The organism is Gelidibacter salicanalis (genome assembly GCF_007997285.1).
GTDB classification, from domain to species: domain Bacteria; phylum Bacteroidota; class Bacteroidia; order Flavobacteriales; family Flavobacteriaceae; genus Gelidibacter; species Gelidibacter salicanalis.
Genome location: NZ_VORX01000001.1, coordinates 461373 through 519043, shown reverse-complemented (window position 1 = coordinate 519043; position 57671 = coordinate 461373). Strand labels below are relative to the sequence as shown.

General features: G+C 39.1%; 47 protein-coding genes (1 of these 47 only partly in view). 19 read left to right on the top strand and 28 right to left on the bottom strand.

The genetic code is table 11. The features are described 5' to 3' along the window. The first annotated feature begins 719 nt into the window (after positions 1–719). The 3 genes from ES711_RS02230 to ES711_RS02220 all read left to right on the top strand — a co-directional run bounded on the left by ES711_RS02230 (position 720) and on the right by ES711_RS02220 (position 2208). A complete protein-coding gene (locus ES711_RS02230) occupies positions 720–1079 on the top strand; it encodes a cytochrome c oxidase assembly factor Coa1 family protein (RefSeq protein ID WP_146889319.1) in 360 nt (119 codons plus the stop codon). A 232-nt stretch (positions 1080–1311) separates the two neighbouring features. Then, on the top strand, positions 1312–1719 hold the full coding sequence (locus ES711_RS02225) for a hypothetical protein (RefSeq protein ID WP_146889316.1): 408 nt from the start codon (positions 1312–1314) through the stop codon (positions 1717–1719). A 51-nt stretch (positions 1720–1770) separates the two neighbouring features. After that, positions 1771–2208: a hypothetical protein gene (locus ES711_RS02220; protein ID WP_146889313.1), complete on the top strand. Its 438-nt coding sequence runs from the start codon at positions 1771–1773 to the stop codon at positions 2206–2208. Positions 2209–2595: 387 nt separating this feature from the next. On the opposite strand, the gene ES711_RS02215 is transcribed toward ES711_RS02220, so the two are convergent. Beyond that, on the bottom strand, positions 2596–4284 hold the full coding sequence (locus ES711_RS02215; protein ID WP_246139104.1) for a glycoside hydrolase family 10 protein: 1689 nt from the start codon (positions 4282–4284) through the stop codon (positions 2596–2598). Positions 4285–4996: 712 nt separating this feature from the next. Between ES711_RS02215 and ES711_RS02210 the strand changes: the two genes are divergently transcribed. Beyond that, positions 4997–5386: a YkvA family protein gene (locus tag ES711_RS02210; protein ID WP_146889310.1), complete on the top strand. Its 390-nt coding sequence runs from the start codon at positions 4997–4999 to the stop codon at positions 5384–5386. Between the two features lie 299 nt (positions 5387–5685). Here the strand turns inward: ES711_RS02210 and ES711_RS02205 are convergent, their stop codons facing one another. Then, positions 5686–6006, bottom strand: coding sequence for a hypothetical protein (locus ES711_RS02205; RefSeq protein ID WP_146889307.1), 321 nt, complete (start codon positions 6004–6006; stop codon positions 5686–5688). A 178-nt stretch (positions 6007–6184) separates the two neighbouring features. Here ES711_RS02205 and ES711_RS02200 point away from each other — a divergent pair, with 178 nt between their 5' ends. The 3 genes from ES711_RS02200 (at position 6185) to ES711_RS02190 (ending at position 9099) form a co-directional block, all read left to right on the top strand. After that, complete coding sequence (locus ES711_RS02200; protein WP_146889304.1) at positions 6185–6892, top strand: membrane or secreted protein; 708 nt, start codon at positions 6185–6187, stop codon at positions 6890–6892. Positions 6893–6989: 97 nt separating this feature from the next. Continuing rightward, the gene (locus tag ES711_RS02195) at positions 6990–7478 is read left to right on the top strand and encodes a DIP1984 family protein (RefSeq protein WP_246139103.1); all 489 of its coding nucleotides are present in this window, start codon (positions 6990–6992) and stop codon (positions 7476–7478) included. A 682-nt stretch (positions 7479–8160) separates the two neighbouring features. Next, positions 8161–9099, top strand: coding sequence for an N-acetylmuramoyl-L-alanine amidase (locus ES711_RS02190; RefSeq protein ID WP_146889301.1), 939 nt, complete (start codon positions 8161–8163; stop codon positions 9097–9099). A 179-nt stretch (positions 9100–9278) separates the two neighbouring features. Here ES711_RS02190 and ES711_RS02185 read toward each other — a convergent pair whose 3' ends face one another. From ES711_RS02185 to hisS, 12 genes are all read right to left on the bottom strand, one after another. Beyond that, positions 9279–10835: a glycoside hydrolase family 10 protein gene (locus ES711_RS02185; protein ID WP_146889298.1), complete on the bottom strand. Its 1557-nt coding sequence runs from the start codon at positions 10833–10835 to the stop codon at positions 9279–9281. 123 nt (positions 10836–10958) lie between these two features. Beyond that, positions 10959–11750 (bottom strand): DUF4397 domain-containing protein, encoded by a 792-nt coding sequence (locus tag ES711_RS02180; RefSeq protein WP_146889295.1) that lies wholly within the window; start codon positions 11748–11750, stop codon positions 10959–10961. A 10-nt stretch (positions 11751–11760) separates the two neighbouring features. Beyond that, positions 11761–13377 (bottom strand): SusD/RagB family nutrient-binding outer membrane lipoprotein, encoded by a 1617-nt coding sequence (locus tag ES711_RS02175; protein ID WP_146889292.1) that lies wholly within the window; start codon positions 13375–13377, stop codon positions 11761–11763. A 12-nt stretch (positions 13378–13389) separates the two neighbouring features. Further along, the gene (locus ES711_RS02170) at positions 13390–16485 is read right to left on the bottom strand and encodes a SusC/RagA family TonB-linked outer membrane protein (protein WP_146889289.1); all 3096 of its coding nucleotides are present in this window, start codon (positions 16483–16485) and stop codon (positions 13390–13392) included. Between the two features lie 307 nt (positions 16486–16792). Continuing rightward, positions 16793–18343, bottom strand: a complete 1551-nt coding sequence (locus tag ES711_RS02165) for a beta-N-acetylhexosaminidase (RefSeq protein WP_146889286.1) — start codon at positions 18341–18343, stop codon at positions 16793–16795. A gap of 172 nt (positions 18344–18515) precedes the next feature. Then, positions 18516–22277, bottom strand: coding sequence for a glycosyltransferase family 2 protein (locus ES711_RS02160; protein ID WP_146889283.1), 3762 nt, complete (start codon positions 22275–22277; stop codon positions 18516–18518). Next, positions 22274–23533 (bottom strand): glycoside hydrolase 5 family protein, encoded by a 1260-nt coding sequence (locus ES711_RS02155; RefSeq protein WP_146889280.1) that lies wholly within the window; start codon positions 23531–23533, stop codon positions 22274–22276. Before ES711_RS02155 ends, ES711_RS02160 begins: the two co-directional genes overlap by 4 nt. A gap of 214 nt (positions 23534–23747) precedes the next feature. Next, positions 23748–24101, bottom strand: coding sequence for a hypothetical protein (locus tag ES711_RS02150; RefSeq protein ID WP_146889277.1), 354 nt, complete (start codon positions 24099–24101; stop codon positions 23748–23750). Between the two features lie 8 nt (positions 24102–24109). Further along, positions 24110–24397: a hypothetical protein gene (locus ES711_RS02145; protein ID WP_146889274.1), complete on the bottom strand. Its 288-nt coding sequence runs from the start codon at positions 24395–24397 to the stop codon at positions 24110–24112. A gap of 95 nt (positions 24398–24492) precedes the next feature. Further along, positions 24493–27525, bottom strand: coding sequence for an AAA family ATPase (locus tag ES711_RS02140; RefSeq protein ID WP_146889271.1), 3033 nt, complete (start codon positions 27523–27525; stop codon positions 24493–24495). A 3-nt stretch (positions 27526–27528) separates the two neighbouring features. Continuing rightward, complete coding sequence (sbcD, locus tag ES711_RS02135; protein ID WP_146889269.1) at positions 27529–28722, bottom strand: exonuclease subunit SbcD; 1194 nt, start codon at positions 28720–28722, stop codon at positions 27529–27531. Positions 28723–30851: 2129 nt separating this feature from the next. Further along, positions 30852–32228 carry a histidine--tRNA ligase gene (hisS, locus tag ES711_RS02130; RefSeq protein WP_146889267.1) on the bottom strand — a complete coding sequence of 459 codons (1377 nt, stop codon included), beginning with the start codon at positions 32226–32228 and terminating at the stop codon, positions 30852–30854. A 398-nt stretch (positions 32229–32626) separates the two neighbouring features. On the opposite strand from hisS, the gene ES711_RS02125 reads away from it, so the two are divergent. Further along, positions 32627–33868: an ABC transporter permease gene (locus ES711_RS02125; RefSeq protein WP_146889264.1), complete on the top strand. Its 1242-nt coding sequence runs from the start codon at positions 32627–32629 to the stop codon at positions 33866–33868. Between the two features lie 47 nt (positions 33869–33915). On the opposite strand, the gene ES711_RS02120 is transcribed toward ES711_RS02125, so the two are convergent. The 4 genes from ES711_RS02120 to rpsF all read right to left on the bottom strand — a co-directional run bounded on the left by ES711_RS02120 (position 33916) and on the right by rpsF (position 35577). Next, the gene (locus ES711_RS02120) at positions 33916–34389 is read right to left on the bottom strand and encodes a DUF6495 family protein (RefSeq protein ID WP_146889261.1); all 474 of its coding nucleotides are present in this window, start codon (positions 34387–34389) and stop codon (positions 33916–33918) included. Between the two features lie 75 nt (positions 34390–34464). Next, positions 34465–34926: a 50S ribosomal protein L9 gene (rplI, locus tag ES711_RS02115; protein ID WP_146889258.1), complete on the bottom strand. Its 462-nt coding sequence runs from the start codon at positions 34924–34926 to the stop codon at positions 34465–34467. A gap of 13 nt (positions 34927–34939) precedes the next feature. Beyond that, positions 34940–35236 carry a 30S ribosomal protein S18 gene (gene rpsR / locus ES711_RS02110; RefSeq protein ID WP_033961670.1) on the bottom strand — a complete coding sequence of 99 codons (297 nt, stop codon included), beginning with the start codon at positions 35234–35236 and terminating at the stop codon, positions 34940–34942. A gap of 2 nt (positions 35237–35238) precedes the next feature. Continuing rightward, positions 35239–35577, bottom strand: a complete 339-nt coding sequence (gene rpsF / locus ES711_RS02105) for a 30S ribosomal protein S6 (RefSeq protein WP_129017129.1) — start codon at positions 35575–35577, stop codon at positions 35239–35241. A gap of 196 nt (positions 35578–35773) precedes the next feature. Here rpsF and ES711_RS02100 point away from each other — a divergent pair, with 196 nt between their 5' ends. Beyond that, a complete protein-coding gene (locus ES711_RS02100) occupies positions 35774–36469 on the top strand; it encodes a LytR/AlgR family response regulator transcription factor (protein WP_146889255.1) in 696 nt (231 codons plus the stop codon). A 136-nt stretch (positions 36470–36605) separates the two neighbouring features. Here ES711_RS02100 and priA read toward each other — a convergent pair whose 3' ends face one another. Genes priA through nadC form a run of 3 tightly spaced genes read right to left on the bottom strand, consistent with a single transcriptional unit; the run spans position 36606 to position 40921 of the window. After that, positions 36606–39059, bottom strand: coding sequence for a replication restart helicase PriA (priA, locus tag ES711_RS02095; RefSeq protein WP_146889252.1), 2454 nt, complete (start codon positions 39057–39059; stop codon positions 36606–36608). 8 nt (positions 39060–39067) lie between these two features. Next, positions 39068–40063 carry a YihY/virulence factor BrkB family protein gene (locus ES711_RS02090; RefSeq protein WP_317129846.1) on the bottom strand — a complete coding sequence of 332 codons (996 nt, stop codon included), beginning with the start codon at positions 40061–40063 and terminating at the stop codon, positions 39068–39070. Then, positions 40064–40921, bottom strand: a complete 858-nt coding sequence (nadC, locus tag ES711_RS02085) for a carboxylating nicotinate-nucleotide diphosphorylase (RefSeq protein WP_146889250.1) — start codon at positions 40919–40921, stop codon at positions 40064–40066. Between the two features lie 48 nt (positions 40922–40969). Here nadC and ES711_RS02080 point away from each other — a divergent pair, with 48 nt between their 5' ends. Next, entirely contained in the window at positions 40970–41767 is a 798-nt protein-coding gene (locus tag ES711_RS02080) for a hypothetical protein (RefSeq protein ID WP_146889247.1), read from the top strand. Positions 41768–41823: 56 nt separating this feature from the next. Further along, a complete protein-coding gene (gene rlmH / locus ES711_RS02075; RefSeq protein WP_146889244.1) occupies positions 41824–42297 on the top strand; it encodes a 23S rRNA (pseudouridine(1915)-N(3))-methyltransferase RlmH in 474 nt (157 codons plus the stop codon). Between the two features lie 131 nt (positions 42298–42428). Here the strand turns inward: rlmH and hpf are convergent, their stop codons facing one another. Next, complete coding sequence (gene hpf / locus ES711_RS02070) at positions 42429–42728, bottom strand: ribosome hibernation-promoting factor, HPF/YfiA family (RefSeq protein WP_146889241.1); 300 nt, start codon at positions 42726–42728, stop codon at positions 42429–42431. 170 nt (positions 42729–42898) lie between these two features. On the opposite strand from hpf, the gene ES711_RS02065 reads away from it, so the two are divergent. The 3 genes from ES711_RS02065 to ES711_RS02055 all read left to right on the top strand — a co-directional run bounded on the left by ES711_RS02065 (position 42899) and on the right by ES711_RS02055 (position 46585). Then, positions 42899–43477: a non-canonical purine NTP diphosphatase gene (locus ES711_RS02065; RefSeq protein ID WP_146889238.1), complete on the top strand. Its 579-nt coding sequence runs from the start codon at positions 42899–42901 to the stop codon at positions 43475–43477. 246 nt (positions 43478–43723) lie between these two features. Continuing rightward, positions 43724–45604, top strand: a complete 1881-nt coding sequence (locus ES711_RS02060) for a DEAD/DEAH box helicase (protein WP_146889235.1) — start codon at positions 43724–43726, stop codon at positions 45602–45604. A gap of 207 nt (positions 45605–45811) precedes the next feature. Next, complete coding sequence (locus tag ES711_RS02055; RefSeq protein ID WP_146889233.1) at positions 45812–46585, top strand: carboxypeptidase-like regulatory domain-containing protein; 774 nt, start codon at positions 45812–45814, stop codon at positions 46583–46585. On the opposite strand, the gene ES711_RS02050 is transcribed toward ES711_RS02055, so the two are convergent. Beyond that, entirely contained in the window at positions 46582–47244 is a 663-nt protein-coding gene (locus ES711_RS02050; protein WP_146889230.1) for a TrmH family RNA methyltransferase, read from the bottom strand. The genes ES711_RS02055 and ES711_RS02050 overlap by 4 nt on opposite strands. A 142-nt stretch (positions 47245–47386) precedes the next feature. Between ES711_RS02050 and ES711_RS02045 the strand changes: the two genes are divergently transcribed. Continuing rightward, positions 47387–48061 (top strand): SIR2 family NAD-dependent protein deacylase, encoded by a 675-nt coding sequence (locus ES711_RS02045; RefSeq protein ID WP_146889227.1) that lies wholly within the window; start codon positions 47387–47389, stop codon positions 48059–48061. A gap of 194 nt (positions 48062–48255) precedes the next feature. On the opposite strand, the gene ES711_RS02040 is transcribed toward ES711_RS02045, so the two are convergent. The 3 genes from ES711_RS02040 to ES711_RS02030 all read right to left on the bottom strand — a co-directional run bounded on the left by ES711_RS02040 (position 48256) and on the right by ES711_RS02030 (position 51859). Then, complete coding sequence (locus tag ES711_RS02040; protein WP_146889224.1) at positions 48256–49089, bottom strand: CHRD domain-containing protein; 834 nt, start codon at positions 49087–49089, stop codon at positions 48256–48258. A 264-nt stretch (positions 49090–49353) separates the two neighbouring features. Further along, a complete protein-coding gene (locus ES711_RS02035) occupies positions 49354–50091 on the bottom strand; it encodes a phosphatase PAP2 family protein (protein ID WP_146889221.1) in 738 nt (245 codons plus the stop codon). A 130-nt stretch (positions 50092–50221) separates the two neighbouring features. Beyond that, on the bottom strand, positions 50222–51859 hold the full coding sequence (locus ES711_RS02030) for an ABC-F family ATP-binding cassette domain-containing protein (protein ID WP_146889218.1): 1638 nt from the start codon (positions 51857–51859) through the stop codon (positions 50222–50224). A 240-nt stretch (positions 51860–52099) separates the two neighbouring features. Here ES711_RS02030 and egtB point away from each other — a divergent pair, with 240 nt between their 5' ends. Next, positions 52100–53248, top strand: coding sequence for an ergothioneine biosynthesis protein EgtB (gene egtB / locus ES711_RS02025; protein WP_146889216.1), 1149 nt, complete (start codon positions 52100–52102; stop codon positions 53246–53248). 3 nt (positions 53249–53251) lie between these two features. After that, positions 53252–54205 (top strand): L-histidine N(alpha)-methyltransferase, encoded by a 954-nt coding sequence (locus ES711_RS02020; protein ID WP_146889213.1) that lies wholly within the window; start codon positions 53252–53254, stop codon positions 54203–54205. A 35-nt stretch (positions 54206–54240) separates the two neighbouring features. Here ES711_RS02020 and ES711_RS02015 read toward each other — a convergent pair whose 3' ends face one another. Continuing rightward, complete coding sequence (locus ES711_RS02015) at positions 54241–55473, bottom strand: glycosyltransferase (protein WP_146889210.1); 1233 nt, start codon at positions 55471–55473, stop codon at positions 54241–54243. Positions 55474–55565: 92 nt separating this feature from the next. Next, positions 55566–56039: a heme-binding domain-containing protein gene (locus tag ES711_RS02010; RefSeq protein WP_146889207.1), complete on the bottom strand. Its 474-nt coding sequence runs from the start codon at positions 56037–56039 to the stop codon at positions 55566–55568. 215 nt (positions 56040–56254) lie between these two features. Between ES711_RS02010 and purB the strand changes: the two genes are divergently transcribed. Both purB and ES711_RS02000 read left to right on the top strand, forming a co-directional pair. Next, positions 56255–57598 carry an adenylosuccinate lyase gene (purB, locus tag ES711_RS02005; RefSeq protein WP_146889204.1) on the top strand — a complete coding sequence of 448 codons (1344 nt, stop codon included), beginning with the start codon at positions 56255–56257 and terminating at the stop codon, positions 57596–57598. 3 nt (positions 57599–57601) lie between these two features. After that, on the top strand, positions 57602–57671 hold the beginning of the coding sequence (locus ES711_RS02000) for a hypothetical protein (protein ID WP_146889201.1). Its footprint extends 116 nt past the window's final position; only the first 70 of its 186 coding nucleotides appear in the window; the start codon lies at positions 57602–57604; the stop codon falls past the right edge of the window.

Below are 57671 nucleotides of genomic sequence, written 5' to 3'. Positions count from 1 at the left end.
AATTAATAAACTCACTTTGGATCAAGAGACCTTAGGAGATTTTCGAAATGTCACCTTACTTCTTATAATCTTTTGCTACCAAGAGTGCTTGGATGATTTCAGTTGAAATGATCGTTGTTTGTCAGTGAGTTGCAAGCAAGTCTTTATTCTTTCTTGTCCCGACACCTATCGCGACTAACAACGCAGCGATCTTAATTCTTTATCGGACAACAAATTCTCCAATCCTTTTAGTATTTTTTGATGGTCCACAACATGTCATAAAGCGCTTTTTTGTGACATTATGGTAGCTTATATAGCTAGACAATAATTACCAAACATTTACTTCTATTCTGCGGTGATGCTCGTGATCTGCGGGATACCCTTTCACATGTTCATGGTTTGGTTTCCCGCTGATGTCGCAGATATTTGCAGATTTTTTACTCGTATAAAAAAACGGATATATAAATAGTACTTTAAATGTTTATAAACAGTAGAAAATTTTATCTAGATTAGCATGAGCTGATCGTGAACTGTTCATAAATTAAAAAGGTGCAAAGCACCTTCTGCCATGTATTTCTTTTGATCGTGTTCAATTGTACTTTTGACGCAAGTCATACCCAATCAAGGTTCGAACCCAGTTGATGCTCTATTAAATTTTAAAACATGAACAACGACTTAATCACGCACAAAAATTGGTGGCAACGGCATAAGCGCTGGTTTTTACCTTCGCTTGGGATTTTATGTCTTGTGATTGGGATGGTCCTGTCTTGCGATTGGGCGCAATTGGATCTGATGTGACCCGAGCCTATACTGATCCGGAACTTTATGACGATGCTTTAAACCAAGTCAAAATAAATACTGCGGTTACTAAGGTGCTGGGCGATATTGAGCCCATTGATACATTCGCTATTTTAGAAGGCCAAATTCAATATAGCACTGATGGCCAAACGGTGAACTCCACCATTCGGATTACCGGCAGTAAGGGAAAAGCGAAGATGGACCTAATGGCGGATAGAGTGAAAAACGAATGGCGCTATACAACGATTCGGGACCGTATCATAAGTCCACCGGAACACAAACAAAGCATTGAAGTGCTATAAAAAAAAGGAAACTGAACATTTTAAATTAGAATGATGAGAAGCAACGCTGGCCATTATAAATCGATAACCACGACGGCGACTTCAGGATTGACACAAGGGTTTAAAATTGGATAAGAAATTTTCCGACAGATCACTGATATAATGCGATGCCCTTGCTAACCTGATGCAACAAACTTAACAATTTTCCTTTCTTCCAATGATCAAAATAAAATCAATACTAATCGTATGTTTAATGACCATGCTCATTGGTTTGTCCGCATCCGCTCAACAACTGACCTGTGCCGATTTTAGGGAGGGCAGTTTCTATGTTCCTGCGGATGACGAAACGCTGCTCTCCTATACGATAACCAGAACCGGAACCCAACAAATTGAAACGGTTGAGGATCCCAACAATCTCTTAGGCGCAGATTTTAATAAAACCGCCTACGCAACTATCGAATGGATTGATGCTTGTACGTACCGCCTCATCTACGATAGGAAGCAGATGGTATTGAGCGATTATCAAAAAGCCATCAATCAGAACAATGGATTTTTAGTAAGCCTTGAAACCATTGAGGGACCGTGTTTCTATTTTAAATCATCCCTAAGTGATCAGGACCAGGAGCAAATAATAAAAGGAAAACTATGTAAGGACCAATAAACATTTCCTTTAATTTAGCATTCCTAAAGCCCGTCACATTAAATATTATAAATGGAACCAGAAAAACAAAAATCTAAAGGGAAAGTCGTGGGAATCGTCGTAGGACTTATTGCGTTTGCCATCTCCTATTATGCCGTGCAACAATTTTTTAAACCGGATTTGGAAGCTGAATTAAAAGAAGCTGCAGTTCAATTAAACAAACAGGCACCGCTACAAGTGGATCAATTTGTAAGATTAGATAGTGCGGCCAGCAAAGGCACCACTAATTTTATGTATTACTACACGTTAATCGATATCGATAAATCAGAAGTCAATGTGGACACGATCAACAAATACATCAAACCTGACCTTATTGAGAATATAAAAACCCACCCCGATTTAAAGATCTATCGCGATCATAACATCACCATGGAGTACAAGTACTACGATAAAAATGGCGAGTTTGCCACAGCCATTTCCGTAACCCCCGATCTCTACAAATCAAAATAAAATGAGGTAAGTATCAGGTTGAATATTATTGTCAGGCCGAGCTCTACTGTCACGCTGAGCGCTATTGTCAAGCTGAGCACAGTTGTCAGGCTGAGCGCAGTCGAAGCCCTTTATCAGACTGAACACTACTGTCAGGCTGAGCGCAGTCGAAGCCCTACATCAGACTGAACACTACTGTCAGGCTGAGCGCAGTCGAAGCCCTTTATCAGGCTGAACACTGCTTGTCAGGCTGAGCGCAGTCGAAGCCCTACATCAGACTGAACATTACTGTCAGGCTGAGCGCAGTCGAAGCCCTTTGATAGCCCTAATTGCTATATTTAGGCGGAAGCGCCATGGTCTTACTAAGCACAGTCAAAACCCTTAAAACACCACCCCAACACTATTTTTTCAATCAGCTCCCCAAAACAAGAGCTCTCCCACCACCATCGTATTAAAACTGCTCTGGTTGCCAGTTTTGTCCACCGCCGTCACACCAATATTAGTTAACGGTTTGCTATTTTCCGAAGTCCCATTGTACAAGGACATTTCCAGCGATTTCTTTGTGCGGTCTAAAATAATGTACTCCCAAGTTTCGGCGTATTTATAAAACACTACCCAATTTAAAATCGTATCTGAGGCATCATGACTCCAAGAAATGGTGATCTTATGATCCGCAAATCTTGTCTCCACCACAGGCGCTTTGGGCGGTGTGGCATTAAGCCACGGACTTGCGGGCACCAAAGCCTGATTTTTGTAGGGACCTTCCACTAAGGCTTTAGTCAACATTGGATCTTTTAACAAGGACCCTATACTCCAATGCGCCGTGCCTTTACTCTCAGAAACCATTTTTCGGGTCAAATCGATCTGATTCATGGTTTCCGTAACGTTGGCGGCATTTCGACCATAATCAATCCGAATCCCAGGCCATAAATGACGGTTCTGGGTGTTTTCCTTTTCCCACCAATCCAATAAGAGCGGAAAACTCTGGCCTACCTTATTAATCTCCCAATACAATTGCGGTGTAAAATAATCAATCCATCCTTCGTTCAGCCAAAGCTTGGCATCGGCATAGAGCTCATTATACTGATCCAAACCTTTAATAGAGTGTGGATATCCTGGTCTCCAAATTCCAAACGGACTGATCCCAAATTTCACCTCTGGTTTCTCCGCTTTTATTTCGTGATAAATGCGTTTCACAAATTTATTAACCTCCGCTCTTCGCCAATCGGGCCTGGTCAGTTTTCCGCCACTTTTTAAATAAATCTGGTAACTATCAGCATCGGGAAAATCCTGTCCACCGTTATAGGACGCATAAGGGTAAAAATAATCGTCAAAATGAATCCCGTCAATATTATATCGTTTTACGATATCCATTACTACTGCGGAGGAATGGTCTTGCGTGGCTTGTTTGGAAGGATCCATCCACCACATGCCGTTGCGTAAGGACACCATGATATCAGGATTCGTCCTCACCAATGATTTTGGCACCACTGCCCCACCCGTACCGTGGTGTGCGCGGTAAGGATTTAGCCAAACGTGCAGCTCCATGCCGCGCTCGTGGGCGGCGTCGATCCAAAATTGCAAAGGATCATAGTAAGGCGATGGGGCTTTGCCCACTTCCCCAGACAAAAAGTAAGACCAAGGTTCTAACTGACTGTCGTAAAGGGCATCCGCTTGCGGACGTGCCTGAAAAATTACCGCATTGTAATTATGCGCTTTTAAAAAATCCAATAGTGAAAGAGCTTCTTTCTGTTGTTCTTGTGTGGACAATCCGTTTCTACTCGGCCAATTGATATTGGCCACGGTGGCCACCCAAGCAGCTCGGAATTCGCGCATCACATACGGACTCGCTATAAATTCAGATACCATTTCTGGAAACCCTACTTCAGGTGCTTTTTCTATAAATGACGTGCTTAGAGGCATTGCTTTTTCAGCCACTTCTGATGTGAAGTTAGGGTTGAATTGTTCAGGCGCGACTGCCAACTGCTGTATTTTTAATTCTGAAGCCTTTGGGCTTAGCATGCCCTGCGCTACGCTAGAAGACAGTGTACAAGTAAGGAGAAAGAGGGTAAAAATAGACTTCAGTTTTAGCGGCATATAGTAAGGGGGTAATTAAAGACAAATGTTGCTATTTAATTTGAAAGTGAAAAAGAATTTAACATTAGTTAATGGGCATTTTGTTTCGAGATATCTATTAACAATAACAAAGCTCTCGATTCTTTAAATGTAAAGGTATTCCTTATTGTATATCTGTTTTTTGTCATCCGCCTAAAAATCAGTGAATATCTGCGAAATCAGCGGGAAACATAACCATGAGCATATGAAAGGTTATCCCGCAGATCACGAGGATAATCGCAGCATAAAAACAAAAGTTTATTATTAGTACTTACAAATATTGGTTACGAAATTGCCACAATTAAGAGCTTTATGATATGTTGCGCACAATCAATAGTCCTTGGAATGCAACTAAAAAAGCAACTAAAAAATTTTATAGTGAAAGCGCTTTAATCTTAAGGAGAATTTAACCATGAGACACATATATGTAACTACTTACAACTTAAACTTGAAAATTAAGGCAAGTTTCATTAGCGTTACCATAACCTGTAAACCATGGAATTTTTGAAATCTTATTCCCATTAAAGGCTATAGTATTTCATAAAAATACCCATTTTTTCTGCCTCATGTTTAAGTCAAAGTTTGGGCTTAACTAAACGCTAGTAGAAAACCATACAAGTTTTAGCAAAAAAAAATTATCATTTAAAAAAGAGATGATAAGTTTTATATCTTTATAACCCAATTAGTCATAGCTATGAAATTCACCAAACAACAAGCAGAACAAGAGCATCAAAAAGCAGCGAAAAAATTCTCTAAGGAAGATTTGAATCAAATTTTAAAAAAAGATGATGAGCTGAAGACAAAATTTAAAAACAACAAAAATCTTTTACACTATTGGGAAGATTTCAAGCTCTTGTTTTCCTTAATCAGAGATTACTCCAAAGGTATTTATACGCAAATTCCGTGGCTGAGCATTGTTTCCATTGGCGCTGCTTTGGCCTACATATTATCCCCTATTGACGCCATCCCGGATTTTATTCCTGTAGTTGGATTGATCGATGATGCAGCCGTATTTGCATTTTGCCTCCGACTGTTGTCGAAGGATATTGAGGATTATAAAAACTGGAAGGATAATCGTTCATAAAAATTTCATTCGCCTTTTTAAATAGTAAATGATAAGTGCCCGATAAAAATAAATAATAAATTAACAAACTCATTTAAAGCAAAAGACATTAGAAGATTTCCGAAATGAGACCTTGCATTTTAGAAACTGTTTCTACCGAGAGGGAATGTGAATTTTATTTTAAATGATCGTTGTTTGTCAGTTAGTTGCAAACAAGTCTTTATTCTTATTCTAACAGCGCAGCGATGTTGATTCTTTATCGGACAATAATAATAGTAAATATTAAAAATTTGGCCAAAGTTCCTGATCCCTATAACCCCCTAAGACTCCTCCAAGGCGGCGGGATCAAACTTTGTAATCTTCTCCTTATCGTCCTCTAAGGCGCTACAATTAGGACAAACATGTACCAGGCCTTCTTTAATATGGTAGCCATCTACATGCTCGCGTACAAATCTTTGAACCAACATAAACGAATCTTTGTGATTATTCACATCTACCTGCTTATCCTTAAATAACTTGCGCAGTTTTCCGTCATATTCCTGAAAGCCCCAGCATAAGGCACAAACACCTTCAGGAGCTTCATCTTTTGTTTCGCTTTGGGGCTTCTTAAAAAACGCCAAAATGTTGTTTATAATCGTCATGATATTTCTGTTTTTCAGTTCTTAGTAATTTACGGAATTTTCTTCAAACCCCAACGTTCCCCCCGTTGATTTGACACTTTGTCTCTTTACTCAAACTGTCTTACGTAGAGGTAAATACCCAGAACGCTTAGGATATGCCAGGTTTTCATTATTTTTGATAGGACTAAATACCAATATCATGAAACACCTACTGACACTCCTCTGCTGTAACCTCCTCGTCTTAGGGATGCAAGCACAAAGCCTTATTGGTGCTTGGGAACACACTTCCTCAGCCACTAACGGCGAACATACCAAACAAGTGCTGATTTTTACAGATGGTTATTTTTCAAACACAATTTATGGCAAGTCCAGCGGAGCCTTTGTAAAATCCAGTGGCGGGTCTTGGCATTTACAAGATGGCGTTCTGACCCAACATCTCGAATTTGATACCGAAACACCAAGGCAGATCGGCACCGACGTCCATACAAAGGTAAGCGTTGATGACCACAGCTTAACGGTCAATGAGGCATTACAGTTTAAGCGGATTGACTCAGGAACCCCGGGCCAGTTACAAGGCGCTTATCTCATGTCTGGACGGGTCGTAGATGGCAAAAATCAAATCCGTGATACCAGTGGCTCACGTAAAACCATGAAAATTCTATCGGGTACGCGCTTTCAATGGATTGCCTATCATACGGACAGCAAAGAATTTATGGGTACGGGTGGTGGCACTTATACCACTGAGGCTGGAGTTTATACAGAAACCATCGAATTCTTTTCACGAGATGTCTCGCGGGTGGGCAATAGTTTACAATTTGATTATGAATTAGTTGATGGCCACTGGCAACATTCCGGCTTGTCCAGTAAAGGCGATCCCATCCATGAAATTTGGGGTTTAAGGAAATAAGATTGTAATTTTGAAATCCGATTGGTTTAACAACTCGGTATTATTTTTAAAATATGGCGACTTTTTATAGAAGCGCTTGTAACCGATTCAATTTAGCATGATGTCAACACACGAAGATACTATACCCTCCCAAAAATCCATGAAACTTGCGGAAGCGCTTTTATTAAGAGCGGATCTCATAAAGAAAATTGACCAGTTTCAAAATAGGATTCGGCCCATTTTAATTGTGTCGGATGATAAATTGCCACAGGAAGATCCTGACAAATTACTGGCACAGTTGAGAAAAGCGATCCAGGATTTGGAAGTGTTAGTGGTCCGCATCAACAAGACCAATAACAGCACTCCTATTGACGATGAAGGCATGCTGATGGAGGCCTTGGCCAAACGGGACAGTTTAAAAATGCTATCTGAGCAACTCAGAACAATCCGATACGCTGCCCAAATTAACAATAGCGGTGAAGCCAACTTGAAATCCACTATCGATATTAAAAAATTACAAATTGAGATGGATCAAACCGGACGGGCGTTCAGAGAAATTGACAGTAAAATTCAAGAAGCCAACTGGCTGACCGTATTAAAAGATTAGCCGAAAGGCGGAATGGTCGGGGCGAGTGCCAGCCCTTTTTTGTGGTGTGGGTTTTCAGGGCAAATTGAAAACTCTACCGCGCAGAGCTGCTTGGGTTGCGGCAAACTTGTACAGTTTAGGGCCCATTACTGCGTACCACGTACATGAGTACTCATTAAAATTTACTACCAGGTACTGACCGATCATTCTTTTTCATTAGTGTCCGATAAAAATAAATAATAAATTAACAAACTCATTTAAAGCAAGGGACATTAGAAGATTTCCGAAATGAGACCTTACATTTTAGAAACTGTTTCTACCGAGAGGGAATGTGCGATTTTAATTTAAATGATCGTTGTTTGTCAGTTAGTTGCAAACAAGTTTTAATTCTTTATTCTGACAGCGCAGCGCCTGCCTGCCGATGAGGCAGGGTCTTGATTCTTTATCGGACAACAATGATTCTTTTTATGTTAATAACTTCAGCAAATTCGATAACTCCTGATACAGCCTTTATAACATAAAAAATCCGAAGGCACTGAAGGACACACATACACGATCTATAAATCCTTATTTCTTCACCAAGAACCTAGAAGACCTGCCCCTAACGCAAGGTAACTTCAATAAAATGTTCTAAATTAGGGCGGGCAAATTTTGACCGCATTTAATCATTAATCCTTCATCATTTTAAAACTTAAGATTCTTCATGAAAAAACCACATTCCATAATACTATTGGCCGCTACTGCATTTCTTGCCGTATCCTGTGCTAGTAATCCGTATGCGCCAACCAATAGAGATCATAAAAAACAGGCCAAAACATTGGGCAAAGAATTGGCGACCATTCCGCCACCTCAACCGGGAATTGCTAGTGCGGTGAAGTATGCTGATACTTGGGTGGGCACGACTAATTTTAGTTTAAGACGGCCTAATCTGGTGATCATCCATCATACCGCCCAAGATTCTGTAGAACACACCTTAAAAACCTTCACATTACGTACGCAAGTGAGCTCTCATTATGTGATTGGAGCTAATGGGGAGATTTACCATATGCTCAACGATCTCTACCGCGCTTGGCACGGCGGGAATGGCCAATGGGGCAGCAACACAGATATCAATTCGTCCTCTATTGGCATCGAATTGGACAATAATGGATTCACCGAATTTTCTCCACTGCAGATTCAAAGTTTGCTCGAATTATTGAAGGATCTCAAGGAAAAATATAAAATTCCCACGGCCAATTTTATAGGTCACGCAGACATTGCTCCGACTCGGAAAAATGACCCCAATAAAACCTTCCCATGGAAAAAGTTGGCCGATGAAGGTTTTGGCTTATGGTATGATGATATTTTGGACGTTCCTGCACAACCCGTTTCCGATAACGGCGTGGTGAATTCCAACATCCCTCAAGACGTCATGACACTTGGCAATGATTCCGTAAATGTTGCCACCCCGCCGGTTCTTAAAACACCTGTTTTATTAGATGTGGCTCCGGAAGTGGCGCTCAAGATTATTGGGTATGACGTCAGTAATTTACCGGCAGCGATCAAAGCCTTTAAACTGCATTTTATCCAAACCGAAGTCAACGATACACTTACCGACTACGATTTAAAAGTCCTGAATAATCTCTATAAAAAGTACTTGTAATTTTAACAGAATTATATTTAAGCCTTATCAACAAAAGAGGTCAGCATCTGGGTGCTGACCTCTTTTCTTTAATACACAGTTGTGATGGTTTACCGTGTGAGCGCTGATTACCCAAGGTTTTAAAACATCGAAAGGCGTGTCACCGTGTTTTAACCAGGATATTTTAATAATAGGTCTACTTAATTTTTGTGGTTTTCTCCAAACCAGGGAATTACAATCTCCTCAAAAGCACTTTGATTACCGGTCCGACTCACCGCAACCACGCTCACGGCGGTTAACGGATTCTTTTTTTCAACAGGGTCCGCAAACAACGGAAGTTCTGTATGTAGCTGTGCTCGATTTAAAATCTTATAATTCCAACGCTGGCCGTATTTATAAAACACCACCCAGTTAAACACCTCATTTGATGTGACGCGCGTCCACGCTATCTTTAAATCTTCGCCGGTTTTTGTGGTGATGACCTTTGGTGAAGTTGGCACAGTACGGTCCAACCACGGACTTGCAGGAACCAAGGCTTGCTGTTTGTAGGGCCCATCCAACAAAGCTTGGGCGAGTTCAGGATGTGTTTGTAAAGGCTTAATACTCCAATGCACTGTGCCTTTACTTTCAGGGACCATCCCTCGGGTAATCATGATTTGATTAATTACTTCATCAATCCCAGTTGCACCGCCCCCGGAATACAAACTCATCCCTGGCCATAAGTGACGATTGAGCGTGTTCTCACTTTCCCACCACCCCAATAATACTGGAAAACTCTGGGCTGATTGATTGATTTTCCAATACAATTGCGGGGTAAAATAATCTATCCACCCTCGGTTGAGCCATAGCTTTGCATCCGCATACAATTCATTGTACTGATCCATACCCGCGATAGATGCCGGATGCCCAGGTCTCCAGATGCCGAATGGGCTGATCCCAAATTTGACGCTGGGTTTTTCAGCTTTAATCTCCGTGTAAACGCGCTCTACAAAGCTGTTGACAGCGGCTCTTCGCCAGTCTGCTTTCTCAAGTGTACCTCCAGATTGCATATAGGCTTGATAACTCTCCACATCGGGGAAATCCTTGCCATCATTATAAGACGCATACGGATAAAAATAATCGTCAAAGTGAATGCCATCAATATCGTAGCGCTTTACCAAATCCATCACCACTGCGGTGGAATGGTCTTGGGTGGCTTTTTTGGAAGGGTCCATCCACCACATACCATTTTTCAAGGGCACTATAAATTCAGGATGTTTTTGAGCCAAAGAGTTTTCAGTCACTTCGCCCCCATCAAAATGATGTGCCCGATACGGATTCAACCACACGTGCAATTCCAACCCTCTATCGTGGGCAGCGGTAATCCAGAAATTAAGCGGATCATAATACGGTTCCGGTGCTTTGCCAATTTCGCCCGTTAAAAAATACGACCAGGGTTCTAAACTGCTTTCATACATGGCATCTGCTTGGGGCCGAGCCTGAAAAATAACCGCATTGTAATTGTGGTCCTTTAAAAGGTCCAATAAGACAATTGCCTCGTCTTGCTGTTCTTGGGTGGTCAACCCCGGTTGACTTGGCCAATTAATATTGGCGACCGTGGCAATCCAAGCCGCCCGAAATTCGCGCATAACTTCAGGAGTGTTCTGCTGCTTTACAGCCGTATGTCGTGGGGCCGTGAGGGATTGCGGTGCTTTACAAGCGCTCAGCATTACAAAAGAGAACAAGGCAACCCAAGTGGATGTTTTTATGATGGACATGATGTAAGAAATTAAATTGCTATTATTTTAAGAAGAAAGCTTATAAAAATCACCCTGTATTATAAACAAAGGAAGAGGCACATCACGTGACTCTTCCTTAAAAATTAATTCATAAATAGGGTATTAACGTTCTCTCCAGTAATCGATGTTTTTTGAAGTAGGCGTTGGTTTGTAAGTGCCTCTAATTTGCGTAGAGTACACCCGACCTTTACTCGCTACCGTCACCGTATTTTGGATGTAAGGCGTAGACGTTTCTACGTCATATTCCGTCCCGGATTCAAATATTCTAAAGTTATATTTTCCCGTAGCCAATTCCTGGTACTCGCCTGCTTGCTTATAGTTAATACCTTTCCCCAAGCTGATGATCTGAACGGGTTGCGCTGGAGCATCATCAGTGGCAGCAACAGCCGCTTTTACCGCGTAGGCATCAACCGCAAACGGAATACTTGACATGGTATTGACAAACCTCCAATAGATTTTCACATTATCTAACGGTGGTAAGGGATCTTCGATAAGAAATACTTCATAACTATCCATTGACCCACCTAAATAAGCGGAATAATGCTTATCCGCATCCAAAGTCACAGCATTCGTAGCAATCACATTTCCGTTTAAATCTCTCGCATATAAATTGAAGCTGCCAGAGGGCACAATCGCATAGGCGTTACTAGGGAATACAGATCCGTATTTATTGCCCTGTAATTCATCAGACGTTGATGAGCCCACGGAGGACACTTTTTGATCATCCAAATAGAAGTTTACCTCAGGCGCATCTTCTGCGTGCAGAAAAAACTTAACATAGGTGGCAGTATCAGAAACCGGTTCCGTAATTTCCGGAATCGCATTCTCGTCACATGCAGTAAATAGTACACTTACTACACAAAGTGTTATTAATGTATTGATTGTCTTTCTCATAATATTTTAATTATTCAGGTTTACTAAACCAAGTTTCGTAAGTGTGATAATCTTCTTCATAGGCGCCCAGAACTTCTAGCGCATCCTTGTTCCACATATATTCTGAATTGTATCTAGGACGTGCGCGGTACGCTGGATTGCCGTTGTTGGACAGGTACAATGGATCTGGCAATTCAAACCCTGCATAAACAGGTTCAGCCGCATCAATGTCATAATGGTAACGTCTCATATCTGACCAAGTTTCAAAAAAGCCCCATCCCCAGGTAGCGATGTATTTTTGCAACATGATTTTTGATAAGGTCAATTCGCTGGTCGTTGACGGAAACAATTCTTCACTTTCTAAATACACTGCTTTACGCGCTTCAAATAAGCCTGCGTCTGGTGCGAATTGTTTGGCGAATTCCATGTGTGATTTGACACCTTCTTGATAGGCCATCAAAGCCACATCTTTTTTGTTGGACAAAAACGCTGCCTCTGATTTAATAAACTGCAATTGGGCATAAGTCATTAATGGGAAACGTGCATCATTATTAAAGAAATAGATCTGTGGCGATGGGGTGGTGCCTTTATAACCTACCTCATTCCAGAAATTTTTCGGAACTAGATCAGCTTCAGCTGCTGACCATTCGTTAATCCCATCTATAGGTGAAATACCTCTGTATTGACCATCTGGTGAAGGTGCCATCATGGCGGTGATTCTTGGGTCTTTTAAATGAGCTTCGCTATTTTCTTCCAAAGGATCTGTGCCAATTAAACTCGGGTCTGTCAACTCCGGATTGGTACCATCCAACAGCCCGACCATAAATTTAGTTTGACGGTAGTAGCCAATATTCCCTCGCAATGGTCCGAAGAAATTGGTGTTGGCACTTACGGTACCTTCAAAGCGAATGCTCGCATCATCTTGGTTGCCAGAAAGAGCTTTGTCAACATAGCCAATCACCTCATCAGCATTGTAAGAACTTTTGTTGGTCAGGCGGTGCGCATTAATGGCCAATAAACCGTAAGCGAATTTTTTCCACTTGTCGCGATCGCCATTGTAAATAAGGTCAGCCTCACGCAATCCAGAATCTGCAGGACTTAAGCCATCGGTGCGCTCCAATTGCTCAATTCCTAATGCTAATAATCGCTGAATTTCTGCATAAACCGTCGCTTCATCATCATAGTTAAAGACCCGCTTGTCTGAATCAAACGCTTCGGTAACAATGACCGGCCCGTGATAGTCCGTTAACATTTGCCATCCGTAGGCTCTTAAAATATAACCTACTCCAGCAAAATCATACTTTTCATTTTTGAGTCCACTCTCTATCATGTCAGATAGATTATAGCCCATACTCCAGTAAATGGCTCTCCATAATTGTGCATAAGAATCCGAAAGTGGATTGCTGTGCAGGTTTAACGAATAGGATTGCCCTGAAGTGTACGCCCAGTTTTGGGTGTAAAATCCGGTAAACCTCCCGTCCCACTGAATGGCAACTGCCAATTCAGACTGGATTTGTGGTAAAAACAGTTCAGGTTGCAATAAGGCATCCGGACCATTTGGGTTTGTATTGACGTCTAAATATTCGTCACAACCTGAAAATGTCAGTGTGCCGGCAATCATTAAACATGTGTATAGTATTTTTTTCATCGCTCTCTTAATTTAAAATCCAACTCTCATTCCAAAATTCAATCCTCTAGGCAACGGGAAGTTACCATAATCTAAACCTGCACCTCCGGCACCGCCAACGGCAGCGGAGTTTCCGTTTGCCACAGGATCAAGACCAGAATAGTTAGTCAATATAAACAAGTCTGTACCTGTAACAAATAAACTAGCTGTACGTATAAACTTGGTGTTGTCTAAAAAGCTTGATGGCAGATTGTAGCTAAAGGTCACATCTCTTAAACGCATCCAGTTGATATCTTTTTCAATAAAACTGTTGTGAGGATAGATGGAAGACCAGTAACTTGAATTGCGATACAAGTCAATTGGAATATTATTTCCGGTAGGATTGGCAGTGTTTTCATTCCCATCCTTTAAAACACCGGTCACAATACGTGGCACTTCTCTGTCCAAAGTACGCTTGCTTAAACCTCTTGTGGTTAAGTAGTGCTCGGTGGCATTGTAGACATCTCCTCCCACTCTGAAATCCAAAAGGAAATTTAGTGAAAAGTTTTTGTATCTAAATGTGTTGGTTACCCCAATTGTAAAATCTGGGTTTCTATCTCCTACAACAACCCATTCACTTGTATCCTGAAGTGGTAAGCCGTTTGATGGATTGATCAGAACATCGCCATTGTCGTTTCTTTGGAAATCATATCCCGTAAATGTGGTTAATGGACCACCAACTCTCGATCCTACTCGAACGTTTCCATATAACCAAGTATCGGAGTTATAGAACTCTGTCACATCACCAGGAAGTTTTACAAGCTCACTCCAGTTTTGAGTGAAGTTGGCCAAAATATCCCAAGAGAAATTATCATTTAAAATTGGTGTGGCGTTCAATTGAAGCTCAATGCCTTCGTTTTGGATTTCTCCCGCATTAAAGGTCATCAATACAAACCCAGTTGCATAACTTAGTCGAAGGTTTTGCACAATTTGATCCACAGATTTTTTGTTGAAATAGGTCGCGTCGATCCCTAATCGGTTTTTAAAGAATTTAAGTTCAATTCCATACTCGTAAGATGTGGTCATCTCTGGTTTCAAGTCCAAACTCGGACCAGTAAACCCATATCTAAATCCGCCGCCAGTGGTTAAGGCATTGGTGTAGAATGGACGGATGCTATACGGATTGGCATCTTTACCTACCTGAGCTACAGAAGCTCTCAACTTTCCGTAAGTCAACACGTTGTTTTCGCTTTTAAAAGCATCAAGTTCCGTAAAAATAAAACTCAATCCTGCAGAAGGATAAAAGAAAGAATTGTTTTTAACCGGTAAGGTAGAACTCCAGTCATTTCTTCCGGTTAAGGTTAAGAATAACATGTTGTCATAACTAGCATTTACACTGGCAAACGCACCCACCAATCGACGTTCAGTCAAATTGTTGAACGCTCTATGCGTGCTTAAGTCGGTATTGTTAATTGACCACAAGTCTGGCGCTTGGAAATCCTGACCTCCAGCGGCAGCACTAAATGTGTTATAATCATATACTGAACTACCTATTTTAATATCCGTCACCAATTTATCATTTAACAACTTTGGAGGCGTAATTTGTCCGTAATATTGGAAGGTAAGGTTTCTGGTCGTGCTTAAGGCCTGATCAAAAATTCCTCCAAAATCCTTTCCGGAATTGGATTGTGGATGTCTCACAATAGTGTTTTTGGTCGTATAGTAATCCACACCAACCTGTCCCACAAATTTTAACCAATTAAATGGGGTCACGGTAATTTGAGTGTTGAGCTTGTAACGATCAGTTAGGGAGTTCAAAATATTCTTGTTGACGTTAAAGAAAGGATTCTCCACGGCATTGGAATAATCAGCATAATCTCTACGATCGCCACCAGGTGTTAAATAATTACTGGCATCATCGGTAGAAGGCCACAATAATAAATGCAGCAATGGACCGCCGGAACCTCTAAAGGTTTGATCGTTATCTGAACGGGTATAATCGAAGGCCACATCGGCAGAAATAAACCGATTTAACTCGGTGGTAATTGAAGACGAAATGTTCAATTTCTCCAATCCGGTTGTCGGTACAAATCCTTCGGCATCCGTATGGGACGCAGACACTCTGTATTGTGTAGCTTCGCTACCACCAGAAAAAGAAATGTTGTGTTTTTGGGAATAGGCGTTATTGAAGAAGTTTCCGACGTTATCATAAAATTGTGTCCCTGCTGGGTAAGGTTCTCCAAAATAATACAATTCTTCGTTCCCTTCATTGGTGTAACCGTTAGCACCTCTGTCGTAGACTTGCTGAATTTCAGGATACTCGACAATTTTATCAACCCTAAAGCTGTTGCTGTAATCGATACGGGTTTTGCCCGCTTTACCTCTTTTGGTAGTGATGACAATGGCACCTGATGCCGCTTCAATTCCGTAAAGTGCTGCCGCTTCCGGACCTTTTAGGACGGTAACTGACTCAATATCTTCAGGATTGATGTCCGCTCCTCTGTTGGTGAAATCGATTCCTCTGTTTTCAAAAGAAGTTGCACCGTTCAGGGAAGACGCAAACACAGACGTTGAGGTGGTGTTGTTACTGATAGGCAACCCATCTACCACAAATAAGGGTTGGTTATTACCACTTAATGAACTGATTCCTCTAATAACAATAGAAGAAGATGAGCCTGGAAGACCAGAAGTACTGTTGACCTCTACCCCTGCAACGCGGCCAGCTAAACCATTAATAAAGTTTTCACGTTGGGTTTCTGCAATCACGGCACCTTTAATTTCGGTGACCGCGTAGCCCAGGGCTTTTTTCTCCCTTTTGATACCCAATGCTGTGACCACTACTTCATCTAGACCCTCCAGATCTTCTAGAAGCGTGACGTTAAAATTTGAATTTGCACCAAGGGTAATTTCTTGGGTTACAAATCCGATGGATGATATTACTAAAACTGCAGCATTGTTAGCCGGCGCACCAAAACTGAATTCACCATCCAAATCCGTTACAGCGCCTTTGTTGCTGTCCTTTACGTAGACAGAAGCGCCAACAACAGGCATTCCATTCTTGTCTATGACCTTTCCGGTCAAAATCCGCTCTTGGGCATAGGCCTGAAATCCAATAAAGCAGAGTAAAATTAAGAGTAAGCGTTTTTCCATAATTTAAATCTATTAATTACATCGTTGTAGTGATTACATCCATACTTCTGAAAATACAAAGTTGTACAGACAACAATTATAAGATAATATTAAGAAATAATTATGAAATTTGCAGAAAAACTTCTCAAAAAGTTAATAAACTGCTCATTTTGTGAATTGTTTTACCGCTGTTTTGCGACTTTTACCTATTAAACACGCAATAAAAGTTTGTGATTTATTTTTATAGTTATTTTAAGTTGAAGAGAAATCGGCATAAATGCTTTTTTTATTACTGAGTAAGTATTTATGCCGATTTAAAATTTGAATGTTACTTATTGATTGGTTCTGGTAAGGTGAAATACGCAATGTTTAAAGCGTCCAAACGCGATTGGTGTGCTCTTAACCGATTGGTGAAATCCTCAAAATCGTCGTGTGAGGCCGACCATCCAATTTCAGCTACTGCCATAAGTCGTGGCCACAGACGGTTATCCAACATAGCATCGGTCAAGACTAACTCTGTCCACACGGGTGCTTCTACCCCAATGATTTCATCCTCTTTGTCAATAAAATGATAGACACCTTCCAAAGACACGCCTGATTTCTGACACCAATTGTTGGTTTTCTCCTGCCCCGTAACGTTGGCATGGTCAAAGTAAAAACTGGTACATATTGACTCAATGACTTTAGATGGGTGTTTTGGAGTGGTCTTCCCATTCCAACGCTGACTGATAAAGGTTTCACTACCGTTAGCTTTAGACATTTCTTCCCAACCAATAGGCACTTTCCCGTAGCTCCTGATCATAGAATCGGCTTTTACCACAAAGGTTTCGTAAAGGTCGTCATCAATTTCATCGCCCCCAATGTGCACCCACGGTCCTTCCGTAAGTTCTGAGACTTCTTGCAGGATTTCTGCAACAAATTCATAAACTTTGGGGTCCGTAAGGCATAATTTGGACCATCCAACTTTGTAACCGTCATAAAACTCAGGTGGAGTGGCCATTTTAGGATTTAAGTTGGTAAAATTCTCGCAATTAAGTTCCGGGTAGGCCACTAAAGCCGCATAAATATGCCCCGGCAAATCGATTTCTGGGATAATTACAATATGTCTTTCTTTAGCATAGGCTTGCAATTGCTTATAATCCTCTGTGGTTAAAAATCCGGATCTTCCGCCTTTAACTGCGCTTTGGCCACCAATTTGGGATAGCAGCGGTTTGCTCTTGAGTTCCAATCGCCATCCCTGATCATCCGTTAAATGTAGGTGGAGACGGTTCATTTTATAGAGCGCCATCCGGTCCATATGCGCTTTTAAATAGTCCACGTCAAAAAAATTCCGGGCCATATCGATCATATTGCCTCGCCAGCTATATTTTGGCACATCTAGTATATTAAGTTGTGGCAAATAAACTTTAGCAGCGCGTCCCTCATTGGCCTCTCCACCAACTGGCAAGAGTTGGCTTAAGGTTTGGATGCCGTAAAACAATCCAGTTTCTCCGGCAGCCTTAATGGTGACGCCGTTGGTGGTGATATCTAAAGTATAGCCCTCTTCCCCTAATTGCTGGGTCAGGTTTACATCTTGTACCAAGTTAAAATGACCACCTTCAGAATTCACTTTCAAGTCGCTATTTACCCCAATTGAGCTTAGCATAGTAATCAGCACATCAGCAGTTTTTTGAGAGGTCGCCGTGAACGCAACCGTACTCAGCTTCGGAACCTCATATACGCCTACAGCAATGGTTAAGACCTGCGGTTTGGGAATAATCTGCACGGCAGGCTGAGGAGGTGTATGAGCAACCGCTTTTTTTGTGGTGGAGCAACTGAACATCAGTACGCCAAATAGCAAACTTCCAAAAATTTGAAGGGGGAATTTTAGTTTTAACATGGTAGAATAAATTATAAAAATGTTGTAGTGTTTTTTAGGAATGTCCTGATACTTTTATAAGTCGTGTGCTAAGCATTAATAAGGACCTATAAAACTAGGGAATTATTCTTAAAAATTACCGCTTTTTATGTTGAGCGGTAACCGATTTTAAAAAATCGCCAGCTTACAGGTGTTACTTTACCACTAAAGGTGTATTTAAATTGGTGATGGCCGTGGCAATGGCATTTCCTTTTATAATCGTGAGGTGCAGCTTATAATAGGTATGGTTTTTGGGAATTTTTACATCTATATTTGGAGTGGTCCCCAAAGCTTTAATAGCAAGGTAATTTCCATAAGCGTCGCACTTTACCAATGACCATTCGTACTTAAAATCCGATTCATCCGTCGCTACTTGCCAACCTTTCTTAGGGTCGTAGAGCATTGCGTAAAACATGTGGGTGTTGTCATCATAAATTAAGCGGGAAGGCTTTAAGATGTTTACCGCGGGTAGAGTGATCTGTTGTGGTTGGTTTAAAAGCTGTGACTTTAATGAGAAATAAGATGCTTTATAGCGGCCTTTTCTGTCTACAATTCCGGAAAAGTCGAGTTTATTGCTTTCGTGTTTATCCTGCCAAGAGGTAATAAAGAAGGAAGGTTGAGCCCCCACAATCTGGTCTGTTTCCAATTGATTGCCTTCCACTTCACTAAAGAGATACGGCATATCAATTTGTTGCAAATAGTGTGTAACCTCATCTAAAAGCAGTCCATCCTTTACAACTAACCCAATGACATCAATATCTTTAATATTGGCCAATAAATGATTGATGTGATATATCGCTAAAGGATTGACTTCTACATCCACAATCAACGGTCGTTTGGAATCTATTGTTTTCAATTTTGCCGCTAGATCCTTTAACCACAATAAATAGGCTCTATTTTGATACAGCAAAGATGGCTTGTGAAAAAAATTATTTTGACTGAATTGGACATCGTTTTCAATATGCCAGGAGATGATGTGATCAGTATCTTTGTGAGCATTGACCGCTTTTAGAATATCAGACTTAAGGGTTCTAATTTTTATCGAATCCATCATGAAATCGATGTTTTCCGGAATCCAAAAACTATAGGATACCTGCAAACCTAATTCCTTACTGATTTTCATGACGTTATAATCGTATATCGAATTGGACTGATACTTTATGGTGTTTAACCCTAAATCTTTGAGATTTTGGAAATCAGCTTCCAGTTTGTTCCGATTTAACACATGATAATCGTTTTCCCAATTTTGGCCTTGTTTTATATTAATGCCTTTGATGGGCTCCAACATCAATGTTCGTTTTTTGGATGCTGGCAGAATGGTTTGAATAGTTTGTAAAGCAGTGGGAATATAATCAGGAACCGTTGTGTTGGCAAATAAATTAATTTCGGTTTGACTGGAAGGGATGGACCAGTCCAAATAGTCGCCGGGTTTTTCGCCGGTAGGCCAGTTGTTGTCTACTTGACTGTTAAAATAAATTATGGATTTAATCTCCTTAAAATTTGACTCTATAGCCGAAACCGCACGGTCAATCCAGACTGAGGCACTTTCCTCAGCATTATTATTTAAGGTACCAAATTCTGAAATGATGATAGGGGTTGGCGGTAATTTTTTAATCTCATCATGAAAAGGTTGGTACAATTCTTCAAATTCACGCCACTGCCCGTCGTTATTTAAATTCCCGTAATTTAAAGCATTCACGCCAATCCAATCTACATAGGCTTCTCCTGGATAATAGGAGGCAATATTCTTGGATTTCCACGGGTTCCAAATCCATATCACATTATCTGCTCCTTGTTTTTTGAAAATCTCATAAGTGTGGACCCAAGCTGCTTTATATTGGGCTGCCGCCTCATTTCCTTCTAGATACCACGGGTAAAACGGGTTATCAAATTCATGCGCAAATCTTAAAAATATAGGTTTATCAAGCGCTTTTAGCGTGTTCGCAAATCGGGCGATATACCCATCAAAATAGCCAGTATTGATTAGGTTAAAGAGATGTTCATCCTTCACCTCGTCCTCAAATGTATTCACCCAAGGTTCCCAAGTGATGACGGGTGTGGACTGTTGCGCGTAGATAGAATCAATTAATCCCTTTGGAAAACTATCTTCAAAATTTTTATCCCAAGCTAGGTATAGGGAAATTAAGTTAAATTCATTATCCACCATTTTAGAAATACGCTTTGCCTCCTTCATATCCGTCAAGCCATTATCATGTATAGGCGCAAAAATTCCGATATAATTGATGGGATGCTGTTCTAACTTTACGGGTGTCACTCCCGCCCATTTAACATAATCTCCATAATACTGAAATCCGGCGGAGCTAATTACAGTGAGAAGTACGATTGCTAGCGCCGATTCACTAAACATTTTAAAGACTTTATTCCTTGTTGTTTTCTTATATTTTTTGTCTTCTTTATGGCTTGGGACAACAATCTTTGCATTTTCCTGATAAGCAAACACCAACGTATAAAACATTATAAATGCGTTGAGGAGGGCAAAGCCGGACATGACGATAGAGAAAGGTGTAAAGTCAATAGTCAAGCCATAAATTACCGCCAGTATTGAAACAATTCCCACAATTAAATTGGGAATGACGATTTTAAAATTGGTGACTTCCCTATCATCTTTGGGAGTGGGTAGGTAAGGTACTTTTTTCCTAATCAGCGTGTAAAGCGCCCCCAACGTAAAAACCCACCAGGAGCACATCAGTAATAATCCGCCTTGTATATGGATCCCGCGCTCACTTTTGTGCATCACCCATTTTTGCACATAAATACGGATACATAAGATGGACATGACTACAGGGATGTAGATAAGTCCAAAACGGATCACATTACCACGCCACGGCAAAGAAGCATTAACTAAGGAAATGATAGGAATTAAAAAACCGATAAAGAAAAATAGTCCCGATAAATAATGTAAAGGCAAAATGCCATAATGGAGTTTTTGCCTCCAACTAAAACTCTTAAATAGTTTAGGGTACACAGAAAAGAATAATTCCAGAGTCCCTCTGGACCATTTTAACTGCTGCATATAATACGCAGTCAAGGTTGCAGGCACCAAGCCCTTGGTAAATACTTTGGGCACATAAGCGGATTTCCAACCTTTAGCATGCAATTGCATGGCCGTATGCATATCTTCAGATAGCCCTGCAGCATGACCCCCAATACTATCTAATGCTTTACGTCTGAATACACAGTTTGCACCAATGGCATTAACGGTGCCGTATGAATTCATGGACATCATCATAGGGCCATAAAAATGAAAGGTCTGTTGGGCTGCACCTTCTGCTACATATGATTCTTCCACGTTGTAATACGCCTGTACCGTTTGCACATAACCAATGCTGTCCTCTGCAAAATAAGGTACAATTTCATCTAAGAAATCAGGTTTCGGAATGTGGTCAGGATCTAGAATCAGACAGAGATCGCCGGTGGCCTGAAGGAGCGCATTGTTAATGTTTCCTGCTTTGGCATCAACCCTATGCAATCGGGTTACATGTACAATACCGTGTTCTTTACAGAAATTCTTTAAAAATGCATCATCAGCTTCATCACATAAATAGGTTGTATGAGGATACCTAATTGCTTTAATAGCCAAGAGCGTTTGAGTAGTCATGGCATAAGGCTCTCCGGGAAAATAAGTGGTGAGTACGTCTACTGTGAAATGACTTTTGCCATGCGGCGGCTTGGGGACGCTTATATTCCAATAATGGTACCAGATATATATAACCCGTAAGGTATCAAAAACAATAACCATGGTTAGAAGCACAAATAAAAATGGCGTCTCAATCAAGTCAGGTTGGAGAAACCAATAAAAGAAATTTGCAATACTCAACAGCGCAATAACAATAATTGTGCGTAGGATAAAGCTTTCTTTCTTTGTAGGACTGGATATTAAATTATGGTCATTCATTTATTTAACACGTAGAAAGGCGTATTAGAAGTAGCAAAATTTCCTTTTTGATCATAAGCGTAACCGAATAATCGATAAGGACCTTCTTTTTCTGGAATACAAAATGTAATTGAATTTTCTTTTTGAAGTAGGACCGACATAAGTATGCGGTCTGGCCTCTTTTCTTTCTTTTGAGGCTCATAATTCCAGCCTTCCTTATAAATTTCCCATTTAAATTGATAGGTACTGTCTATTTCAGAGTCAAAAATAAGCTGGGCGGTTTTAACATCCTGAGACTGATACACCAATGTATCCCTGGCACCTTGATGGTCAATGAGCATGTACTTAATTTGGGGTGGCCAATCGTTTGGATCTGTCTGCTTTCCCCACATGCTTTTGAGGTTGTAAAAGATTTGCGATTTCCGTCCCTCGTCATCAAAAATGCTGAACCAAGTGTGGGTATGCTCCTGCTTTTGTCCCCAGAAAAACACTAAATCGCCCATTGAAACAGAATCTTTTAAAATGGAAGACTTATAATATGCCATATATTGTTCTGCTTTTTTGGTACTGGTCTGTTCTATAGGCACTGACCACAAGGTCGTTTCTTCCTCCCACGGACCGTTATTTGCATATTCACTGATATAATAGGGCAACACGTTAGTAATATAGTCTAATTTTTCAATTAGCGGTTTCACTGTATTTAAATTTCCGAAGGCGTTAAACCCTATAAAATCTAGCTGTGGCGAATGCAGATGGATGCTTAAGGTTTGGGTTCGGGAAGGAATAATACTCGTGCCGACGGGATGGTTTGGATCTTCAGTCTGAATGACTTCAATAAAATTATTGAATGTATTTATAAAATCATTTTTCCTAATAACTAGAGGATAGTCGAGTTCATTGCCTAAATTCCAAAATAATAAAGCAGGATGGTGCTTGTAGGTGTTCACCAATTTTTTGATGGTATCGCGATACCTACTAATTTGTACTTCATCGGAATAAAAATTATCACCATCAGTATATTTTGATAATGGAATATCGACGATAACGGCCAAATTGTTTTGGTGCGCCTCGTTTAAAATACTTTCAATATTATTAAAATCGTAAATACGAATGGTATTGCCTCCAATCTCTGCTAAATCTTTCAAATATTCACGTCCAGTCGCGCCTTTAATTTTAAAATAGGCTCCATTTCTATACACTTTAAAGCCTTTGCCGTCCTCTTTTATATATACTGTTTTCGCTTCATCGTAGGGTTTATCATTTCTATGAAGAAACATTAATAAGAGTAAGACACTAAAAATAGCGCCAAAAACTAATAACAAAACTCTTTTCGCGCTTAAGTGCAACACCCTATAAAGATTTGCACAAAATTAAATAAATAAAGTGGTACTAAAACAGAACTTACTAACTATAGTTTCATATTTCGATATTAAGAAAATAATGGGGATGAAAGACAAGATTTATTATATAAATACTGACATTACCGAAAGATCAGTCAACTTTTTGAAGTAGAAAAAATACGACACCTCCTAAGCTATATGCGAGCAGGTCATAACTATCAGCAGTGTATCTGTAGGACTGATTTGGCAAATACCATTCAAACACTACAGAAAAAAGCAATACTAGACTAAAAATCGTAAAGGCATTTAAGCGAATACAGGGATCCTTTTTTAGAAACCAAACTACATGCAATGCAAATGTGGCCACTAATGGGATGAGAAGAAAATCATTTAGATGATTGAATACCCATTTTGGACTGTTTATAGAAAGGTGTTTTAAACCCTGAACTCCCAGAAAAACACCAAACGAAACGAGCGCATACCATCGTAAAATTTGTAATGGCATTTGAAGCATTATATGAATAACATGGCAATGATCCAGGCAATCACTGCTCCAATCCCTATTACTACTGCCCATATTGAAAAACCAACATGATAAGTGGCCCGTACCAGCCAAAACCGGCTGGTCTTCCAGCGCTCGGCAAAAGTCATATCACCAACTTTTGGTGTCGATCCCGTAACATCATCAGAGGCCACCGATTGGTGTGCTGACGCCTCATCAATTGGCTTTAGAGGCACTCTGTAGGGCGAGCTATCGGATTTGTCGTTTTGTTCCATAGTCAAAAGAGATTCAACCTGCAAGAATACAAATTAATTACGATGAAAAAGAACGCGTCGTCGGTTTTACAATTATTTTAACCAATTTGAAACGCCACCATATACTGAAGGCTAACCGCTTAGACAATTTGAATAGTACTATACCCTGCACCGGTTTTTTCTAATCTAATTTGTGTCGAAATACGTTCTTTTAAGGCTTCCACATGAGAGATGACCCCGATGGATTTATCCCCTTCGTTTTGCATTTTTTCTAAGATAGTAATGGCCTGATTTAAGGTGTCGGGATCTAGAGTTCCAAATCCTTCGTCGATAAAAATGGATTCTATTTTAACATTTTTAGCCGCCAAATCCGACAAGGCAAAAGCCATGGCCAAACTCACCATAAACGTTTCCCCTCCAGAAAGCGTATTAATGGAGCGCCGTGCATCACCCTGATGACTGTCGAATACTTTTAATGAATCGTTCTTATCCGCTTCTTCGGCCGTAGGGATATCTACCCGGTAACGGTCACTTAAATCCTGTAAACGGAGATTGGTATACCCAATCAATTGTTCGAGCGTAAGATCTTGCACAAAGTTCGAAAAACGTTTGCCATTGGCGTCCCCAATGAGACTGTTCATGGTTTTCCACAAAGACGCCTCCTTTTTAAGGCCTTTTAAAATCTCTTTAAGAGCAGCTTGTTTTTCAGTGGCCTTCTGATTGGCTTCCAATTTGGTTTTTATGGCACCTATCCGTTCATTTAAACTGCTAAATTCTTCCTCTTTTTTGGTATAAACAGCCTGAAGCTCTAAAACGGGTGCTGTACTATTCACCAAAACCTTATAGGTGTCGATCTCTTTTTGAGCAGCATCCCTTTCAATTTTTAAGCGCTCTTGCTGCAGTTGGAAGTCTTGTTTTTTCTTGCGAATTTCTTCTGCCTGCTTTTCTGTAAGAATCAGTGCTTTTAATTGGAGCACACTCTCAATCCTTTCGTTTTTCAGGATAAGTTTCAACTGATTCTCAAAATCTTCTCGTTCTTTAGAAACTGTTTTTACTTTCGTTTCCAACTCTGAAAGCAACAGCTTGTTATTTTCGGTTTTTTCTAGGGTTCGCGTCCAAGTATTTAGCAACCCGTTCACCTTATGGTCACAGTCATCCGCCGCATATAATTGTTTTCGCTCCATTTGCATTTTGGATTTGAGTTCAAAACTTTGGATCCACTGTGCTGTAGCTTGCTTTAAATTAGCCAACACTTTTCTTAATGTAAAGGCTTTCTTCAACTGTTCTATCAGGTGTAAGTCGGCTTGCACAGCCGTTTCCAAGGCCGTAACAGTAGCGTTGTCTTTAATGATCGCAATGCTAAGTGTATCACAAAAGATTTTAATTGCGTTAAATTTAGGCTCCAGGGCTTTAGAAAGCGCAATGAGGGCGGCATTTAGAGTATCAACCTTGCCTTTCTCCGTTTTTAAATGCGCTTCTGTCGAAATTTTCAACTCACGTTTGGTCGCTAACAGGTCCTGCTTAGTTTTTAAGGCATCCGCATGCATATGGTAGGATGGATGCGCTGTTGCAAATGGATGCTCTAAAGCACCGCAGAGTGGGCAAGCCTCGCCATCTTTTAACGTGGCTCTATGTGCCTCTAAACTTTGATGTTGTTTGCGGGTGTCTTCCGCTTTGATCAGTTGCTCCACTTCTGATTCTAATGGCTTTAAGTCGTCCTCTAACTTTTTAAGTTGACTTTGATATGTATCAACTAACCCTTTACTGTTTTTTAGTTCTTCTTCTTTTGAGCTTTTGTTGTTCAGTTCGAGCTGATAATTGGAATAGGCTAGTTTCAAATCGGCCACCACTTTATATTTTTCTTTGGAGTCCTCTTCTTTTTTAACTAATTGGGCCTCATACTCAATGCGATTGGCGATTAAAAACTGCTGCACTTTGTTTTCTACGGGCCCAATGGTTTTATGGAATTCATGTGGATGCTCATTGAAAAGAATTCTTTGCGTGCCATTATTCACCTCAGCAAGAAGTGATTTTATCTGTTTCTCGTGAAGGTCGGCCTGAGCAGCTGCCAAATTTTCCTGTTCCTTTAGCGCGGCAACCTCTTTTCTTAGCGTATTCAAATCTGCAATAAACTGACCGTCTTCCACTTTTTTATCTAAAAGCAACGACGCGTTTTCCAGCAAGTTGATTTTCTCATTAAAAACCGCTTCCTTGATCCCCGTTTGCTTTTTAAGGTCGGCTGAAAGTTCTACAAAAGTTTTATCTGATTGTTCAAATTTCGCAATAAGAGTGGTGTGCCCTACATATTTGGAGTGCTGTTGCAACAGAAGCTCCTCCTTTTTAAAATCTTCGCGAGCCTGGTTCAAATATTCATACTGTTTCTGGTTGGCGCTTAAAAGATCTTGCTGCTTAACAATGATTTTACGATGGTCAATTTCGGTTTTAAGAAGGTCTAGCGCTTGCTTCTGCCCTAGCTTCCCTGCAGACAATTCTTTTTCTTGACTTTGCAGTTCTTTATGCTCCTCTTCTGGCAGTAATTCTATCTCGCTGAGACGGATGTCCTGTTCTTTAACAGCATCCGCAGTAGTTTTGTATTTTTTGAATACTGCAGCACCAATAGCTCTATAGTCTTTAGCGCCGGTAATATCTTCGAGCAGTTTATTGCGCTCATCTCTATTGGCCTGTAACAATTTACTGAATTGCCCTTGAGACAACACCATGGCTTTTACAAACTGATCATAACTTAGCCCGATTAATGCTTCATTTTTAAGTGGAACTGCCGCTTTGCCACTCTCGATAATAGTTCCTGTAGCCACCTCAATAATCTCTTGCTTCCTATCGTTGAGATTATCGTTTCGATTCCGTTCTATAGACCAATGTGAACGGTAAGTCTTTCCGTTGACGATGTATTCCACTTCTGCATAACAATCCTGCATATTTCGAGTCATGATGCCGCCCTCGCCATCAATCACCGACTTACTGATGGCGCCAATTCGGGGTACCTTATTATAAAGCGCCAAGGTTATAACATCCAGCAAAGTCGATTTTCCTGATCCTGTTGGTCCGGTAATTGCAAACAAACCACTTTCCGCCAACGGTCCGGATAAGAAATCAATAAGGTGTTCGCCACGGAGCGAATGGATATTCTTAAAACTGATTTTACTGATTTTCATATTCTACAAGTTAAGTTCTTCTAAAATTTGACGAAATGCATTTTTTAAGTCCTCAGCATTCTCCTGATGCCCATCCAATTCTAATCGTTTTTCAAACATGTCCATCGGACTCACATCGGCAACACTAACTCCAGGTTCAAAGGCCTCTGAAGCACCACGGATTTTATTGGCGAAATTCAGTTTTGATTTGATGATCATGAGATGCGGATTGGTATGGGTTTCGAGCAAATCGTCCAGATCTCGCCTCAGCTCCACATTTTCGTGAGGTTCATTGACAATGATTTCAGCTAACGATTGCAGTGTCGTTTGGTTTTGATAGGCTTTTAGCTGACTTTTGACCGTTTCTAAAGTGCCTTGGAAGGCCACTAAATTTCTAAACTTGGGGATGGGAACAATGGTCACATCCACTTGTTTTCCCGCGACTGAAATGATATTCACCTGTTTTACCTCCTCCTTTTCGCTAAAACTCAAGCAGATAGGAGAACCCGAATAATGTATATTATTAGAAACCGCGTAGGGTTTGTGAATATGACCCAAGGCTACATAGTGAGGCTCTTCGCCAAAAACAGTTCCAACAACCCCAGCCTGATTCCCAATTTGGATGTCTCGCATACTGTCAGATACTTGTGCGCCCTGCACGTATAAATGGCCCATCATTATAAAACAATGGTCTTGATAATGCGTGGTATAATGGGTATTGATTCCAGAAAAATAGGTTTGAATCCCTGCTCTAATCTGCTCAATTTTATCACTATAGGTTTCCCCTGCTACGGATTTCCGAATATCCTTATCTCTTAAAAAAGGCACCCCAGCAATGACCACTTTTTCTTGGCCTTTAGTAAAGGTAAAAAACACCTCATCTGCAGTTTCAGGAGCGCCACCAATGACCTCAATATTTAAAAATCTCAAGATGTCTTTTGGCGCATTTAAAACGGAAGCCGAATCGTGATTCCCTCCGGTAAGAATAATTTTGCAATCGGTACCAATCATCTGCATCAAAAATCGGTAATATTGACTAAGCGCAGCCTGTGATGGATTGGCTTGATCAAAGACATCCCCCGAAACTAATAACACATCAATCTCTTCTGCTTTGATGGTGTTTAACAACCAATCAAAGAATAGATCGAGATCAGGTGCCAAATCAATCTTATGCAACTGTTTCCCTATATGCCAGTCTGAAGTATGCAATAGTTTCATAGTGAATGTTTAGGTATGATTTTCCTGGCCATCATTGTTGGTGATTTGTACAAGAAAGGGTAGGTTTTAAATTAAAAGGTCGTTTTGAAGCTGATAAAAATAGAAACTTAAGGCGAAACTATAGGTCCTGCAACTAGAAACTTTTTAGCACTGTGGAAATGACCAAGGTCCTGGTGCGTACAAAGCGCGCCTTTACTATGGAAATGATTAATTTCTAGGATCCTATAATGCTTTTAAAAATGTTTCAATAACCAGAATGACACTGATGTCATTAGCCGGTGTGAAATGGACGAAGTTGAAAAAGATTATATATTTCAAGTACATTAGGGACACAGCCGTTACGATTGTCCCTATTCAACAACTTTTGACACTTATAGGCATTTTATCGGATTATAAAGGCATCACCTAGCAAAAAGCGAGAGATTAAATCAATAATTGCAAACAAAAAATGGTGTCGAAAATTGCAGATTAATTCTTATATTAGACACTTCTAACTATAAAAAGGATTAATAAATTCTAAATTTAACTAACCAATCACTGTAATCGTTTAGTCTTTTCGGAGAGTAAACGATTTTTTTTGGACAGATTACAACTCAGTTTTGAATATTTAAAACCTTTCGACCGAGATTTTTATATAATTGTGTAGTCAACTTGACCCTTCCGTCTTTAAGCGCTTTGCTGCGCTTAAATCCACCTTGCCTTGAAGAAAGGGAAGGAATTTTTTAAAAAAGTTATTTAGATATATCATTTGAACGTTTATCTGCTAAGGACTTGCAAAGCGAAACTGCACGGGGAATAAGCCTACGAGGTTATTTTAGATTTGTTTTACCCTTCCGTCTTTAAGCGCTTTGCTGCGCTTAAATCCACCTTCCCTTGAAATAAGGGAAGGAATTTTTTAGATACATAATTTGAAAGTTTATCTGCTAAGGACCTACAAAGCGAAACTGCACGGGGGAATAAGCCTACGAGGTTATTTTAGATTTGTTTTACCCTTCCGTCTTTAAGCGCTTTGCTGCGCTTAAAGCCACCTTCCCTTGAAATAAGGGAAGGAATTATTTAGATCTATCATTTGAACGTTTATCTGCTAAGGACTTACAAAGCGTAACTGCACGGGGAATAAGCCTACGAGGTTATTTTAGATTTGTTTAACCCTTCCGTCTTTAAGCGCTTTGCTGCGCTTAAAGCCACCTTCTCTTGAAATAAGGGAAGGAATTATTTAGATATATCATTTGAAAGCTTAACTGTTAGGGATTTGCAAAGAGAAACTTCACGGGAAATAAACCTACGAGGTTATTTTAGATTTGTTCGACCCTTCCGTCTTTAAGCGCTCTGCTGCGCTTAAAGCCACCTTCTCTTGAAAAAAAGGAAGGAATTATTTAGATACATAATTTGAAAGTTTAACTGCTAAGGACTTACAAAGCGTAACTGCACGGGGAATAAGCCTACGAGGTTATTTTAGATTTGTTTTACCCTTCCGTCTTTAAGCGCTTTGCTGCGCTTAAATCCACCTTCCCTTGAAATAAGGGAAGGAATTATTTAGATATATCATTTGAACGTTTATCTGCTAAGGACTTACAAAGCGTAACTGCACGGGGAATAAGCCTAAGAGGTTATTTTAGATTTGTTTTACCCTTCCGTCTTTAAGCGCTTTGCTGCGCTTAAAGCCACCTTCTCTTAAAAAAAGGGAAGGAATTATTTAGATACATAATTTGAAAGTTTATCTGCTAAGGACTTGCAGAGAGAAACTTCACGGGGAATAAGCCTATGAAGTTATTATAGATTTGTTTTACCCTTCCGGCTTTAAGCGCTTTGCTGCGCTTAAATCCACCTTCTCTTGAAAAAAAGGAAGGAATTATTTAGATACATAATTTGAAAGTTTAACTGCTAAGGATTTGCAAAGAGAAACTTCATGTAGAATAAGCCTATGAGGTTATTTTAGATTTGTTTTACCCTTCCGTCTTTAAGCGCTTTGCTGCGCTTAAATCCACCTTCCCTTGAAATAAGGGAAGGAATTTTGTTTTTCACATTCTGATATTTTTACAATTTTAGAATATCTCTGTGCATCTCTGTGATACTCTGCGAAATTTTGTCAAAATCTGAGCAGCTTTGCGACAAATCATGAGACACTATTATGCATCTCCCAACAAACGCACCAAGGTTTCCAGATTTACCGACTGCTGCTTTCCAGACGCCATATTTTTGAGCGTAAACGTCTCTGTTTGCAATTCTGATTCGCCCACCAGCACGACATTCGGAATGTTGCGCTTATTGGCATAATTGAATTGTTTGATGGTTTTTTTATTGTCGGGGAATAGTTCCGCTTTGATGCCATTGGCCCGCAACGCCTTAATTGCTTTCATGCTGGCCATAGCTTCAGCATCACCAAAATTGATGAACAACACTTTTACCGTATTGGTGATGGTTTCAGGAAATAAGTTTAAGGCTTCTAGAACCAAGTAAATGCGGTCCAATCCAAAACTAATTCCCACACCACTCACATCTTTTAACCCGAAAATTCCGGTGAGATCGTCATAGCGACCACCACCGCCAATAGACCCCATATCCACCCCTGTTGGTGCCGACACTTCAAAGATGGCTCCAGTATAATAATTGAGGCCACGTGCTAAGGTGACGTCCAACTGCAAGCTTGCAGTTTGTAATCGTAATTCTGAAATGGCTTTATTGATGAATTCTAATTCTTCAATGCCTTTTATACCTTCCTCAGAAGTTGACAGAATGGATTTCAGTTGTTCAATTTGCGCGTCAAAAGTTCCTGACAAACTAAACAAGGGCTGTAATTTATCAATCCCGGCTTGTGGAATCCCTTTTCCTAGCATTTCTTCCCTAACCTTCTCCTCGCCTATCTTATCTAATTTGTCTAAGGCAACAGTAAAATCGATCAATTTATTTTGCGCCCCGATCACCTCAGCAATTCCAGATAAAATTTTTCTGTTGTTGATTTTAATCGTAACGCCTTCCAATTTTAACGCCGTAAATACCGCATCATACAATTGCACAAACTCCACTTCCTGCCATAGAGATTGTGACCCCACCACATCAGCATCACATTGAAAAAACTCTCTAAAACGGCCTTTCTGTGGACGGTCAGCTCTCCAAACCGGTTGAATTTGATAGCGCTTAAAGGGAAATTCAATCTCGTTTTGGTGTTGCACCACATAGCGCGCAAACGGCACGGTGAGATCGTAGCGGAGGGCTTTTTCTGAAATAGAACTGGTCAATTTGGTAGAATCTTTAGCGTCATAGGCTTGCTGGTCAGCTTTGTTCAAAAAATCACCAGAATTTAAAATCTTAAAAATCAACCGATCACCTTCCTCGCCGTATTTGCCCATGAGGGTATCTGAATTTTCAAAACTTGGAGTTTCTATCGGTTGAAAACCAAAGTGTTCAAAATTCTCACGAATGGTATTGAAAATATAGTTGCGTTTTGCAACTTCCTCCGGATTAAAATCCCTGGTCCCTTTAGGGATGCTTGGTTTTTTTGCCATGTTCACTACCCGCGAAAGCGGGAATCTCTTTTATCTTCCTGCGTGGGCAAGAATCTCAGTTAATAATTTACTTCTGCAAAAATATTATAATTTAAAGAATATAAAACCAAAACCGCTTGCAAATACTGTTCATTAAGGTTCTGAACTTTTTAATCGCTTTCTAACATATCATATCTCCTACTATATTAAAAGTTTATACGATAAGCCCCCATCAAACAGACGCCTTTACAAAAGGATCGCGCCTGATTTTATTTTTTGGGAACAGTGCTCCTATAACCGTCGAGATTATTAACATCTCAGGCAAACTTTATTATAGTCTATACTTATTTTGATAATTATAGTAACTTTATGGACCGTTTGTAGTCTTATAACTATCAACCCTAGAACCACCCCCTTTTATGTTTTCATTATTTAGAGAGAATATTAGAATTGCCTTAAACTCTATCCGAACCCAACTGCTTCGTACCATTCTGACCGTGTTAATTATTGCCATTGGTATTACGGCTTTGGTGGGGATTTTAAGTGCAGTTTCGGCTTTGGAGAATACCATTTCGAGCGATTTCTCTTCCATGGGAGCCAACACCTTCAATATTCAGCGCTATGAGTTTACCACGCAACGTCAAAGCGGGAAGGAAGTTCAAAAAGTGAACCCCATCATCAGCTACCGCGATGTTAAAGATTTTGAAAACAACTACCAGTTCCCCTTCACCAAAGTAGCGGTATCTTTTGTCGGTACTCAAACTGCGGAAGTAAAGTACGAAAACAGAAAGTCTGATCCTGAAGTTACGGTATTGGGAGTAAATGAAAATTTCATCCAAAATTCTGGACTTGAAGTTAGCGAAGGGCGGGAATTTAATGCGGTTGATATTGAAAATAGTTCTAATTCCTGTGTGATAGGAAGTGATTTGGTCAAAGCTATTTTAGATGATGTGAATCCTATAGGGCAAACCATAAGCGTGAGAGGCGCCAAGTTTAAAGTTATTGGGGTTTTGAAAGCGAAGGGATCCACTTTTGGAAACAATCAAGATTTACGAATGATGATTCCGATACAAAAAGCGCGAACCCTGTTCACAAGCCCGAACATCAACTACAGTTTAAGTGTAAAAGCGGATCAAAAGGACATGTTGGAAGGCGCACAAGATGATGCCATCTTAACGTTTAGGAATATCAGGGCCCTTAACCCTATTGAGGAAAATAATTTTGGAATTGAACGCAGTGACGATTTATTAAACCGTATCGGCTCTATAACAGACTACCTCTACATTGCCGCTTGGGTGATTAGTATGGTGACCATTTTGGGCTCATCTATTGCTTTAATGAACATCCTTTTTGTATCTGTCACTGAACGCACACGAGAAATTGGCGTGCGCAAAGCATTAGGTGCCAAAAAGAAAACCATAGCCACCCAATTTTTTATGGAAGCTATTATAATTGGTCAATTGGGAGGCATTATCGGGATTATACTTGGTGTCTTGATTGGCTACGGCGTGTCCGCTGCTGCCGACTTCGAGTTCTCTACACCGTGGCTAGCCATGTTTAGCGCCTTTACCATCGCTTTTATTGTAGCAGTGGTTGCTGGGTTGCTTCCCGCGGTTAAAGCGGCTAAATTGGATCCTGTAGAGTCTTTGCGATACGAATAACTTTTTGATAAAAGAGAATAGAAAAGAGAGCAGAGAAGTTCGGGCTGTTATTTCACTACTAATTTTTCAAAATATCTGTACAAATCGCCTTTGGTAATGACTCCGCCTTGTTGAATGAGTTTGAACTTATCCAAAGCTTTATCTTCAGAATAGGCTTTTGTCGCGGTTAAAAACTCCACATCATCTGACAACAAATTATTTCTAAACCACTCAAATCCTTCAGAGGTAGTAAGATCTACCGTATCAATAGTCAATTTTACAGCAATCAATTGCATGTCGGTTTCCTTAAGGCGAAACAGATGCATCTGCTGAGGCGAAATATGTTCTAAATATGCTACTTTAGACAATACCCCTTCCCAGACTAAATCGCTAAAAACGTCCAGTTCTTCTTCAGCAACTTCAGGTTTGTTGGCTTTGATATCCGCCCACTCGTCGGCCGTTATAGATTGGGTGGCTAAAAAATTGATAAACTCTTGGTGCAGTTCTTCAAATTGTTCTTTAGTGAGTCTTGTATATTTCATAGTGATGTATTTTAATTATGAAAAAAGCCTCATTCCAATAAAGGATTGAGGCTTTTTAAAAATATATTCTGAAAATTATGCTTCAGCAACAACTTCAAAAGTCATATCTACTGTGACATCTCTGTGAAGTCTGATGACAGCGTCATACTGACCTAAACGTTTGATGTTACCACCGGTAATAGCGATATACTTTTTATCAATTGTAACACCTTCATTTTTCAATGCATTTGCCAAATCGATATTGGTAATAGAACCAAAAATCTTATCTCCAGCAGTTGCACCAGCAGCAGCTTTTGAGGTTAATTTGATATCTAAAGCTTTAATTGAATCAGCTTCTTTTTGAGCTTCTTCAATAATTTGTTTGTCTTTGAACGCACGTTGCTTTAGGTTTTCAGCCAATACTTTTTTAGCTGAAACAGTTGCCATAATAGCTTGCCCTTGAGGAATTAAAAAATTTCTACCATAACCGTTCTTAACCGTTACAACATCGTCTTTAAATCCTAAATTTTCAACGTCTTGTTTTAATATAAGTTCCATAGTTATGTTTTAATTATTTTAATAAATCTGCTACATAAGGCATCAACGCAAGGTGACGCGCTCTCTTAACTGCAACAGAAACTTTTCTTTGGTATTTTAAAGAGGTACCTGTTAAACGTCTTGGTAACAATTTACCTTGTTCGTTTACAAAACCTAACAACCAATCTGCATCTTTGTAATCAACATATTTAATGCCTGACTTCTTAAAACGACAGTATTTTTTAGTTTTGCTTGTGTCAATATTCAATGGTGTCAAATATCTGATCTCACCATCTTTTTTTCCTTTAGCTTGTTGTTCTATCGATGACATAATTATGCTTTTTGTTTAAGTTTAGTTCTTCTTCGTTCAGCCCAAGAAATAGCATGTTTGTCTAACTTTACAGTTAAATAACGCATAAAACGCTCGTCACGTCTAAACTCTACTTCTAAAGGATTAATAACTTCACCATCTACAGTGAACTCAAATAAGTGGTAGAATCCACTTTTTTTGTTTTGGATTGGATAAGCTAATTTTTTCAAGCCCCAATCTTCTTTGGATACCATCTTTGCTCCTCTAGAAACAAGAAAATCTTCGTATTTCTCTACTGTTTCCTTTATCTGGGTCTCAGATAAAACGGGATTTAAGATGAAAACAGTTTCATAATGATTCATATAATTCTATTTATTAATTAAAAATGAGTGCAAAAATAGGCAATCTTTCTTGTATTGACAACTAAATTTAAAGTAATTTTCAATGGGAACACGCTCTTAAACTTATGTTAAATTAAACGCTTTACCGATGTTTTTTGGTTTTTATCCGAAATTTTTGTACTATTGTCGATATCTTAACCTAAACAAATGTAATGTTATGACTTTAAACTGTGTAGTAGTTGATGACTCTGCGATACAACGACTGTCGATTGTAAAGTTAATTGAAAATCATTCATCGCTCAACCTTATTGCAGAATATAGTAGCGCATTAGAAACCAAAAACGGCTTAAACACCCATAAAGTCGATCTTATTTTCTTAGATATCGAAATGCCAGTTCTTAATGGCTTCGAGTTATTAGATGTTCTCAACAACAAACCCCAAATCATTTTTGTCACGGGCAAAACTGAATACGCATTTAAAGCTTTTAACTACGATGCTACGGATTACCTCCAAAAACCAATCACCCGCGAACGTTTTAATATTGCCGTTGAAAAGGCAGTAGAACAACACAAATTGAAACTCGATTTTAATGAGACCGATGGCGAACATATTTTTGTAAAAAGCAACCTCAAAAAACGGAAGGTATATATTAAGGACATTAAATGGATTGAAGCCCTTGGTGATTATGTTAAATTGGTGACCGAAGAAAACAGTTTAGTGGTACTCTCTACCATGAAAGCTTTTGAACAAGAACTCCCAGAAGGTAAATTCTTAAGAATTCACAAGTCATACATTGTCAACTTAGACAAGGTAGATCGTTTTAACAGCAAAAATGTTGAAGTTGGCGCCTATGAAATCCCGTTAAGTAGAAATAAAAAATCTGAACTTGTAGATGCGCTGAATAACATTTAACGTTATACGAGTACTTTGACATAATTATATTTCTATTCGCTTTTTATGGCTGTACTATTTTAAAGTCTGGATTACTAAAAATTTCGTAAAAAAGCGAAACTTGCAAGATTAAAAATTTGCCCCGATTTTTGTCTCACTAGTAATTGTCGACATTTAAAATTACCCTCACAGATCTAAAATCTTTAATACTCAAAAAGCTATTGTTCACTTTTGCAATGGCTTTTTTCGTTTTGCCTAAACTCTGTTGGGGCGGAATCTTCACCAAAATATGCTTATGAAACTGATTTCTAATTCTGGAAATCGGCGGAAACTCAGGTCCTAGTATATAATTCTTAAACACTTGTCGTAAGGCTGTGGCGTACCACTCTGCCCCAATATTAACCTTATTGAAATCTTTGTGTTTAAAGGTGATTTTTATCAACCTGTAAATTGGCGGATAGTTAAAGTTGTGACGCTCGTCCATTTGTTCCGCATACATTTCGGCATAATTATTTGTCGAGACTTGTTGCAAAATACGATGATGCGGATTGTAGGTTTGAATCAGTACTATCCCGCGCTCATCCGTCCGCCCTGCCCTTCCCGACACCTGTAACATCAGCTGAAAACTGCGTTCGTGGGCTCTGAAATCGGGGAAATTCAACATATTATCCGCATTCATGATGCCCACTAACTTCACATTTCTAAAGTCGAGACCTTTAGTCAGCATTTGGGTCCCTACCAAAATGTCAACTTCCTTTTCTTCAAAGGCCCGGATAATCTTTTCGTAGCCAAATTTACCACGGGTCGTATCCAAATCCATCCGAGCCACCTTATGATCCGGAAAAATAGCCTGAGCCTCTTCCTGCACCTGCTCGGTACCAAAGCCTTTAGTATCCAATTCTACACTGCCACAAGCCATACAGGCTTTTTGCATGGCGGTATGATACCCGCAATAATGGCAACGCAATTCATTTTTATATTGATGGTACGTTAAACTGACATCGCAATTAGAACATTGCGGCGCATGTCCACACGTGGTACATTCTACAATAGGCGAAAATCCACGTCGGTTTTGAAATAGGATAATTTGATGACCATCCTTTAAAGCCGAGGTCATTTCCTCGATCAACCGATCGCTAAAATGCCCGTTCATACGCTTGCGCTTATGTTTGTCCTGAATGTCTACCAATTCAATGTCTGGCATCATCACATCATTAAAACGCTGTGTGATTTCCACCAAGCCATACTTGCCTTGCTGCACATTATAGTAACTTTCTAAACTTGGCGTTGCCGAACCCAACAAAGTTTTACTATTAAATAGAGACGCCAACACCACTGCGGCATCTCGGGCATGATAGCGAGGCGCTGGATCAAATTGCTTAAAAGAGGTTTCGTGCTCTTCGTCAACAATAACGAGACCTAAATTATGGTAGGGAAGAAAAATTGAGGAACGCGCACCTAAAATTATCTGTGCCTTGGGCTGATTTTCCAGCACGTTATGCCATAACTCAAAACGTTCGTGTGCTGAATATTTAGAATGATACACAGACACTTTCCCCCCAAAATAATTTTCGAGACGGGTTACCAGTTGTGTGGTTAAGGCGATTTCCGGAAGCAAATACAATACCTGTTTTCCGGTTGCAATCACCTCTTCAATCAATTTGACGTAAACTTCAGTTTTCCCGGAAGAGGTCACCCCGTGCAGCAACGTAATGTGATGCTTTTCAAAAGTTTTCTTTATCTCTTCTAATGCCTTTTCCTGATAGCTATTTAACTTCTTCGAATCTTCATTGGCCTCCCCAGAGTAGCCTACCCGGTCTTCTTGAATTTGATATTCATCTAAAATTTCTTTATCAATCAAAGTTTTTATTATGGCCGCCGATGCCCCGCTTGCTTCTGTCAATTCAGTCACTTTTACGGGTTGCTTGGTCTGGGCAGATATCGAAAACAAGGTCATGACCACATCCCGCTGTTTTGGAGCCCTACTCAATTCCTCCAGCAATTGCTGCAATTTTGTCTGATCTGAGTAAACGCCATTTAATTTAACGTAACGCACCATTTTAGGCTTGTACTTTTCGTACACTTCCTCCTGTAGCATAATGGCTTCTTTATCTAACAGTCCGTTGATAATGGGGAATACGTTTTTCTTATCCAGTATACTAACTAGGTCATGAATTTTTAAGGACGATTGGTGATGCAGGGCTTCATAGACCAAGAATTCCTGATCATTCAGCTCTTCATCGTTAATAATCTTATCTAAATTTTTGGTGATGATTGTCTCACTTTCCAATAAAAAGGAATTGGGCAGCGCAGCTCTGAGCACATCGCCCAGGGTACACATATAATAGTCAGCAATCCACTGCCAATGTTTTAATTGTTGGGGCGTTGTAATGGGCGCATCATCTAAAATCTGATGAATTTCTTTCGCGTCATACGCCACAGGTTTTTGTTGGTGCACATTAAATACCAAGGCGGTGTAGATCTTACTTTTGCCAAAAGGTACTGCCACCCGCATACCCGGTTTCAAAAACTCTGATTCAGCCATAGTGATGCTGTAGGTGAAGAGTTTTTCAAGCGGAATGGGAAGTATGACGTCAATATAATGTAGCATGATGAAATTTAAGGTAGGATTTGGTCCCGTTTTTTTGAATCGTTATATTTTTTTAATCGTCTAATGGTCGCATTAAATTCAAAACCTAATAGGAGAATGTTGGAGATTAACCACAAATAAAATAGAAGAATCAATAGCGCACCGATAGATCCGTACAACTCATTATAGGTTGAAAAATAAGTGACATAAATGCCGAATAAATACGAAAAGACGATGATTAATATAGTCGTCAACAATGCTCCAGCTGAAAAGAATTTAGAGTCTTTACCTTCTTTTGTTCCGAAATAATAAATGGTAGCCGTGGCAATATAAACCATAAACACAAAAAAGATATATTTTGCAATGGCGGCCATGAACAAGCCTTCCTCATAGGTTTCATAGCCTTGTTTGTCCATATAATAGAGCAAGCGTTGAATGATATAAATTTGAAAATATCCAATCACCGCAATAGTAATAATCAATAAAAGAACCAAAATAAGTGCCACAAACAAGGAGTATAAATATTGCTTGACCACACTTCGTGTGAGCTGTTGATGATATGAACTTTCAAATCCTGAAAACAACGCACTAATCCCGTTGGCCATTAAAAAAATGGACAACAAAAATACCGTCGACATTAAGCCGCCATTTTCGCCCTTATAAATATTCTGAAAAATATTTTCAAAAAAGAAATCGGAGGTTTGCGGTGGCAACACAGAGTTCAGAAATCCTTTAAATTCATATTCAAATCCGACTACCGGAATGTAAGGAATTAAAATAATAATAAATAACAAAAACGGAAATATGGCCGTAAAGAAACTAAAGGCAATAGCACTCGCCCTACTGGTAACCGCGCCTTTAATAATCCCCTTTCCGTAAAGTCTTAAAAAATAATACAGCGTCAATCCTTCTAAGGCTGGCAACTCTATTTTTTTGAGAAATTTTATGAGATGCTTTAAAACGGGTATTTTTTCGAGTTTATCCTCGATATCATCCTCAATATTAGCATCTGGCTTTTCAGACATTTAAACCGCCTTTAGACTTAAATCCATATTATACACTGAATGGGTTAAGGCACCTGACGATATAAAATCGACGCCACACATGGCATACTCGCGCGCCGTGTCCTCATTAATCCCTCCAGACGATTCCGTTAAACAGTGATCACCTATTAAAGTGACTGCTTTTTTGGTGTCTTCATAATTAAAATTATCAATAAGGATTCTATAGACCCCATCGGTTTTAAGAATTTCTGCAATTTCCTCAAGGTTTCTTGCTTCAACAATAATTTTAAGATCGAGATTATTTTCCTCTAGATAGTCTTTCGTTTTTGTAATGGCCTTGGTAATTCCACCCGCAAAATCGATATGGTTATCCTTTAGCATAATCATATCATAGAGAGCGAATCTGTGATTCTCACCGCCACCTATTTTTACAGCCCATTTCTCAAGAGCGCGAATCCCAGGGGTTGTTTTTCTGGTGTCTAAAATTTTAGTGCCTGTACCTTCCAATAAATCCACAAACGTTTTCGTTTTGGTAGCAATAGCGCTCATGCGTTGCATGGCATTCAACACCAAACGTTCCGCTTTTAGGATTGATTGCGAGGCCCCTTCCACATAAAACACGATATCGCCATACTTTACTTTAGCGCCATCTTCAATGAGCGTTTCAACTTTTAAATTGGCATCCACATACTGAAACACTTTTTTCGCAAACGCTACCCCTGCAATAATGCCGTTGTCCTTCACTAGCAATTTAGCTTTGCCCTGAGCAGAGGCAGGGATGCAAGCTAACGAACTGTGATCGCCATTTCCCACGTCTTCTCTAACAGCATTGCTAATAATTAATTCTATTTCTTTATCGAATTGTGATTGTGAAATCATATTATTCTTCTGTTTTTTTCCTTAATTTACAACAAAATCACATTTATAATGATCAAATTTTTTCTTCTTGCTTTTCTGATTCTGACAAGTTCTATCTACTGTCAAAACAAAAGTAAAGTTAATATATTTCTTGATGAAAACTTAAAGCCTATAAATGAAGCATCCTTTAATGAAAAAAGAGATTCTTTTATATATACTTCAATATCACATGGCAATGATTCTTTAACAGTGCATCAAATTACAAATCTCATAAAGTTTGGAAAATTTGATTCTATTACAAATTACCAAATACGAATGCTTCTGAAAAGAGATTCAAAAAACAACCATATTGCAGACAAAGATCTGATTCTGACCTTTCGTGACACCTTATATGGTTTTAAAACACACAGCAACTTTGCGAATCTATCTAATAGGGATATTAAAAATAAAATTAAACACTACGACAACATTCAAAAAAAGTGCATTAAAAGAGACAGAAAAGATAATTATGAGCGATTCTATTTTTACAATGTAAATAAAGAATATAATTATCTACCCAAAAATTTCTCTTGGATCAAAAGCTCCTCTATTCTTAATAATCTTCTTTTTAATAATCAATCAGCCATGTTTATCTTAAAAACTAATGGTGACTATTTTTACTTTCAGGAAATTTATGAAAAATATGTTATAGAATTAATCAAGGCGGAAAATTGGGAATTATTTGTTAATGAATATGAGATTGCAAAAAACACACTGTCTAAAATGCGATTTGGAAAATTAAAGAATTTGCACATGAATTATGAAGACGTAAAATATAATAGTTACCCTAGTCATAACACTCAGTGTTACTTTCCTGGAGATTATTAATTAGATTATTAATTAATCGACCATCCAAAACAATTACAAAAATCGCTTTTTCGTATATGACAATTAAACTTCTCGCCATTGGCAAAACAGACAACAAGCAACTACAAGCGCTTATTGAAGATTATCAAAAACGCTTAGGATTTTACATCAAATTCGACTTTGAGATTATTCCCGATCTAAAAAAAGTAAAGAACTTAAGTGAAGACCAACAAAAACAAAAAGAAGGCGAATTGATTTTGGCCAAACTCAACCCTACCGATGTGCTTATTTTGTTAGATGAAAATGGCAAACAATATGATTCCGTTGGATTTTCAGAATACCTCCAGAAACATATGAATTCTGGCGTAAAGCAAGTGGTTTTTGTAATTGGGGGGCCTTACGGATTTTCGGACGAGGTGTATAACAAAGCAAATGGGAAAATATCACTTTCAAAAATGACATTTTCCCATCAAATGATACGCCTATTCATGATTGAACAGTTGTACCGTGCTTTTACTATTTTAAAGAATGAGCCCTACCACCATAGGTAGGTTGAAATAAAGGTTTCTTATTTATTATTCTAGAGAAGCGCTCTATAATTATTACCCTACCTCACTCTTAACTCCTAACTCCTAACTCCTAACTCCTCACTCCTAACTCGTCACTCCTCATTCCTAAACGCCTAATGCGTTTTATAAGTCTGTTTTCTTTTTTTAAGTTGAATCTCCAAATCGCTAATCGTTTCCTTAACTGCCATCTCGTAGTTTTTCTCGTCAGATGTAGCAAAAATTTGCGGTCCTGGCGCACTTAATTTAATATTACAGATTTTACCTTTTTCTGGTTCATTTCCTTCTTCTTTAAAAAAGACATCCGCATTGATCAACCAATCGTATTTTTCGGCCATTTTATTTAATTTCTCGGTGGTATGTGCAGCTAGCGAATCGCTATAATCTAAATTTACGAATTGAATGTTTATTGTCATGATTTTTAATTTTTGGTTATGAGACTAAATTACGAGTTTAAAAAGGATTGCCCAATGACAAAAATCATAAATTATGCTTAAAGTTGGCGTGGTTACGCTAAGCTTTTGAGAAACAAGCATCAGCGATGCTTTAATTAATTTGTCTTATTTTTACTATAAAACCAAAGTATATGACCATCGTTTTTGCCACTAACAATTTGAATAAACTAAAGGAAGTTCAGGCCTTTGTTCCAAATCATATCACACTTTTAAGTCTAGAAGATATTGGCTGTACAGAAGATGTCCCAGAAACTCAAACCACAATTGAAGGTAATGCATTGCAGAAGGCGGCATACATTAAAAACAAATATGGCTATGACTGTTTTGCAGACGATACCGGATTAGAAGTTGAAGCTCTACGAGGTGCTCCAGGTGTATATTCTGCCCGTTACGCAGGAGAACAGCGAAACTCAGAAGATAACATCCAAAAACTACTAAAAGAATTACAAGCCTATTCTAACCGAAATGCCCAGTTTAAAACGGTCATTGCTTTAGAATTACATGGACAACAGCATACCTTTACAGGAATTTGCCCAGGTGAAATCACAACAGAAAAAAGCGGCAACCGAGGATTTGGCTACGATCCTATTTTTAAAGCGAACGGCTACAATCAGACTTTTGCTGAGATCAGTTTAGAGGAAAAAAATCAGATAGGACACCGTGGAAAAGCCGTAAAACAGCTCGTAAATTTCCTGAATTCAATAGCCTAAATTTCAATACGTCAACAATAAAATCACCTAACGAATTGAGGATCACATCTCAACACTTGAGGAGCAATTAAAAAAAACTTTAAATAAAACCGATTTCTATAATCGGAAATTAAAAATAATATCATACATTTGCACCTTGTAAAAATTTCCTCAAGGTGAGGATGTGTTACTGGAGGTTTAGGTTAAGTATGTCGATTCGCTTCTGTTGTAACACCAAAGAACATAATCGAATACTTATTAAATCGAATGAACACATTCCAAGATTTAGGTCTTAATGATGACCTTTTACGCGCTATTACCGATATTGGTTTTATTACACCAAGTGACGTCCAAGCCAAAGCAATCCCAATTTTATTAGAAAAAGACACTGATTTAGTGGCTTTAGCACAAACAGGAACAGGTAAAACTGCTGCGTTTGGTTTTCCAATGTTGCAAAAAATCAACATTGAAAGCAGAACAACGCAAGGATTGATCCTCTCTCCTACCCGGGAACTTTGTTTGCAAATTACCAACGAGTTGAAAAACTACGGTAAATATTGTAAAGGCTTTAATGTTGCTGCCATTTATGGTGGTGCCAGTATTACGGACCAAGCAAGAGAAGTAAAAAGAGGCGCACAAATTATTGTCGCTACGCCAGGCCGTATGAAAGATATGATTAACCGTAATATGGTTGACATTTCTAAAATTGACTACGCTGTCCTTGATGAAGCTGATGAAATGTTGAACATGGGCTTTTATGAAGATATCACTGATATCCTATCCCATTCTCCAAAAGAAAAAAACACCTGGTTGTTTTCTGCAACCATGCCAAAAGAAGTTTCAACCATTGCGAAGAAATTTATGAATTCGCCAGTTGAAATTACTGTTGGAAATAAAAATGAAAGTACCAATCAAGTATCTCACGAATATTACTTAGTCAATTCTCGCGACCGTTACCAAGCTTTAAAACGTTTGGCTGATGCGAATCCTGATATCTTCTCAGTAATTTTCTGTCGTACCAAACGCGATACTCAAAAAGTAGCGGAACAATTAATTGAAGATGGTTATAGCGCTGGTGCATTACATGGCGATTTAAGCCAGAACCAACGTGACATGGTCATGAATTCATTCCGTAAAAACCAAATTCAAATGTTGGTGGCTACGGATGTTGCTGCCCGTGGTATTGATGTGGATAACATTACACACGTTATCAACTACCAATTACCTGATGAAATTGAAACCTATACACACCGTTCAGGTAGAACAGGTCGTGCCGGTAAAACTGGTGTTTCTATTGTTATTGTTTCAAAAAGTGAATTGCGTAAAATCAAAAGTATTGAGCGCATCATTAATAAAAGCTTTGACAAAAAAGAAATTCCTGATGGCATGGAGATTTGCGAAGTTCAGTTAATGTCTTTGGCCAACAAAATCCATACTACTGAAATCAATCCTGAGATTGAGAAATATTTGTCTAGTATCAACGAATTGTTTGTTGACACTTCAAAAGAAGAATTGATTCAAAAATTCTTTTCGGTAGAGTTTACACGTTTCTTTAATTATTACAACAAATCTAAAAACTTATCAGTAGCTGAATCTCGTGGAAGCGATAGAGATGGCGATTTTGGTAAGGATTACGGAAGCAATGATGATTCGTCGCGCTACTTCATCAACGTTGGACAAAAAGACGGCTTTGATTGGATGAGCTTGAAAGATTTCTTAAAAGATATTTTAGATCTTGGTAGAGATGACGTCTTTAAAGTTGATGTAAAGGACAGTTTTTCTTTCTTCAATACTGATAAAGGTTTACAGGAAAAAATATTAGCTTTCTTTAATGACTACAAACACAATGGACGTTTTGTAAATGTTGAAGTGAGTGAAGATAAAGGCAGAAGCACAACCAGAAACAAGAGACGCTCTAGCGGCGGCGACAGTGGAGGTGGCAGACGCTCAGGTGGCGATTTCAAACCACGTAGCGAAAGACGTTCTGGAGGTGACTTTAAAGGTGGGAAATCATCTGATGCTTCAAGACCAAGACGTTCATCTGACAGCTCTGGACCAAACAGAAGAGATAGACGTGCTGGCGCAGGTGAAAAAACAACTGCGGATTCTGGCTTTTCAAGACCTACACGTTCAAGACGTAAGGACTAATTAGCAGACGCACAGTCTAATATTTATATTAAAACGAAGTGGAAATTCAATCTTTTCACTTCGTTTTTTTTATTAATATTCCAAACGAGCTATAAGGACTCGGATCCCTTTGCCTGATTCCAATCTAAAGTTAATATTATATCAAATTTGTCAGCTTTCAATATGTTTTTAAGTTTTGTTTCTTACTTTTATCACTTAAATAAACCAATGAGGCTCCTACTAGTACTAACTGCTTTTTTATGTATTTCTTTTTCCAGTGTGGCACAAGAGCCTACTACCGTTAAAGGAGTGGTATACAGTACGACTACTAACGAGATTCTAGAGAGTGTCAACATTGTCAACTTAAACCAAGTTGTAGGTACTACCACAACCCATACCGGAACTTTTGAAATTAAAGCGACGGCTAATGACACCCTGCATTTTTCTTTTTTGGGCTACAAATCCATTAAAGTGAGAGTGACCAATGACTGGCTTAAATTTGGGGAAACTAAAATTGAAATGACGGAATTAGCGCTCGCGCTTGAAGAAGTGGTGGTCAATCAGTTACGTCTTACAGGTTTTTTAGAAGTGGATATGAACCAAGTTCCTGTCAGAACTAATTACCGTTACAGTATTTCAGGACTTTCTACCGCCGGCTACGAAGCAGGTAATAATACAAGCGCTGTTAATAAGGTTTTAGGCGCCATTTTTAATCCGGCAGATTTTCTGTACAATATGTTCGGGAAAAAGCCCAACGAGCTCGGAAAACTAAAGCAAATGAAAAAGGATGATGAAATCCGCAATTTACTTGCCTCCCGTTTTGATCGGGAAATGTTGATGGTATTGTTGGATTTAAATCGTGTGGACCTAGACGAAATCGTTAGCCAGTGCAATTACTCCAGAGATTTTATACAAACGGCAAATGATCTTCAAATATTAGATGCCATTAGCGAATGTTACGAAGAATATAAAATATTAAGCCGAAGCAAAAGAAGGAACTAATCTACTACCGTTGCATAATACCGCTCAACAATCTTGTCATAGCTTTTGAGTGTTTTGGAAATCCAGTCCAAACGCTTATCCAACTGTTCTTCTTCCGTCAGTTGCCAAGAAACTTTAGAACGTCTTAATTTATTTGTCACATCTTGTAGTATAATTGCTGCAGAGACAGAAATGTTTAAACTCTCTGTAAAGCCAACCATCGGAATTTTCAAAAAACAATCTGCGGCCTCCATGACTTCTGGAGACAAGCCTTCCGTTTCCCGTCCAAAAAAGAAGCAGGACTTTTTAGTAAAATCAAAATCGGCAAGTACTTGGTCATTATCGTGTGGTGTTGTGGCCACAATTTGATAGCCCGTATCTTTTAAATTCTGAATACATTCCGCTACTGTATGATAACGCTGCAAATCGACCCATTTTTGAGATCCCATCGCAATTTCTCTATCTATGCGTTTAGAATTTCGTTCTTCCACAATATGCACTTCCTGAATGCCAAATACATCGCAGCTGCGAATTACGGCACTCGTATTGTGCAATTGGTACACATCTTCCGTTGCCACCGTAAAATGCTTGGTACGGTTGGGCAGTACGGTATCAAATCGTAATTTACGTTGTGGAGTCAGATACGTTTCTAAATGTTCGAGAAGTTGAAGGTCAATCATTGAAAAGTTTTATATTTAATAAAATTACGGAAACAAAGATAAGGCGTCGCATTAAATTGAACGTAGTATTTTATATAAGTGATGACTAAAACGACATCATTAACTGAGAAAATTACTCAACCCATCGTAAAAATAGACTGTTATGAAACATATTGTAGTATTAACTGGAGCGGGAATAAGTGCTGAGAGTGGTTTAAAAACCTTTAGAGATGCCGATGGATTGTGGGAAGGTCATAACGTCATGGACGTGGCGACACCCGAAGGGTTTAAAAATAACCCAGAATTGGTCTTAGAATTTTACAATCAGCGGAGGAGACAATTGTTGGAGGTACAGCCAAACAGTGCCCATCGTGATTTGGCCGCATTGGAGACTGATTACAAAGTGACCATTATCACCCAAAATGTAGACGATTTGCACGAACGGGCCGGAAGTTCAAACGTGGTGCATTTACACGGGGAGTTGCTGAAAGCACGTAATATTGTTAACGAAGACGATTGCTTTACACATGATGAGGACATTAAATTAGGTGACACCTGTCCTAACGGACATCAATTACGCCCGTATATTGTATGGTTTGGAGAAGCCGTACCATTGATGGATAAGGCTATGGACCTGTGCGCCACTGCTGATGTTTTGATGATTATAGGCACCTCAATGCAGGTGTATCCAGCGGCCAGTTTAATGCATTATGTACCCGAAGACATTCCAATATATTTTATCGACCCTAAACCTGCTATGGAGAGTCGGGGAAATGTAACGGTGATTCCTGAAACGGCCACGGCTGGTGTAAAGAAGGTTATCGACATGCTGCGCTAGTTATGAAACGTATGGCACACCGCATATAACTTATATTTAAACGTCGCAGTTTAAATTCTAAAGCGGTATTAATTCCACTTATAAAGCGTCAGCAAATAGTCTGAATGATCATTGAATTTAATGCATTCCTAAAAAGTATGGCACAAAAAAAACCTGACTTTACGGCCAGGTTTCTATTTATTATAAATCTAATGTTATTTATTTTTACCTACATTCCCTTGTGCCACTAATACTGATAAATCAGCAGGCATAGGGTTGTGCACATTTACATAACCGTCAATAGTTAACAGCTTTTCGTATCCGAAGAAATCCGGATTAGCTTTTAATTTTTTAAGGTTCGTCTTACTCATACCTGTCTTGCCTTTAACAGTGTTTAAGTCTACGATAATTGCACCAGGTGCATTTGCAACACTACCTGCATGAATATGCGCAGGGTATTCCACACCTTCCTTAGTTCCATTTAAAGTAATGGTAGCTAAAGCTTCACCATTTACACGTCTCTGAAGCATAAAACTTCCAGAGATTGCTGGATCAGAAACTGACGCCAACGGGTAAGAAGTAGAAAGACCTGTTAACTCATTCTCTCCGATATCACCCTGAGCCACAAGAGTTGCTAAATCAATAGAACTGGCGTGAACGTTAATATAACCGTCAAATTCCAATAGTTTCTCATAAGAAATTGCGGTTTTATTATCCAAAGCAGTTACGGTAATCGTACTAAAACCTGTAGTACCGTCAACAGTACCCAATGTTAGAGCGATGTCTCCACCTTCTGCTGCAGTATTCAAATGGATATGAGCAGGATGCATTCCTCCACTAGGTGTACCTTTCAACTGCAATTCAATAGTTGTTGTTTTTTCATCAACCTTTATAAATTTCGCGGTTCCACTGATTGAAGGATCAGCAACAGAAGCTAATTGGTAAGTTTTAGATTCTTCAGGAGCCTGTGTTGCATCATCGTCATCACTACAACTGGTAAAAAAAAGAGTTGGCAAGACCAACATCATACTGAACATTAATTTTTTCATAGATATAATTTTTAGGTGTTAATAACCGCAAAGCTACTACACCACGATAGCACTCACTTTACATTTTGAAGAGTTTAACTTAAGATTTAGAGAGTTTTAACTAAAATTTAGGTTGGCCTTAACATTCTACAACCACTTTAGTCCACGAAGAGTCTGTTGTACAGCGCCAAATGGGAGATTCTGGCTCATCTATACGCATATGCCACATCCCAAGAAATTAATAATTTTTTGGTCCTATACATATTTTATTCTAAACTTGAAAATCTAAACCGATGGCGTTTGCGGATCTCTTCTGAACACCTCGATCAGATCGAATATAAGGATACAAAATACAACCCATATAAAGCCAGCAATAAAACCTCCGGCGATGTCAGATGGAAAATGCACGCCCAAATAAATTCGGCTCAACCCAATGCTGAGAATTAAAACTCCTAGCAGAAAAATAATGCCATATTTCAAATAGCTATTGATTCTAAATCTATAAATTAGATACATTAAGAATCCGTAAAAGGCCATAGCACTCATAGCGTGACCGCTTGGATAACTCAGAGTTTCCACAGAGACCATATGTTCAATGCCTGGTCTGGCCCTATCGACAAAGCGCTTTAATATTAAATTGGAAATAGCAGATAAAGCCAAAACGAAAAACACCTGTAGCATCAACTTCCATTGTTTAAATACAAAATAAGACAAGCCTGCAAATACGATCAATACGATGGCGTAGCCATAAATATCGCCCACGTGGGTTACAAAAACAAAATATGTAGTAAGGGCTTCAGAGCGATGCGAAATAACGTATTCCGTAATTTGTTGATCATATTCCGCCAAGAGATCTGACTTTAAGGTTTCTGTCAATTCTATAAAGAGATTGATGCCCACAACAACTACGATTAACGCAACGACAACCGTAATAATATAAGGTAAGGTCACATCGTACTGATGGAATTTTTCTCTTAAAAACGTTCTTAAATTATCAATTAAGAGTTTTACGGTCTTTCTCATAAAATAATGGTATTCAATGGTAAGAAGCTAAAATAGGTGTTTTCCCTAGTTTTAAAACCCAAAGATTACATAAAAATTCTGTAAAAATTAAGCAAAACGGTAGGATAATGCCCTCATCTAAAAGCAATGACTATTTTTTTAAATCAATATGTTTCAAATTTTCAATTCTGTTTCTCACCAAGAAATCATCTATAGTTTCAAAATGCTCAATAACGCGTTGGTCTTTAAATTCGAATACTTTTTGTGATAAGCCTTTTAGAAAATCACGGTCGTGGGACACCAAGATCAAGGTGCCGTCAAAATTGAGCAGCGCTTCCTTTAAAACATCTTTCGACTTTAGATCTAAGTGATTGGTGGGTTCATCCAAAATCAATAAATTGACCGGTTCTAACAGTAATTTCACCATGGCCAATCGGGTTTTTTCACCACCAGAAAGCACGCTTACTTTTTTATCGATATCCTCGCCTTTAAACATGAATCGGCCTAAGATATTTTTAATTTGGGTCCTCACATCGCCTTGCGCCACTTCATCAACCGTTTGGAAAATGGTCAAATTTTCATCTAATAATGACGCTTGATTTTGGGCGAAATAGCCAATCTTAACATTATGGCCTAAACTACAGGTGCCTTCCACCCCAATCTCACCCATAATGGCTTTAATCATGGTAGACTTACCCTCCCCGTTCCGTCCTACAAAAGACACTTTTTCACCTCTTGAAATAGACATGTTGGCGTTTTTGAAAACGACGTGGTCGTCGTAAGACTTTGACAAATCTTTTACCGTAACCGGATAATCTCCCGAACGTTGCGCAGGTGGGAATCTTAATTTAAGGGCAGAGGTATCAATATCATCCACTTCAATGATCTCTAGCTTCTCCAACATTTTCTCTCGAGAATTGACTTGATTGGTTTTAGAATAGGTACCTTTAAAACGTTCGATAAAGGCCATATTATCAGCAATAAACCTTTGCTGCTCTTGGTAAGCTTTGATCTGATGCAGACGTCGGTCTTCGCGCAGCTGTAAGTAGTGTGAATAATTTGCTTTATAATCATAGATCCTCCCCATTGTCACTTCAATTGTTCTATTGGTAATAGTATCAATAAACGCCTTGTCGTGAGAAATGACCATCACGGCATTGGCTTTATTCAACAAGAAATCTTCGAGCCAAATAACCGACTCTATATCTATATGGTTGGTAGGCTCATCCAAAAGAATCAAATCTGGTTTTTGCAGCAAAATTTTAGCCAACTCGATACGCATCCGGTACCCGCCACTAAATTCGCTCGTTAACCGTGTAAAATCTTCCCGTTTAAATCCTAAGCCGCCCAATGCCTTTTCAACTTCCGCATCATAATTGACATCTTCTAAGGCATAATATTTCTCTCCTAAATCAGAAACCTTTTGGATGATTTGCATATACTCATCTGAGTCATAATCCGTTCGCGTTTCCAGAGCTTTGTTGAGCGTTTCCATCTCGTCCCTCATTTCATAAACATGGGCAAAGGCCTTAGAAGCTTCTTCAAAAACAGTACACTCGTCCTCAGTTAATAAATGCTGCGGCAAATAGGCAATAATGGCATCTTTTGGGTAACGTACATGGCCTTTTGTCGCTCGTTGTTCGCCTGCAATAATTTTCATCATTGTAGATTTTCCGGCGCCATTTTTTCCCATTAGGGCAATTTTGTCATTTTCATTAATGGTAAAAGACACCTCACTAAATAAGGCGGTTCCACCAAACTCTACAGCTAAATTATCGACTGAAATCATAGGTTTATTTTTGAGTTGCAAAACTATAATTATTTTGATAACTGCAGACTATAAATACCTTGAAAGTATGGTGTTTTTATTAAAATTACCAGCCCTATTTTATCGAGAAAACTAGTGCCATGACTCAGCATATTAACATGATTTGACATTCTAGTGCTATTATCTCATTTGCTATAAATACGACTCCTTTAAAGATTTTCATTCGCTAAAAGTAAAATCATTAGTATCTTTATAGTACTCATGAAAACACTTACCACACACTTTATCGACGTACGAGAGCGCACAGTGTTGCTCTGTCAAAATTTACAAATAGAGGACTACACCCCGCAATCTGCTCTTTTTTCAAGTCCCCCTAAATGGCATATTGCTCATGTGACCTGGTTTTTTGAAGAAATGATTTTAAAGAAACATGTTCCAAATTATGAGGTGTTCGATTCTAATTTCGGTTTCTTGTTCAATAGTTATTATAATAGTATTGGCGAACGGATTGAACGACACAACCGAGGATTACTGACACGGCCTAAAATTGAAAATGTTTACGAATTTAGAGCATTTGTTGATAAGGCGATGGTGGATTTATTGGAATCAAATCCAAATGAAGATGTTGATAAATTAACCATTTTGGGTATTAATCATGAACAACAGCATCAAGAATTGCTCTTAACGGATATTAAATATACGCTGTCAAAAAACCCGCTTTACCCAAAACTTTTTGAGTCGAATTTTGTGACGCATCATAATAAACAGCAGGGATGGTTAACTGTAGACGAAGGCATTTACCAAATAGGCCATCAGAACGAGAGTTTTAGTTTTGACAATGAATTAGGAGCCCATCGGGTATTTTTGGAACCGTTTCAAATTTCTAAAAACTTAGTGACTTGTGGCGAATTTATAGAATTCATCAATGACAACGGCTATACAAAACCTGAATATTGGTTGGATGAAGGCTGGTTCTGGATTAATGACAACAACATAACTCAACCTTTATATTGGAAGCACCAAGATGGAACTTGGTTTCAGTACACGCTCTCTGGGTTAGAACCGATTGACGAAAAGAGCATTTTAACCCATATCTCCTTCTATGAAGCTTCAGCTTTTGCCCTATGGAAAGGTCTTAGACTTCCCACCGAATTTGAATGGGAAGTTGCTTCCAAAGATCTGGAATGGGGCACCCATTGGGAATGGACCAATAGCGCCTACTTGCCCTACCCAAGATTCAAAACAGCTGAAGGCGCTGTTGGTGAATACAATGGAAAATTTATGATCAATCAAATGGTGCTTAGGGGTGCTTCCCATGCCACGGCACCCGGCCATAGTCGCCACACCTACAGAAATTTTTTTCATCCACAATACCAATGGCAATTTTCAGGAATCAGACTCGCTAAATAATCTATGAATACCAACTTTAAAAAAGATGTTGATCTTGGCCTAAGCGCCAGCTCTAAAACATTACCCTCAAAATATTTCTACGATAAAATTGGAGATGCTCTGTTCGTAGAAATCATGAACATGCCGGAATATTATCTGACCAAAGCCGAATTCGATATTTTTAAAAATCAAAATCAGGAGCTCATTAAGGCGCTGCAACTAAAATCGTCCACATTTTTTGAATTAGTAGAATTAGGAGCCGGTGATGGTACAAAAACGAAACAACTCTTGAAGGCGTTGGATAATCTAAATTATGATTTTGAATACCTGCCTATCGATATTTCTGAGCATGCACTTCATAACCTGGAAACGTCTGTGAAAGCTGAATTACCTAACGTTACTATCAGCCCGAAGCAGGGAGATTATTTTAATGTATTGGCTCATTTGAAAACATCTGAACATCCGCTTATTGTTCTTTTTTTAGGATCGAATATCGGCAACTTGCCCGATGCCTTGGCCAAAGAGTTTATTCAGAAACTAAATGACAATCTAAAAATTGGAGATCGCGTATTATTGGGTGTCGATTTGATTAAATCTAAAGACATCGTGCTTCCTGCATATAATGATGCCCAAGGAATTACCAAACGATTTAATATGAATTTATTGACCCGAATCAATACTGAACTCGGTGCCGATTTCGATTTGAATGGTTTTGACCACATTCCAGAATATACGGAGGAAGAAGGTATTGCAAGAAGCTTTTTAGTGAGTAATACAGATCAAACAGTGACGATCAGCAGCTTAAATAAATCGTTTCATTTTACAGAAGGAGAAAAAATTCATACTGAAACGAGCCGAAAATACAACGACCATATTTTGGAAGATATTTTGGGCCAATCCTCTTTAAAGGTTATCAACCGTTTGACCGATTCCAAAAACCTTTTTGCAGATTATATCTTAGAAAAAAAACCACTTTAAAACAGCTTTCTGGTGACTTTATAAATGCGGATAGATTAGCTATTTTTCGCCTCAATCCATTTGCTCATGTATTTGGTAGATTGCAGTGTATGATGCTGCAACATTTGTCCCGTAAAATTTTGCTGACGATGGGTTTCTAATTGCAACTGAAGCGTTCGGAGTGTGCTAAAAAATGAGCCATGAAATGTTCGCTTATCGTAGCGCTGCTTTAAAATGTTAAAACCAAAAGCCTGCTTTTCTTCCCACACGGTTTCTTGCTGATAGAGTTGCACTGCCTTATCCGCAAATAATTGTGGATCATTTGCTATATAGCCATTGGGTTCCAAATCAGCAAACATAGCTTCTGCCGCTATGGTGGTCATGACACAAGGTGTGCCGTTGAGCATGGCATCCACTAATTTTCCCTTAAGTCCCGCACCAAAACGTAAAGGGGCTAAACAGACTTTGGCATTCGCCATCACCTCATGTACATCTTCAGCAAATCCTTTAATTAAAAATCCGCTAGCCTCCTGATGGAGTTGATTTACTTTTTGTGAAGCATAGGCGCCATACACCTGCAACTGGGCCTTGGGTAATTGTTGTCTAATCAATGGCCAAATAGTTTCCTTTAAATACAAAATCCCATTATAATTGGGCTCATGAAGAAAATTACCAATGGTTATAAAATCTTGTCGTTGCTGATATAATGGCAACTTTCCAATGAATTCTTCCGAAATCGGATCCAACAGGAAGGGCAAATAGACTAATAAATTTTCAGGCACCTTAAATTCCTCCTTCAAAATGGCCATTTCAACTTCTGAAATGATTAAGGAGAGATCACATCGGTACATACTGGCAATTTCTCGTTTGGCATGCGTATTAAAAAGATAGGACCGATCAAAGGCGACGCCGTCTTTAAAAGCCTGTTGGCGCCCTTTTCTCAAGGCGTGTAAATCTTCAGTATCTAGCACCCTGACTGCATTTGGACACTGTTCCGATACGCGCCACCCAAATTGTTCCTCGGTCATAAATCGGTCAAAAAGCACGACATCCGGATTGTAACTTTTAACGAAATGATCAAAACTGGGCTGATTCATCTCAATATGGGCCTGCACAATACCAATTTCAGAAAGATCAAACGCATTATCACTCTTGGCACAGGCGCTTGCAAAAAGAATCTCATAATCTTCCTTTTGAAATCCTTGAATAAGTTGTATCATCCTACTTCCTGCGGCAGAACTTTTGGGTTCAGGCCAAACATGCCCAATAATCAGTAATTTCGGTACCATAAAATGAGTGAGATTAAAAAATTGAAATTTCAAATTCTATAATGACGCCAATCGCAATTAGAATTTGGAATGTAAGCAGATGAGTCGTATTTCTATTGTGGTTGTGGAGCTAAGCTGTATTTAAGACGCACTTGTTTACCCCAATCTACAACGGCAGCTATTTGGGCATCAGTCAATTTTGCTTCAGCGTGGGTATAGGTATAGGACTCGAGGGGCATCTCCTTACGTTCAACCATTTCAATCAATTCTTCAAACTTATGGTCTTTCTTTTTCACCGAATAGTTGTCCCAAGCCGAGATGTTAAAATGCTTTTTACCGTCTTCAATATGATCCGCCAACCAAAAATTTAACGGGGTAATTTCATTATACCACGGATACGTAGTGACATCACTATGGCAATCAAAACAGGTTGTTTTTAAAATTGTAGACACTTCTTCGTTGGGATTGGTGTCTTTCAAAAATGATTCGAACGATGCTGTGCTGCCTACATTTTCTTCAGGATCTATAAACTGGGCTGCGACAAAAACAATCAGAACTGCAACCAATAGGATTTTAAAAATTTTCATCGGTGTTTATTTTATGGTTAAAAGTATAAAAAAACCTTGAGTTATGCCTTATAAAAACGAGATCGCTACTAGGATTTTCGAACAGTTATATTCAATTTAAAGCATGGGGAACCCATTCTTACAATTTCAACAACCAACTATTTAATCTCTCCGCTTCTAACTTTCTTTCTTATCTTTGCAGCTTCATTAAACACAACTAAAAAACAACACAACCAATGTCATTAACATCTTTAAATGCCATCTCTCCGATTGATGGAAGGTACAGAAACAAAGTCAATAGTTTAGCTGATTATTTCTCTGAAGAAGCACTGATTAAATATCGGGTTCAGGTAGAAATCGATTATTTTATCGCGTTATGCGAATTGCCTTTGCCACAACTGAAAGATTTTGACGCCACTAAATTTGACGATTTAAGAGCTATTTACACCAACTTCTCTACGGAGGATGCCTTGGCCATTAAAGAGATTGAAAACGTGACCAACCACGATGTAAAAGCAGTTGAATATTTTATTAAAGAAAAATTTGACGGTCTTAATCTCAATCCTTTTAAAGAATTTATCCATTTCGGATTGACCTCTCAGGATATTAACAATACGGCTATTCCTCTGAGTATTAAGGAGGCTATGAATGATGTGTATGTTCCAGAATATAGAAACGTGGTTAAAAAATTAAAAGCGCTTTCAGAAGAGTGGGCAGACATCCCAATGTTAGCGCGTACACACGGACAACCCGCCTCTCCCACCCGATTAGGAAAAGAGATTTCCGTATTTGCGGTGCGCTTGGAAGAACAATTTAATTTATTGAATGATATCCCTAGTGCCGCTAAATTTGGTGGGGCTACTGGCAATTTTAACGCCCATAAAGTGGCCTATCCGTCTATTGACTGGAAAGCGTTCGGAAAGGAATTTGTACAAGGTAAATTAGGTTTACAGCATTCTTTCCCAACCACACAAATTGAACATTATGACCATATGGCTGCGTTGTTTGACAATCTTAAACGCATCAACACCATTCTTATAGATTTGGATAGAGATTTCTGGACCTATGTGTCTATGGATTACTTTAAACAAAAAATTAAAGCAGGAGAAGTGGGCAGTAGCGCCATGCCTCACAAAGTGAATCCTATCGATTTTGAAAACAGTGAAGGCAACTTAGGTATAGCCAACGCTATTTTTGAGCATTTATCCGCAAAACTTCCCATTTCAAGATTACAGAGAGATTTAACGGATAGTACTGTTTTAAGAAATGTGGGCGTGCCTTTCGGACATACACTTATTGGTTTCAAAAGCACCTTAAAAGGCTTGGATAAATTAGTATTAAACGAACCAAAATTTAAAGAAGATCTGGAAAATAACTGGGCGGTTGTGGCAGAAGCGATTCAGACCATTTTAAGAAGAGAGGCGTATCCTAATCCTTACGAAGCCTTAAAAGGTTTAACCAGAACCAATACAAAAATTGATCAAAAGTCGATTTCTGACTTCATCAATACTTTGGATGTTTCCGAAGACATTAAAACAGAACTTAAACAAATTACCCCGAGCAATTACACGGGCATATAAATCATGACACACGTAGACTTCATTGCGCGTACGCTTACTGGAATAATTGCATTTGGATTTTTAATAGCAGCTA

Bases quoted from the DNA above. Each gene is read 5' to 3' on its own strand.
- ES711_RS02020 (WP_146889213.1), top strand. From the start codon at position 53,252: ATGAATACCAACTTTAAAAAAGATGTTGATCTTGGCCTAAGCGCCAGC.
- ES711_RS02165 (WP_146889286.1), bottom strand. From the start codon at position 18,343: ATGTTAAAACTAAAATTCCCCCTTCAAATTTTTGGAAGTTTGCTATTT.
- ES711_RS02050 (WP_146889230.1), bottom strand. From the start codon at position 47,244: ATGATTGACCTTCAACTTCTCGAACATTTAGAAACGTATCTGACTCCA.
- ES711_RS02045 (WP_146889227.1), top strand. From the start codon at position 47,387: ATGAAACATATTGTAGTATTAACTGGAGCGGGAATAAGTGCTGAGAGT.
- ES711_RS02090 (WP_317129846.1), bottom strand. From the start codon at position 40,063: ATGTCTGAAAAGCCAGATGCTAATATTGAGGATGATATCGAGGATAAA.
- ES711_RS02175 (WP_146889292.1), bottom strand. From the start codon at position 13,377: ATGAAAAAAATACTATACACATGTTTAATGATTGCCGGCACACTGACA.
- sbcD (WP_146889269.1), bottom strand. From the start codon at position 28,722: ATGAAACTATTGCATACTTCAGACTGGCATATAGGGAAACAGTTGCAT.
- hpf (WP_146889241.1), bottom strand. From the start codon at position 42,728: ATGACAATAAACATTCAATTCGTAAATTTAGATTATAGCGATTCGCTA.
- ES711_RS02170 (WP_146889289.1), bottom strand. From the start codon at position 16,485: ATGGAAAAACGCTTACTCTTAATTTTACTCTGCTTTATTGGATTTCAG.
- ES711_RS02220 (WP_146889313.1), top strand. From the start codon at position 1,771: ATGGAACCAGAAAAACAAAAATCTAAAGGGAAAGTCGTGGGAATCGTC.
- purB (WP_146889204.1), top strand. From the start codon at position 56,255: ATGTCATTAACATCTTTAAATGCCATCTCTCCGATTGATGGAAGGTAC.
- ES711_RS02015 (WP_146889210.1), bottom strand. From the start codon at position 55,473: ATGGTACCGAAATTACTGATTATTGGGCATGTTTGGCCTGAACCCAAA.
- ES711_RS02065 (WP_146889238.1), top strand. From the start codon at position 42,899: ATGACCATCGTTTTTGCCACTAACAATTTGAATAAACTAAAGGAAGTT.
- ES711_RS02030 (WP_146889218.1), bottom strand. From the start codon at position 51,859: ATGATTTCAGTCGATAATTTAGCTGTAGAGTTTGGTGGAACCGCCTTA.
- ES711_RS02060 (WP_146889235.1), top strand. From the start codon at position 43,724: ATGAACACATTCCAAGATTTAGGTCTTAATGATGACCTTTTACGCGCT.
- ES711_RS02140 (WP_146889271.1), bottom strand. From the start codon at position 27,525: ATGAAAATCAGTAAAATCAGTTTTAAGAATATCCATTCGCTCCGTGGC.
- ES711_RS02055 (WP_146889233.1), top strand. From the start codon at position 45,812: ATGAGGCTCCTACTAGTACTAACTGCTTTTTTATGTATTTCTTTTTCC.
- priA (WP_146889252.1), bottom strand. From the start codon at position 39,059: ATGCTACATTATATTGACGTCATACTTCCCATTCCGCTTGAAAAACTC.
- ES711_RS02120 (WP_146889261.1), bottom strand. From the start codon at position 34,389: ATGAAATATACAAGACTCACTAAAGAACAATTTGAAGAACTGCACCAA.
- rpsR (WP_033961670.1), bottom strand. From the start codon at position 35,236: ATGTCATCGATAGAACAACAAGCTAAAGGAAAAAAAGATGGTGAGATC.
- ES711_RS02010 (WP_146889207.1), bottom strand. From the start codon at position 56,039: ATGAAAATTTTTAAAATCCTATTGGTTGCAGTTCTGATTGTTTTTGTC.
- ES711_RS02230 (WP_146889319.1), top strand. From the start codon at position 720: ATGTCTTGTGATTGGGATGGTCCTGTCTTGCGATTGGGCGCAATTGGA.
- ES711_RS02195 (WP_246139103.1), top strand. From the start codon at position 6,990: ATGATGTCAACACACGAAGATACTATACCCTCCCAAAAATCCATGAAA.
- rlmH (WP_146889244.1), top strand. From the start codon at position 41,824: ATGACAATTAAACTTCTCGCCATTGGCAAAACAGACAACAAGCAACTA.
- egtB (WP_146889216.1), top strand. From the start codon at position 52,100: ATGAAAACACTTACCACACACTTTATCGACGTACGAGAGCGCACAGTG.
- ES711_RS02185 (WP_146889298.1), bottom strand. From the start codon at position 10,835: ATGTCCATCATAAAAACATCCACTTGGGTTGCCTTGTTCTCTTTTGTA.
- ES711_RS02155 (WP_146889280.1), bottom strand. From the start codon at position 23,533: ATGTTTCTTCATAGAAATGATAAACCCTACGATGAAGCGAAAACAGTA.
- ES711_RS02150 (WP_146889277.1), bottom strand. From the start codon at position 24,101: ATGCCATTACAAATTTTACGATGGTATGCGCTCGTTTCGTTTGGTGTT.
- ES711_RS02205 (WP_146889307.1), bottom strand. From the start codon at position 6,006: ATGACGATTATAAACAACATTTTGGCGTTTTTTAAGAAGCCCCAAAGC.
- ES711_RS02215 (WP_246139104.1), bottom strand. From the start codon at position 4,284: ATGCCGCTAAAACTGAAGTCTATTTTTACCCTCTTTCTCCTTACTTGT.
- ES711_RS02180 (WP_146889295.1), bottom strand. From the start codon at position 11,750: ATGAGAAAGACAATCAATACATTAATAACACTTTGTGTAGTAAGTGTA.
- ES711_RS02200 (WP_146889304.1), top strand. From the start codon at position 6,185: ATGAAACACCTACTGACACTCCTCTGCTGTAACCTCCTCGTCTTAGGG.
- ES711_RS02035 (WP_146889221.1), bottom strand. From the start codon at position 50,091: ATGAGAAAGACCGTAAAACTCTTAATTGATAATTTAAGAACGTTTTTA.
- hisS (WP_146889267.1), bottom strand. From the start codon at position 32,228: ATGGCAAAAAAACCAAGCATCCCTAAAGGGACCAGGGATTTTAATCCG.
- ES711_RS02210 (WP_146889310.1), top strand. From the start codon at position 4,997: ATGAAATTCACCAAACAACAAGCAGAACAAGAGCATCAAAAAGCAGCG.
- ES711_RS02190 (WP_146889301.1), top strand. From the start codon at position 8,161: ATGAAAAAACCACATTCCATAATACTATTGGCCGCTACTGCATTTCTT.
- ES711_RS02080 (WP_146889247.1), top strand. From the start codon at position 40,970: ATGATCAAATTTTTTCTTCTTGCTTTTCTGATTCTGACAAGTTCTATC.
- ES711_RS02225 (WP_146889316.1), top strand. From the start codon at position 1,312: ATGACCATGCTCATTGGTTTGTCCGCATCCGCTCAACAACTGACCTGT.
- rplI (WP_146889258.1), bottom strand. From the start codon at position 34,926: ATGGAACTTATATTAAAACAAGACGTTGAAAATTTAGGATTTAAAGAC.
- ES711_RS02160 (WP_146889283.1), bottom strand. From the start codon at position 22,277: ATGAATGACCATAATTTAATATCCAGTCCTACAAAGAAAGAAAGCTTT.
- ES711_RS02100 (WP_146889255.1), top strand. From the start codon at position 35,774: ATGACTTTAAACTGTGTAGTAGTTGATGACTCTGCGATACAACGACTG.
- nadC (WP_146889250.1), bottom strand. From the start codon at position 40,921: ATGATTTCACAATCACAATTCGATAAAGAAATAGAATTAATTATTAGC.
- ES711_RS02040 (WP_146889224.1), bottom strand. From the start codon at position 49,089: ATGAAAAAATTAATGTTCAGTATGATGTTGGTCTTGCCAACTCTTTTT.
- ES711_RS02125 (WP_146889264.1), top strand. From the start codon at position 32,627: ATGTTTTCATTATTTAGAGAGAATATTAGAATTGCCTTAAACTCTATC.
- rpsF (WP_129017129.1), bottom strand. From the start codon at position 35,577: ATGAATCATTATGAAACTGTTTTCATCTTAAATCCCGTTTTATCTGAG.